Source organism: Streptomyces rhizosphaerihabitans, from assembly GCF_025399795.1.
Classification (GTDB): domain Bacteria; phylum Actinomycetota; class Actinomycetes; order Streptomycetales; family Streptomycetaceae; genus Streptomyces; species Streptomyces rhizosphaerihabitans.
Genome location: NZ_JAODTZ010000002.1, coordinates 1 through 56,887, shown reverse-complemented (window position 1 = coordinate 56,887; position 56,887 = coordinate 1). Strand labels below are relative to the sequence as shown.

Below are 56,887 nucleotides of genomic sequence, written 5' to 3'. Positions count from 1 at the left end.
GCGCGTCACGCCGTCGCCGAGCGGTACTTGCGGACCGCGAGCGTCCGGAAGATCAGGACGATCAGGACGGAGTAGATCACCGAGGCCCAGATCGAGTGCCGCATGGGCCAGGCCTCGGATTCCGACACCCCGGGGTTGGCGAACAGCACACGGCAGGCCTGCACGGTGGCGCTGAACGGGTTCCAGTCCGCGACATGCCGCAGCCAGGGCGTCATGTTGGCGGTGTCCACGAACGCGTTCGAGATGAACGTGACCGGGAAGAGCCAGATCAGCCCGCCGGAGGTGGCCGCCTCGGGCGTCCGCACGGACAGGCCGATGAGCGCGCCGATCCAGGTGAACGCGTACCCCAGCAGAAGCAGCAGCCCGAAGGCGCCGAGGACACGGAGCGCGTCGGTGCTGCCGGTCGTGCCGACCCGCCAGCCGACCATCAGGGCGACGATCGCGAGGACGAGCAGGGTCAGCGCGGTCTGCACGAGGTCGGCCAGGGTGCGGCCGGTCAGCACCGCTCCGCGCGCCATGGGCAGGGACCGGAAGCGGTCGATGAGGCCCTTGTGCATGTCGTCGGCGATGCCCGCGCCGGCGCCCGCGGTGGCGAAGGTGACCGTCTGCGCGAAGATGCCCGCCATCAGGAAGTTGGTGTACGCCTCGGCGCTGGTGCTGCCGCCGATCTTCATGGACCCGCCGAAGACATAGGTGAACAGCACCACGAACATGATCGGCTGGATCAGTCCGAAGATCACCATCTCGGGAATGCGTGACATCCTGATCAGGTTCCGCTTGGCGATGACCAGGGAATCCCGGATGGACTGGGTGATCGGGTTCGAGGGCACCGCGACCTGTACGGCGTCGCTGACGGCGCTCACTTGGTCGCCTCCTTCTTGCTCTTGCCGGTCCGGGCTTCCTTGCCCTTGCCGGCCAGGGCGCCCGCCGGCCCTCCGTTCTCCTCGGCCTTCTCCTCGGCCACATGGCCGGTGAGGGAGAGGAAGACGTCGTCGAGGGTGGGGCGGCGCAGGCCGATGTCGTCGATCTCGATGCCGCGGGTGTCCAGCTCGCGGATCACCTCCGCGAGGAGCTTCGCGCCGCCGGTGACGGGCACGGTGAGCTTGCGGGTGTGCTCCTCGACCGTGGTCTCGCCCTTGCCGAAGCCGCGCAGCACCTCGGAGGCGGTCTCCATGTGTTCGCGCTCGTGCACGACGACCTCGACGCGCTCGCCACCGGTCTGCGCCTTGAGCTCGTCGGCGGTGCCGCGGGCGATGACGCGGCCGTGGTCGACCACGCAGATGTCGTGCGCGAGGTGGTCGGCCTCTTCGAGGTACTGGGTCGTCAGCAGCAGCGTCGTACCGCCGGAGACCAGCTGCTTGATGACGTCCCACAGCTGCTGGCGGTTGCGCGGGTCGAGGCCGGTCGTCGGCTCGTCCATGAACATCACCGGGGGCGACACGACCAGGGCCGCCGCCAGGTCGAGACGGCGGCGCATACCGCCCGAGTACGTCTTGGCGGTGCGGTCGGCGGCGTCGGCGAGGTTGAACTGCTCCAGGAGCTCGGCCGCGCGGACCTTCGCCGCCTTCGCCTTCATCTGGTACAGCTGACCGACCATCTGGAGGTTCTCGCGGCCGGTCAGGTACTCGTCGACCGCCGCGAACTGTCCGGAGAGGCCGACCCTGCGCCGTACCGCGTCGGGGTCCTTGACCACGTCGATGCCCGCGACAACGGCCTTGCCGCTGTCGGGGCGCAGCAGGGTCGTCAGACAGCGGACCGCGGTCGTCTTGCCCGCGCCGTTCGGCCCGAGCAGACCGAGCACGGTGCCTTCCGGGACATCGAGGTCGACGCCGTCCAGAGCCCTTACGTCACCGAAGGTCTTCACCAGGCCTTCGGCGTATATGGCGCCTGGCATGAGTGGTCTCCACGTCGTTGGGGATTTTTCGGATGTGCGCGTACTGGGGACTTGTGCAGGACGAGAAAGTCATCGGCCCGGCCCCGTCGGCGCCGATCCGCAGACCCACCATAACGCGATGTATCGCGTCGCTCAATGGATTTTCCCCGAGGGGAAGGACCGGGCTCCGCGGGAGGCTCCGACCTCAGTCGATGACCGTGTAACCCGCCTCGCGCAGCGCCAGATTCACCTCGGCGCAGTGGTCGTGCCCCTTCGTCTCCAGGTGCAGCTCGACCTCCACCTCCGTGAGCCCGAGCCGCGGATCGGTCCGTACGTGGCTCACGTCCAGGACGTTAGCGTCCGCCACTGACAACACCCCGAGGAGCGTGGCCAGGGCGCCGGGCCGGTCCGTGAGCCGCAGCGTGACCGCCAGATAGCGGCCGCCCGCCGCCATGCCGTGCCGCAGGATGCGCTGCATCAGCAGCGGATCCACGTTCCCGCCCGACAGCAGTGCCACCACCGGACCCTCGAAGGACCCGGGCGCGCGCAGCAGTGCCGCCACGGAGCTCGCGCCGGCCGGTTCGACGACCAGTTTGGCGCGCTCCAGGCACAGCAGCAGCGCGCTGGACAGGTTGTTCTCGGAGACCGTACGGACCTCGTCCACCAGCTCCTCGACGAGGCGGAACGGCACGTCGCCGGGCCGGCCGACCTTGATGCCGTCGGCCATCGTGGCCGGGTTCTCGATGGACACCGGCCGTCCGGCCGCCAGTGAGGGCGGGTACGCCGCCGCGCCCTCCGCCTGCACCCCGATGATCCGTACGTCCGGGCGCAGCGACTTCACCGCGAGGGCCACGCCCGCCGCCAGCCCGCCGCCGCCGATCCCCAGGACGATCGTGCGCACCTCGGGGCACTGCTCCAGGATCTCCAGGCCGACCGTGCCCTGGCCCGCGATGATGTCGGGGTGGTCGAAGGGGTGGATGAACACGGCCCCCGTCCTGCGGGCGTACTCCTGCGCGGCGGCCAGGGTCTCGTCGACCACCTGCCCGTGCAGCCTCACCTCGGCGCCGTAGTCACGGGTGGCCGCGACCTTCGGCAGTGGGGCGCCGGTCGGCATGAACACGGTGGACCGCACGCCGAGCAGTGAGGACGCGAGCGCGACGCCCTGCGCGTGGTTGCCGGCGCTCGCGGCGACGACACCCGCGGCGCGCTCCTCCGGAAGCAGGCCCGCGATCCGCACGTACGCGCCGCGCAGCTTGAACGATCCCGTCCGCTGGAGGTTCTCGCACTTGAACTGCACCGGTGCGCCCACCAGCTGGGACAGGTACCTGCTGCCCTCCATCGCGGTCACCCTCGCCACACCCGTGAGCATCTTCTGCGCGCCGCGTACGTCGTCGAGAGTCACGCTGGGAAAGGAGTCAGCCGTGCTGTAGCTCATGACCACCAGTCTCGCAGTTCACGCGGGCGCACTCCCGTGGTGACCACGCTCCGAGACTGTGTTTGCGCAGCCCCGGTACGGCTCGCGCCCCGGCCGCGTAACCTGTCCCCCAACCCAGCTCCCCACGCATGAATTGAGCCCCCGGCCATGCCCACAACACCAGAAATGTCGATGGACATGACGACCGTCGGTGACACCGGTCTTCTCGAAGCCCTGCAGCACGAGGTCGCGGTCTTCGCGCGCCGTGCGGAACAGACCCGGCTCGGCGGGGTGGGGCAGGTGCGCAACTCCATGGACCGGGCCGCCTACCTGCTGCTCAACCGTCTCGACAAGGAAGGGCCGATGGGCGTCAAGGCGCTCGCGGCGAGCATGGGGATCGACTCCTCGACGGTCACCCGGCAGGTCGCCCCGCTGGTCGACACCGGGCTCGTCAAGCGCACCTCGCACCCCGAGGACGGACGCGCCGTGGTGCTCCAGCTGTCCCCGCGCGGCCAGTCCAGGCTCGACGAAGTGCGCACTTCCCGGCGTCAGTTGATGGCCGAGCTGACACACGAATGGGCGCCGGAGGAGCGCGAGGTGTTCTGCGCGCTCCTCACACGCTTCAACAGCGCGCTCTCCGCCCGCCAGGCGGCCCAGGGAATGCCGGCGCCGGAGTCCGAGCCGACCTCCTGAACTGCGCGGGGACGGTGCGCCGTGCCCGGTGTCCCCGGGCCTTCGCGCTCCTGCCCGCGCGCGTGCATGTGCGCCGAACCCTTGACCGGAAGGCGGCACCTGGCCTCATATGAGACCGGGTCCTCGTCGTACACGGTGCGACGGGTCGCACGCGGCCGCGGGCCCTTCCTCAGGGTCGCCCTCAGGGGGGAGGCATGGTGCGAGAACGGCGTGCCTCCCAAGGTGTCCGCCGGACCCGGGAGTTCGAGGCGTTCATGGCGGGCGCGGCAGGGCGGCTGCTGCACACCGCCACGCTGCTCACCGCGGAACCCCGGGACGCCAACCCGCGCGCGCGGCGGCTGCTGACGCTGGCCCTCGCCCATACGTACGCCTCCTGGGACCGGCTGCACGGCGAGGACCCCTACGACAGCGCCCGCCGGGAACTGGCGGCACGCTTCCAGCACGCCGCCTGGCACCGGTACGGGAGCTTCGGGCGGCAGCGCCCCTCCCCGGACAACGTCCTGGCCCGGCTGAGGCCCCAGGAACGGCTGGTGCTCGTCCTCAGGCTGTACGAGGGGGTCGCCGAGGAACAGGCGGCGGCCCTGCTAGGACTCCCCACAGAACGTGTACGGGCGATCTGCGCCCGCGCCATGGCGACGCTGCTGCACCCGCCCCGTGGCCCGGCGCCGACCAGGGTGGAGGTGGCGCCGTCATGAATCTGCCGGAGCGCGAGGCTGCCGTACGACGGATGCTGGAGCAGGTGCCGCAGCCCCCGGTGCCGTCCGACCTGTACGGCGAGGTCGTACGCCGCGGAGGGCGCATGCAGCGCCGCAGGACGGTGGCCCGGCGACTTCTGTGGCTGGCGCTGTTCATCGCGGCCGTCGCCTTCGTCGTCTGGGCGACGACGGCCCGTCCGTGGGTGGAGCCGCCGTCGGAGACGACCCCACCGCTGACTGGCTGGTGACCGGCGTCCCCCACCGACGGGCCGGTGACCGCCGGTGGTGGACGGAGGTTTCCGCTCGACCGCGGGCCCGCTGAAACCGTGTCCCCCGGAGGGGACGGCCACTCCCGCTCGCCCCGGGAAGTGCGGCCCTGCCCTCCGGCCGGACGACGGTTCTCTCCTAGCCCAGGGCCTGCTGAAGGTCCTCGAGCAGGTCGTCGATGTTCTCGATGCCCACGGAGATGCGGACGAGGTCGGCGGGGACCTCCAGCGCCGAACCGGCCACCGAGGCGTGCGTCATGCGTCCCGGGTGCTCGATCAGGGACTCCACACCGCCGAGCGACTCACCGAGTGTGAACACCTTGGCGCGGTTGCAGACCTCGACGGCCGCCTCCTCGCCGCCCTCGACCTGGAAGGAGACCATGCCGCCGAACGCCCTCATCTGCTTGGCTGCGATCTCGTGACCGGGGTGCTCCGGAAGACCCGGGTACAGAACGCGCGTCACGCGCGCGTGCCGGGTGAGCATCTCGGCGACCCGGCCCGCGTTCTCGCTGTGCCGGTCCATGCGCACGGAGAGCGTCTTGGTGCCGCGCAGCACCAGCCAGGAGTCGAAGGGCCCGGCGACCGCGCCCATCGCGTTCTGGTGGTACGCGAGCTCCTCGCCGAGTTCCTGGTCACCGGTGATCAGGGCGCCGCCCACGACGTCCGAGTGGCCGCCCATGTACTTGGTCAGGGAGTGCACGACGACGTCCGCGCCGAGCGCGAGCGGCTGCTGGAGGTAGGGGGTCGCGAAGGTGTTGTCGACGACGAGCCGGGCGCCCGCCTCGCGCGCGATCTGCGCGATCACGGCGATGTCCGTGATGCCGAGGAGAGGGTTGGAGGGCGTCTCGACCCAGATCGCCTTGGTCTTCGAGGTGAGGGCGGCTCGTACCGACTCGGGGTCGCTGGTGTCGGCCACCGACCACTCCACGCCCCACCGCGAGACGACCTTGGCGAAGAGCCGGAAGGTGCCGCCGTACGCGTCGTTGGGGATCACCACGTGGTCACCGGGGCTCAGCAGCGTACGCAACAGGCAGTCCTCGGCCGCCAGTCCCGACGCGAACGCGAGGCCGCGGCGACCGCCCTCCAGGGCGGCGAGGTTCTCCTCCAGGGCGGTCCTGGTGGGGTTGGCGCTGCGGCTGTACTCGTAGCCGCCGCGCAGGCCGCCGACGCCGTCCTGCTTATAGGTCGAGACCTGGTAGATCGGTGGGACGACCGCGCCGGTGAGGGGATCGGCGGTGTTGCCCGCGTGGATCGCGAGTGTCTCGAAATGCTGACTGATGTGCCTGTCGCTCATGAGTCCCGAGCGTAGTGCTACCCCGGGGTTCATGAGACGTCGTACGCCCCTCGCGGGGACTGCCGGAACCCGGGACGGGACCGGGGACGCAACCCGGGCGGGACCCGGGCGGGACCGGGGACGGACTCCGGGACGGGACCGGGTTGGCCAATTGTCGGACCCGTCTGGTTCGCTTGAGCCATGGAGATTCTGTGGGTCCTGATGGCGCTGGCCATGTTCAGCCTGGTGCTGCTGCCTGTGCTGCGGCGCAGACGCATCGGTGTACAGCTGGTCTCGCCCGGCGACCCGGACGCCGCGGACCCGGCGAACTACGGGTTCCTGCGCCAGGAGGAGCTGGACATCCGCATGCCGGGCCCGGACGCGGATCTGCTGAACGTCCTGGACGTGGTGCAGCGGACCCAGGACTACCGCGCGGCCTCGCAGCTGCTGGCCGGCACGGACATCGAGGGCGAGACCCGCTGGCAGCGGGTGCAGGCCTTCGCGGGCGCCGCGTCGCTGGAGCTTCAGCAGCGCCCCGGCGGGGTCAGCGAGACACCCGGCGGGCAGTGGCTGCGGGTGTGGCGCGCCGAGGCCCCCAAGGACGCGGGCGGCGCGGCGGTGCACGCCGAGTTCCTGGTGCAGCAGGCATGGCGGACGTCGACGCCGGGGACCGACGACTTCCGGATCATCATGGAGGAGGCGCGTTCCGCGTGCGGCGACGCGGCGCTGCTGTCCCCCGGTGACCCGATCCCGTACGTCATCGAGCTGTCGGTGGCCCGTGGACTCGCCTACTCCCAGCCGGAGTTCGAGAAGCTCTGGCTGAAGATCCTGGACCGCGCGCCCTCCCACATGGGCGCGCATCTGGCGGCCCTGCACTACTGGTGCGAGAAGTGGCACGGCTCGCGGGAGACGGCGTACTCGTTCGCGGAGGCCGCGGCGGCCCGCGCACCGCGGGGCTCCCTCCTCGCCGCGATACCGCTCTTCGCGGTCTTCGAGCACCTCCCCGAGGTGAACCTGGTCCGCAGCTTCTACCAGAGCGAGGTCGTGACCAAGGCCGTCCACGGCGCGCTGTACGCGGTCCACGCGGCCCGCCCCGACGACCCGATGCTCGCCCACGTCCGCCACCTGCTGGTCCTCTTCCTCGTCCGCGGCGAGCGCTGGTCCGAGGCCATGGACCAGCTGGTGCACGTCGACGGCCACGTCGGCGCCCTGCCCTGGACCCTGACCCACGACCCGGCCGCGGACTACGCGATATACCGCGCCCTGGCGGTAGCGGGATACGAGGCGAACGGCGGCAGCCCGGCGACACTGTCGCACTGACGGCGTCGCTGTCGCACTGACGGCGTCGCTGTCGCACTGACGGCGTCGCTGTCGCGCTCACGGCGTCGCTCGATGCGAGGGCGACTCGGCGCCGCGGGTCCGTAGCCAGAAAATCGGTTGCCCGGCCCCGCCCCTGCGGGCTAAATACCATGCATGGCCGACATTCAGGGCTCGTACGACGACCTCTTCACCGCCGTGCCCAACGCGCTGTCCGCGTTGTTGGACGAGGGGGACGCCGGTGCCTCGGTGGCCGTCTTCGTGGACGGCGAACCGGTGGTGGACGTGTGGGGCGGGTTCGTCGACGCGGCCCGCACGATCCCGTGGCGGCGGGACACGATCACCAACGTCTGGTCCGTCACCAAGACGATGACGGCGCTGTGCGCGCTGATCCTGGCCGACCGTGGCGAGCTCGACCTGGACGCGCCGGTCGGCCATTACTGGCCGGAGTTCGCGAGGGCGGGCAAGGAGAAGGTGCTCGTGCGGCACCTGCTCTCGCACACCGCGGGCCTGCCCGACTGGGACGGGCCGGTCGAGGACCTCTACGACTGGCCGTCCGCCACGGCACGTCTGGAGGCACAGACTCCGCAATGGGAGCCGGGAAGCGCGGCCGGGTACCACTCGCTCACCCAGGGGTTCCTCGTGGGCGAGGTCGTACGCCGGATCACCGGCCGCAGCCTGGGCGAATTCTTCGCGGAGGAGGTGGCCGGACCACTGGGTGCCGACTTCCACATCGGGCTGCCCGCCGAGCACGACCACCGGGTGGCACTCACGATCCCGCCGTCCTCCCAGGACGAGGACTACGCCGCGAGCGCGCCCGGCGGCAAGGCGCATCCCACCGCCGCCACCCGTGTACGGGTCCGCGACGGCAACAGCCTGGCCTGGCGTCGTGCGGAGATCCCCGCGGCTAGCGGCTTCGGCAACGCGCGCTCGGTCGGCCTCGTGCAGTCGGTGACGGCCTGCGGAGGAGCGGTGCGCGGGACTCGGCTGCTGTCGCAGTCGGGCTGCGACCTCGCACGGCAGGAACAGTTCAGCGGCGAGGACCGCGCCCTCGGCATGCCCATCCGCTGGGGCCTGGGCTACGGGCTGTTCGACAACACCTACGGGTGGGGCGGCTGGGGTGGTTCCTTGGTCGTGATCGATCCCGAGAACCGTATGACGGTGGCCTACGTGACGCATCAGATGCGAGAGCCCGCGGACGACAACCGGGGCCTTGAGATGGTGATGGCCGCCTACGACGGGCTCCAGGGTCCGCGGACCTGATCCGACGGGTGAGCGTCGGCACGGGCCCCGGGACAGGAGCGCGCCTCACGGGCGTGGAAGAAGCGGAAGCCTGACCCCCTCCCACCGGAACTCTCGGCGCCCCCGAGGAACGGTGAAACAACGAGCCGATCGGCCGTCGGTTTTCCACAGCCACGACCGGGCAGCTCGTGGACGCCGGCCGAAAATGAATCACCCCTCCGCCCCGGCCGGCCCCACGCCGTACGTCATGGAAGAACCGCAACGCGGGATCCGCGCGTCCCACACGGCATCCACGATCACCGTCTACCAGGCGTACTCCCCGGAAATCGGCGGGCCCGCCGTCCGCGAGGGCAGTTTCCCCGCCACGTGGAAGCGGGACCGGATGACATGGACCACCGAGCCGCATTCACGGCCCCTTCTCCGTCCCTGAAGTAGGGCCGATCGCGCCTTTGTGGGCCTGGCCGGCGACTGCGCTGCCACCCGATGAACACCGCCGACCTCATGCGACCGATTGATAAAGTCGGTCAATGACCAGTCGCAGCCGCGACCGCGTCGCAGACGTCCGCAGCGTCGTGGTCGCGCACATGATCGACTACCAGATCGAGTCCGTTGTGCCGCTTGGCGAGGGCCTGGACAACCTGGCGTACGAGGTCAACGGTGAGCTGATCGTGCGCTTCAGCAAGGAGCGCGACCTGGCACGGCGGACCGCCCTGGTGGGCCACGAGGCCCGCGTGCTTACTGCCGTCGCCGCTATCTCGCCGCTGCCCGTGCCCGAACCGGCGTTCACGGTCGCGGAGCAGGGATGTCTGGCTTACCGCAAGCTCCCCGGTGCGCCATTGTTGGATATGCCGCGGCACCAGCGATCGGCCCACGGCACGTCGATCGCCGCAACGCTCGGCAAGTTGCTCAGTGCGCTGCATGCTGTTCCGATCGATCGGCTGGCCGATCTGGTGGACGCTGACCACCAGCCGCCGGCCGAGTGGCGGCATGAGGCCGCGGAGACATATGTGACGGTGGCCGGGCAGGTACCGGAGGCGCACCGCCGGCCCGTCGAGGCGTTCTTGGATGCTGCACCACCGCACGATGGATGGACCCCGACGTTCTCCCACAACGATCTGGGGATCGAGCACGTTCTCATCGACCCCGTCACATGGACGGTGACCGGCATCATCGACTGGAGCGATGCAGCCGTCGTCGACCCGGCCTACGACTTCGGGCTGCTCTACCGCGATCTCGGCCCTGCCGCTACCCGTGCCGCCATCCGCAACTATCGAACCGACGCCAACGACCTCGCGGCTCTCGGCGAGCGCGCCGTGTTCTATGCCAGGTGCAGTGTCTTCGAGGACCTCGCACACGGCATCGAGACGGAACAAGGCAAGTACGTCGACAAGAGCCTTGCCGCGATGGAATGGCTGTTTCCGCAGTAGCCGCCTCATCCCGACCGAGCGGCTAGGGACATCGCTATGGACATCAACCCCCGTGCGGGTACCAGAGCCCATCGTGCCGCAGCCAGATCAACCCCTTCCACGGCCGAAGCCGGCGGGCCCCCCGGACAGAGGCCCGCTCGCAGCGCATCCCTTTGCCCTGTGTGAGGGTGGGGCGCATGGGCAACTCGCGGGCGTATCCCGTCTTCCGTACCACCGACGTCGTCGAGGCGTGGACTCAGGCACTGCGTCTGAACGCTCTGCTGGAGGAGCGCGACGACGAGGTGATCCTGATGGCCGACCTGCTGACCGTCGAGGACGCACGGCGGATGGCGGCGGTGCTGCCCGAGGCCGAGTTCGACTACGCCGATCCCCGGGTGGACCCGGTGACACGTGACTTTCTGGAGTTCGGCATGGACATCTCCGCCGCAGAGGACTCCGTGCTGGAGCCGGAACTGCCTCTGGCCGTCCTGCATTACGTTCAACCGGGCACCGTGGAGGACCGGTTCGTGCGAGCCGTGGGGAAGGGAATGGCCTCGATCGGCTGGCGCGGCAGGTGGCCGGACGACACAGAGACGGATTCGTACGGCGTTGCCAAGTACGACGGCGTGGAGGTTCTCTTCAACTGCGACGACGTCAGCTGGTTGCAGCCGGCCGACCACCACACCGTCTTCGTTCACGTCGACAAGTGGGGGGATCTTCCGCGGGCAGAGAAACTCGCCGCGCACCTCGGCAGCACCGTGCTGGGAGGCGCCCAGCTCGGTTGGTGAGGGGCGCCGCTCTGCCAGTCCGGTCGACTTCTTGAACAGTCCGTGGAAAGGGCTGTGAGCGCGGCTTGACATGGATCATGCAGCACCGCCGCCTGGCGCGAGACTACGAAGCCCTGCCACAGAGATCGCGGACAGTGATCCGCTGGGCGACGGCCGGCAAAATGTCCCGTGAGCTGACCGGGTCCAGGAACCGCTCAATCATTGTGCGGGTAGCTCGGGACAGGGGCGGTGCCTGCCCATCGGCAGGTACCGCCCGATGAAATCCCGTTCATTGCCCTTCAGTTGCACCCGCGTCATGCAGGATGCGCTACCGGATCCGCTCCATGGCACGGAACGGTCCGCCGGATCGATCACGACTCGATACCCGCCCTGGATGGGCGGGCAGGGGCGGCGCATCCCCCTTGCGAGCTACAGGGATTGTCCATGTGGGGGTGACTCGCGGACGTCGGCGCGTCCCTAGCGTGGTTGTCAGGTCGCCACCGGTGCGACCACCACCACAGGGGGAGGCCACGATGGACACGACGTCCACCGCACCGCACGACACAGGCTCCGGCCCGAACGAAGAGGGCGACGGCTGGGGCGGCCGTTTCGGCCGGATCGTTCGATCTCCGCTCGGCTGGATGCTGACGGGCATGGTCGGTGTCGGTCTCGTCTCGGGCCTGACCGCGACGGGCCCCGGTCCGGTGCCGGCGCTGGGAGCGGCTGCCGCGGTGGCCGTGTACTGGGCGGTCATGCGCTTCGTCGCACGACGTTCCACGCCGGAGATCGCCCGGCACGGGGCCGGCCGGGAGGTATTGCTCGGCGGCGGGATCGGTCTGGGCTTCATCCTCGTGTCCGCACTCCTGATCACGGCTTTCGGGGGCTACTCGTTCTCCTGGGCGGGCAACGGCTTCGTGTCGGTCGTGTGGTCCGCGGTCATGGTGCAGATCGGCGCCGCGGTCACCGAGGAACTGCTGTTCCGCGGCCTCGCCCTGCAGGCTCTGGAGCAGTTGTGGGGCAGCCGGGCCGCCATCGCGATCACCGGGCTGTTCTTCGGCGTCGCCCACCTGGGGGCTCCGGGAGCCAGTGGGCGGAGCGTGGTGGCGATCGCTCTCGAGGCGGGTGTCATGCTCGGTGCCGCGTTCCTGTGGCGGCGTAGCATCTGGTTCGTCGTGGGACTGCACTTCGCCTGGAACACTGTCGAGCAGCTGCTCGGCGTCCCGGTCTCCGGACACACCCCCGAGGCTCTGTACACCGTCGACGTCCATGGTTCCACCCTGTTGACCGGCGACGGCTTCGGCCTGGAGACGTCGATCGTGCCCATCGCCCTCGGCGTACTGATCACCGTCCCGATGGCCGTCCTCGCCCACCGGAACGGCCGACTGCTGCCCCGGCGGCGGGCCCGGCACTGAGACAGGCCGACTGGAGGAAACGGAAGTGATGTCCCGTCAGGCGCTCTGGAGTCCCCCGCTGTTCCGGGCATTACGTGACTGGTGGAGCGAGCGGGATGCCTCCGTCAAGGACGGCGTCCTTGCTCTGGTGCTCACCCTGCTGGCCTTCGTGCCGACCCTGTCGAACATCGGAGGGCAGATCGGCGATCTGCCCGAGCGGCCGGCGAACGCGCTGGGCATCGGGCTGACCCTGGCTCAGACCCTGCCGCTGGCGGCGCGCCGCCGGTGGCCCGCAGCCTGTCTGGCCGTCGTCGCAGGCGCGTTCGCCGTGCACCAGTCGCTGGGCTTCGCGACGACGTTCGGGAGTGTGGGGCTGTATCTCGCCCTGTACTCCGCCGGGGCCCATCAGGTCGGCCTCCGCCGCGCTGTGAGGGTCGCGGCGAGTGCGGCCTACGCCGTACTGGCCGTCGTCCTGCACCGCCTCGGCTCACCACAGGAAATCCCGGACTATCTCGCGTTCTATCTGACTCTGGCCGCGATCTGGCTGGTGGGGAGTGCCGTACGCATGCGGCGAGGGGAAGAGGTGGAGCGGCGGCGGCTGGCCGCCGAGGTGGCCACGGCCGCCGAGCGGGCACGGATCGCCCGCGAACTGCACGACGTGGTCACCCACCACGTGACGGCCATGGTGGTCCAGTCCGACGCGGCGCAGTTCCTGCTCACGTCCGCGCCGGAACGGGCCGGGGAGGGACTGGCGGCCGTCAGCGACACCGGCCGCCGGGCTCTGACCGAGCTGCGGTACCTGCTCGGTGTGCTGGAGGCGACCGGTGAGTCCGCGGTCGCCGACCCGGCGCGTGCGGACCGGGCCCCGACTCTGGGACGGGTGGTCGACCTGGTCGAACAGGCCCGCAGGTCGGGTCAGTTGGTCGAGTTCAGCGAGCAGGGCGAGCGGCGGGCGCAGTCCGTGGACGTGGAGCTGGCCGCCTACCGCGTGGTGCAGGAGGCGCTCACCAACGCGATGAAGCACGCGTCCGGGCAGCCGGCACACGTCCTGGTCCGGCACCGCGAGGAGCACGTCGAGATCAAGGTGACGACCGATGCACCCGCCGCCTCCCCGGCGACCGTACCGGTCCCGCGGAAGCCTGGCCCAGCGGGCGGACGAGGCCTGGCCGGGCTGCGTGCACGGGTGCGGATGCTCGATGGTGAACTGGAGGCCGGACCCCGGCCCGAGGGCGGGTTCGAGGTCCGCGCAACGATTCCGTCCAAGCCCGTTCAGGAGTGACCCCGTGAGCGATGCGCCGCAGCCCATCCGTGTACTCGTCTGCGACGACCAGGCACTGGTGCGGACCGGCTACGTCACCATCTTCTCCGCGCAGCCCGACATCGAGGTCGTCGGGGAGGCCGAGAACGGGCACGCGGCAGTGGAAGCCGCACGGCGGCTGCGGCCCGACGTGGTGGTGATGGACATCCGGATGCCTCTGCTCGACGGTATCCAGGCGACCCGGCAACTGGCCGGTCCCGATGCCCAGTTCCCGCCGAAGGTGCTGGTCGTCACCACGTTCAACGTCGATGCCTACGTCTACGACGCGCTGCGGGCCGGAGCCAGCGGCTTCCTCCTCAAGGACGCGCCTCCTGCGGAGCTGGTGAACGGGATCCGTACGGTCGCCCGGGGCGAGGCCCTGCTGGCGCCCGCCGTCACCCGCCACCTCATAGGTCACTTCGCCGAACACCTGCGGCCGGCCGAGACCTCCCGGCAGGCCAGGGAAGACCTCGTACGCGCGCTGACCCCCCGCGAGCTCGACGTGCTCCGGCAGATCGCCGAGGGGCTGTCGAACGCGGAGATTGCCACCGCGCTGTTCATCACCCCCGAGACGGTCAAGACCTACGTTTCGCGGATCCTGGCCAAACTCGGTCTGCGCGACCGGGTCCAGGCGGTCGTCCTCGCCTACCGGGTCGGGCTGATCCCAGCGGCCGACTGACGGGGGGCCGACCCTGCTGCGCCCGGCCCGGGACATGCCTCAGATGCCCTCTGACAGTGCCCGGCCGGACAGATTCGGACATTGCGGGTCAGCAGCGGAGGCGGGCTCTGTCCCCGTGGATACGCAGGATGCAGCCTCTGAAGCACGTCAGCGGCGCATCCCCGTCCGAAGGATGCAGGGTCAGTCCCAGAGCCATCAGCAGGCGTATGGCCTCCGCGTTCAGACGTCCGTCGGGGTCGGGTCCTTGTACAGCCGCCCATGCCTCGAACAGTGGCCTGACGGTCTCCCAGCCCGGTCCGGGCACGAAATGGCACAAGAACATCGGCTGGTCGACCTCATACTCGCGAAGCTCACCGACCCGAACGTCTCCACGCATGAGCCACCATGCCCTCACGCTGCCTCCCCCGCTCTTCTCCTCTTCTCCGCGGAAGCACGCTACTGCCGTTCGTTCACACCCGGGCTATGCGAACAAGCCGCTCCGCACAGGCGCAGGACGGTTGGACCGTCCCCGCAAAGGTCTGTGAACGCTGCTTGACATGGATCACCGAGCCGTGTTCGCAGACTTTTTGTCCTGGTGGTGTGCCGGAAAGGGTGCCGCGATGCGGTTGGACTCGCGGCACGACCCCGTTGGACACCCTGTCGGGGGCGTCTGAACTCGGGTTCTGGATCACTTTTGGTGCAGGGCTGACGGACGGTCACCGCCACGGGATTTCCGGCACGCGGGTCAGCGAGTGAGAAGGATGCGCTTGCGCAGGAGGTCCACGCCGGCCCGGCCGGACATCTGCCGCTTCAGCATCTTGATCCGGTTCACCTGCCCCTCCACCGCGCCCGAACTGAACGGCAGTGTCAACCCCGCCGTCACCGCCCCGAGATCAGACCTGATCCCCACCACAAACAACTGCAACTCGGGCAGGTCGGTTGCGTGGGCCGCGGTGAGCCACTCGGTGAGGTGGTGCCCAGCGCGGTCGCGCATCATCTCGCCGAAGGAGCGGACGTGTTCGGCGGTGGTGCTGAGCTGGGGACACCGGGCGAGGATGTTCTTGATCTTGACGGTTTCCTAGGAGGTCAGGCTGTCGGGATGCTTGGTGATCCAGCCGGTCACGTCCCGTACTGAGGGCTGCTTGGACGCGCGGCCTGCCGGGTCCAGTCCGGATCGAAGCGGGCGCAGGTACTCGCGGACGATCGTGTACTGCCTGGGAATCCCGCGGACCTGATCTCCTCGAACAGTGTCCGGGCGTTGGTGCAGCCCTCCTGCCAGCGCTGATGCAGGTAGGACTTGAAGGGGTCCAGGATACTGGGGAGGTTCTGCCTGAAGTTCCCCCCGGGTCCGCGACGTCGTCGGACTGTATCTGGACCCGCCCGAGCGGGCCATCGTCCTCTGCGTGGATGAGGAGTCGCAGATCCAGACGCTGGATCGGTCGGCACCTGTGCTGCCGAAGATGCCGGGCATGCCCGAGCGCCGCACCCACGACTACGGTCAGCCCGACGCCAGCTGCTCCGCTATCTCCTTGATCCAACCGGTGGTCTTCGCCGGGTCATCGAGGGTGTCCGCCCACGTTTCCGGTTCCAGCTTGTGGTTGGTGGGGCCTGATTTGAGAGCGATGAGGAGGGCCCTTGCGGATTCCCTCATCTCGGCCGTTGTGCTGCCGCTGCCTGGGATGTCGGGACCCGCCGCCAAGGCGTAGATCTCACGCGCCATGGCCTGGCGTTCGCCCTTCGACACCTTCTGCCAGAACTTCAGGGCATGCTTCAGCGATTCATTGCGGGATGCGGCCTCCGCCGGGGTCTCGCCCTCCGGCGCCCAGTGCTCGGGGTGGCGGACCTCTTCGTAGCGCTTCGTGGCGGCGCGGAGCGCCTTGTACAGGGTGACGCCGAGGACGAGGCCGGCCCCGGCCCCGGCGAGGCCCCATCCGACCGGGTTGCTCGCCAGCCCGGCTGTTCCCGCCGCGACCGCCGTCACGACGCCGGCCGCGGCCTTGGTGGATTCGCCCACCGCGCCACCGACCGTCTCCTTGCCGATCTTGGTGAGCTGCTTCTTCTTCGCGTACTTCTGCACCGTGCTCAGCTTTTCCACGTCTCTCTCTGCGCGCTGGAGGCTCTCGGCGGCGTCACGGGCTTCGCCCATCGCCTCCCAGGCGGCGTCGATGGCCTCGGAAACGAGCTCCAGCCGTCCCTCGCCCTCGTGGTCCCAGTAGGCATCCAGCGCGACGTACGCCTCCGCCGCGGCCCAGTCGGCCTGCTCCCGTGATTCGTTCAGCCGGGCCAGTGACCCCGCGTGGACGAGATGGGGATCTCCGAGCTCCTTCACCTTCTTGTACTTGCGGGCCGCTCCCCCGACTCGGAAGGCTGCCCGCATTGCCTTGATCGCGCCGACGGAAGCGCTGGCGATACCGCTCGCCTCGGACGCCACCGCGGCGTCCGCCGCCTTCTGGAGCTTGGTCACCTCCTTGGCGATTCCGGCGCTGTAGCTTGCCGAACCGGCGGCTCCGATGACCGTGTCGGTCCCCTTGGTCTTGGCCTTCTTCTTCGCCGTGTGGTGGCCGGCCCCGGTCTCGTGCTTCTTGGCGTCCTGCATGTTCTTGTACGCGTCCATGCCATTGACCACGGTGCCGGCAACCTCCGTGAGGAGGTTCCCCGACGCGGCGGAGGTCCCCGAGGCGGCGGCGGAGTGTTTGAGACCCTCGTTGGCCGTGGCGGCGGCCTGCTGGGTGAAGCCCGCGTTGGTGGGGGTCTGGACACCCTTGATGAAGGTGTCGATGGGCTCGAGATTCTTCTTGAACCTGTCCAGGAGCCCGGCGATCTGGTCGCGATAGTTCTTCTTCGCTCCGGTGGACGCGCCGCCGACCTCCGGCGCCTTCCCCTTGTCCGCGCCCCTGGCACGCTGCACCGCCGCGGTCGTGGCCCGGTTGCCGGCGCTGGACTGCATCTGGAGGAAGGCGTGCTCCACCGAGTTTCCGGACAGACTCCCTTCCCGACGCTGCCGGGCCGACGTCAGGACGGCTGCAGACTGCCGTGTCGGGGCGCGGTGGACCGGGGTGCTCATGGACATTACCTCTCCTGCTGCCGGAACCGGGCGAGGTGAAGATAGCCAGGCGCGGCCAATAGACGGGGTGCAGTGGGGAAACTCTTCGGGGATGCTGTGAAGCACGTTGTGGGAGAACCGGTCTCGCGGGAGTGACGGCGTCGGGTGTTGTACCTGTTCAGTCAGCGGAATGCGTCGAAGCGCGTGTCGAGCTCGCCGGACCAGTGTTTTCGGCTCTGGAGCATTTCGCGGACGTCGAGTTGAAGCAGGCGCAACCGTCGTACACATGGGACAACAGGGCCTCAGGGAACCGCTCGGAATGGGATCGCACCCCCGAGCTACCAGGAGGCCCTGCCCTCATGCGCGTACCGCCGGAAGATCACCCGCCCAGGAACCCTGTTCGACCCGCATGTTCCAAGATCGGTTGAGATACGGCTTCTGATGCCAGCCCCCTTCGTCGCAGAGGTGAAAGTGTCCCGCCGGAAAAGTCTGTGAACGCGGCTTGACATGGATCGTCAAGCCGCGTTCACAGCCTCTTCCCTGCTGCGGGCAGCCACCGGCCGAGGCTGCTCTACTCCACGTCGATGCCGTCTCGTGGCAGACATGCGCAGGGCCGTGTGTCCGGGCCCGCGGCCGCTGTTCGGATCACCCGAGGCGCCCCTTCAGGTGATTGCCGGACGCCTCATGAGCCAGGCAGCCGTCGCAGGGGTACGACGTCTCAGCAGAGAACGAACCCAGAACGCCGTGAGGAGCTTGGCGATGTACGCAGCAGTCCGGCGGTACGAAGGGGTGACCGATTCGGCCGAGGCGGCACGTCTCGTGAACGAGGGGTTCGTGGCGCTCATGCGCCAGGTCTCCGGCTTCGTGGCCTACTACTGGATCGATGCCGGGGACGGAGTGATGGTCTCGACCAGCATCTTCCAGGACCAGGCTGGTGCCGAAGAATCGATCTTGAGGGCTGCGGACTTCGTGCGGGACAACCTTGCGTCACTGCTCCCCAACCCTCCCCAGGTCATGGCCGGCGAGGTGGTGGCTTCCGCATGACAGCGTTGATCCCGCGAGGTGCGTCGGCCGCAAAGAGGACTGTGAACACGGCTTGACATGGATCATCAAGCAGCGTTCACAGACCTGTGCCGCCATGTGACCCGTGGATGATGCCGGCGGTTGTGCCCGGATTGCCGGTCATGGACGCAGGTGAGCCAGGAATTCTGCACTGGCGGGGTATTCCTGCTCCTGGGGGAGCAGTCGGGTAGCTGAGTCCAGTTCGCCGTCCCTGACGAGTGCGTGGATCTCCTGGGCGAGCGGAGTCACGTCGCTGATGGACACGATCCACTCGTCCGCGTAACGCGACGATGCCTCACCCGAGAGCCCCAGTTGCAGCGAGCGGTGTGGCAGGGGACGCAGGTGCAGATCGCGTTCGGGATCCCACTGGACACGGGCCGGTGCGCGCTTGAGGTCACGCTGCCAGGTGCCGCGATCGGGATGCAGTCCGCGAACGTAACTCGACAGGCAGGCACGGCGCAGCGCCCAGTCGAAGCCGTCGCGAGTGATCTCGACGGCGAGGACGGTCTCCTGACCCTCCTTCGTGCCCCAGCCGGAGCGGTACATCATCCACATGAAACTGGGTTTGATCCACGTCATGCGGCCAGGCTTCCACGCGGCCGGAAAACGGCCGTCTCGGATGGCGGGCAGTCCGATCTCAGGGGAGTACGCCTGGTAGACGGTGATCGTGGACGCCGTGTGGAGCGCGCGGATCCTGCGGATCGGTTCTTCCATGGCGTACAGCGTGGGCTCGGTCAGCTCAGGTGACCACCTATTTTCGACCCGCTGCTCGATCCGACGGAGCACGCAGGCCGCAGACGGTTGCCCGTGCGAGCCAAATCGCGTCCGGCACATGGAGCAACATCTCAGCAATGCCGTACTCGATGGACTGACGCGTCGAGCGCAGTCGTTCGTCAAGTGTCTCCCTCAGTGCTGAACTCACATTCCGCGTTCTGGGCCGTACGCCTCGCGAGTGTGCTGGCCTGGTCCTGCGGGCGGGAACTCCAGCCGCACAGGGCCGGGGTAGAAGGTTGCGCTGTCCCAGCCCGTCATCTCCTCGCCGATCAGGTAGCGGTACAGCCAGTCGATGAAGGTCCGGGGTCTCCGTCTGGGCAGACCGTGGTCGTTGCGACGAACAGCGACCTGACTGGGCAGACACGCAAGCCCTCTCACGTCTGCAGCGGTGGTGCCGCTACCTGGCCACCCCGCAACAGGTTGGGGATCCACTCCCGCCTGGCAAGTAAAACCCAATCAAAGAACCGTACAGAAGGCGTTACTTAGTCGCTGTGCTTCCTTGGGCATTTCCATGCGCCCGGAGGTGGGGAGTTCCAATTGGCAGTAGGTTTTCACGTCGGCCCGCAGGCCCGAAGGCATATCAACGACATCGCTCAGATAGAAGAGCTCGCTCCGCGCGTCTTCAATCTCTGGATCGTCCGGCCAAGCGGTCGCGGCTACAAGGGCAATACTCTGCAGCGACTTTCCCAAGTTGAACCATCGGAACTCTTCGGTCGATGTTCTCTTGCCAACCAGGCCGATGACCCTCGCTAGCACCTCCGCGTACGCAACCAGGACGCCCCGGCCGGTCCCGCGGCTTTCGTTCTGCTCCAGTTGATTCCTAATGTCACGCAACGGTTCGATCTCACCCTCACTGAGACCGATTGCCCGCAGCGAGTCAAGGAACTCGCGGAAGGGTTCAGACTTGGCTAGTTGCAGTGCCGTCGCATCTCCAACGCTGCAGCCGGCCTTGAAAAGGCACAGCAGTCGATTTCGAATCATTGCGGTCGGGGGGCGGACAGGATTGACGAAGAGCAGGCGCTTCAAGGTAGTGAAGGTGCGATGGTCAGACGACTGGGCCTTAAGAATGCTGGAGTGGTCGCCGGGCAGGGCGGCAACTTCAGGGAAGACCGCTTGCGCGGACTCGGGGCGTACAACCCCGTCTTCAGTGCCGGCGTAGACCGAGAACGGGATCGGGCACGTTCTGTCAGTCACGGTGCGCGCGGTCACGACGTCGCGCATGATGGTACGAAGGGTCCCAGTGACTCGATCGTTCAGTGGTCGCAGTTCCTTTTCCTGCGGGTGCCTCGAGCCAAATGCCCTTTTACGGAGAGACAGAAATAGCTCTGAGCCGTTGTTCGGACAGGCCAGCATCACCACGCGTTGAATCCGCGCCAACTCTTGGCCGCGGCCGTCGTGGAGCATCCGCGCCAGATAACGCTGGACCACCAGGCCACCCTGGCTGTGCGTCACCAGCACCAATTGCTCATATTTTCCCGCCTCGGTTGCCAAGTACTCCCGCAGACTGTCAGCAATCGTGTCGATGGACGGAAACACCCGCAGCGGACTAAGCCGCTGCACTCCCGTCTCATACCCGAAGGTCAAAACATCAACAAACCCGAGCTCCGGATCCTGCTTCACCAGCCGCTGAAGCGGACCCCATACCTCGGGTCCCGAAAACAGACCGTGCACCATCACGACACCCAGCCGGACGTCCCCCGCCACAACGAATCCCCTTACCCCTTGGCGCTTCCGCTACGGGGGACGATAGAGGAAAATCGCTCACCGAGATGGCGATTCAATCAAAAGGTAATAAATAGAACATACGATCGCCAACGTGGACGTGGCGGCGTAACCATCCCGTTCCACCAGGACCGTGATGCGGTGGACCAATGCGTTCCTCCTTCGACCTGCACACGGGGTCGCGGAGCTTGACCGCGTTGACGCCGGTCCCCGGGTTGGTCTCCATGCTGGCCACTCTGTGGGGTGGGGCATGTCACCGGAGATTTCGAGTTGTGGCAGGAAAGCCTTCGACAGTGTGACGGGAAAGGTCTGTGAGCACGGCTTGACATGAGTCTTCAAGCCGCGTTCACAGACTTATCGCGGTCTCGTGTCCCTGTCTGGTGCCGAGGCAACCGGGCTGAGCCGCGATGTCAGCCGTCGAAGTGGGTCCACTCGACCGCGGCGTCGGCCAGTGGGGCGAGAGCACGACGGTGGGTGGCGCCGGCCCAGGCGCTGAAGCTGTCGTCACCCTCATCCGTGATGTGCAGGACAAGCCCCGGGGCGACATGGAAGCGCGTAGGAGCCCCCGGCCAGAAGGGCCGCAGGGGCACAGGGTGAAGTCCCTCGGTGAGCTGGTCCACCTGCTGTGCGGTAAGCCGGTCAGACAGCGCCATGTAGTCAGCGCCCATCGCAGCCTCGAAGAGAGAGAACTGGATGAGGAAGCCGCTGAGCGGTTCCTGCTCGGCGATCGGTGGTTCGTCGCACTCACAGAACCAGACCGTCGGATCGGTTTCGGGTCCGTCGAGCGTCCACAGCAGCGACCAGAAGAACCCTCCCTGATTCTCCTCGCCGAACACGAGCATCTCCCCGTGGGGATCGGTCCCGCACCTGGAGGCGGGAAGGATCCGGTTCTGCACTCCCAGGGAGCGAGGGCGGTGCTGCGCCAGTCGGTAAAAGCGCCGCAGCGCGTCCGGCAAGCCGAAGGCATGCGCCCGTACTGATGGTGGCTCAGGAGACTCGGACGCCGCGGGATACCAGCCGGTGATGAACTGTTCGAGCGCGGCCGCTCGGTTGCCGTTCACGTGTCCGAGCCACTCCAAGCTCGGGAGATCCAGCCGAGGAAGCGGCGGGCGGACGCGGTCGAGGTCGGACTTGCTCAGAGGAGTATCGAGCCGAAGGGTGCAGCGGGTGAGAATGCGCTCGACGTGGCCCGGAGGTACCGTCGTTTCGGCCTGAGCCACGATTCCGGTGCCGAGATAGACGAGGCCCTCCGGGACTCGGGCCATCAGGTGAAGAGGCAACTTCGTGTCGTCCGCCGCCCACGCCCAAGGTGCAAGTCTCTCCTTGACCGGCGTCGGTGCGGGACCGATGAGACGGACCTCCTCGGCGTTCCACACACTGCTCCTGTCGAGTGCGTCCCCCGCTACGACGATGATCACTGTCCCGGTGTCTCCGATGACGACGGTGGCACTGCCGAAGGTGAAGCTCTCTGCGACCGTCGTGTCATCGGAGAGCGCGTGCGCCTGCACGTCGTTCACGAGGGACATCAGAGACATCGCGGGAGAGTGATCAGCCATGTGCACATCTTCCTCGACGACCGGATATCGGCTTCCGACAACGCGGTTGTCACGTACCACCAGTCCCGCCAGAGGTCTATGAACACGCCTTGACATGAGTCATCAAACAGCGTTCACAGACCCCTGCGCGGTCGACCGGGGAAAGGGGGCCCGCGCGGCTCTCAGAGGCCGGCTGGGTGGCTGGAGAGCCAGTCTGTGTGTCGGTCACGCACACGGTCACGTTCTGTCGGCGTGGCAAGGATGACGTCTGCGCCGCCGTCGTAGGGGTGGTGGATACGTCGCAGTTCCCTGTCGGCGATGAAGACTTCGACGAGCGCCTCGTCCGCGACGGCTCGCAACAGCCCGTCGAGGCAGCCGCGGTTCCACCGGCGCCGGTCGGCGTACAGCCGTGTGTGGGTGTGGAACTCCGGGTCGGGGTCGTCCTGTTCCGACTCGGTCCACCAGCGGATGCCGTCGGGGTGCAGTATCTGTCGTGGTGTCGGGTAGCCCTCGGGCCCGGTCGGTGTGTCCGACCAGTCCATGGTCACCACGAACACGTCCGTGTCCGCGAACAACTCGTCGAGGATCGTGTTGTACCGGTCCAGCACGATCGCGTACTCGTCCTCGGACTCCGGGTAGCGCTTCGAGCCGGGGAGGCTGTGGAAACGTACCCAGCGATTCGCGTACCTGGTGCGGAACGTGTGAGCGACGGGAGGGCCCGACGGATGCCGTTCCCTCCACAAAGCCGCCAGGAGCTCAGGGTCGATGGCGAAACTCACCCCTTGGTTGGAGCCACACCGATCGGACAGGAGACGCCGGTTCCGCCGTGGCCGTTGATGTTGCGGTCAAGATACTGCTGGTGGTAGCCGTCCGCCGGGTAGAACGTACCGCCCGCCGAGCAAGGCAGGCGCCCACCCCGATGACGGTGGATGCAAGCTGCGCCTGCGCGGTGGACCGGGGTCATCTTCGGGAGCCGCCTGCTGGGGCGTGGATCATGGCCCCGTGATGAAGTGGACGAAGGAGACGCCTCCGGCCGGGCAGTCCGAGCATGAGCCGGACCTCTCGGCCTACCAGCGGGCGATGCGGAACCGGCTTCTCGCGGCCTCTTTGGTGCCCGCGCCCGAACCCTGGCGGCCCGTCTTCGCGTACGAGTACGGCGTCCCTGTCGGCGGACTGCTCGGAATCGGCTTCGCCACGGACCCCGATACCGGCCACGATCTGGTGATGGTCGTCTCGCACGACGGGCACGGTCTCTTCGACGCCGTCACCGGCGAGAAGATCGCCAGGGACCGCGACCCCGCTCCCGAGGACAGCACCCCCGACGCGGTTGCCGACCTGTCCTGCCCCGGGCTGGGGCCGATCACCGGAAGCCGCGTACGCATCGCCGGGCTCTTCGGCGGCGGGCTGCACACCACCACCGAAGACGGCTGGACCCTGGAAGTCGTCACCCCGGCCTGGCCGAACGATCGGGTCCTGCTGTCCCGCGACGGCGGGCTCCCCCACAAGGGTCCGCACGGAGTGGAGTGGTGGCACATCTTCCACTCGAACTACTCCACATTCCGCGCAGCCGGCTTCTCCCCCTCAGGCCGAACGATCGCCGTAGCGACGAGCAGCGACCTCTCCCTGTGGACCCGCAGTACGGACGACCGTCACGCCGACGGCTGAGACATGACCGAGTTCGGATGGAAGAGCGAAAGGAGGCGGAGTTGAGCGTCACAGGTGTGTGGATCGTCGGCGCGGTGCCTGACCAGGAGGTACGGAATTTGCAGAGCGCTTCGGTTCAGAACTCGTCGCCGACACCGGTCCGCCGTGACGAGCCTCGGGAGCTGGCCTGGTGGCGAAACAAGGCACAGGCGTCCATGTTCACTCCGTCGACGAGCTCCCCCGGCGATTGCAGCGCCGACAAGGACGCCCTCCGGCTGAGCGCGTTCTTCAACGCCTGCCACGACGACTCCGACCACGCGGAGAAGCTGCGTGACACGGTCATGGATCAGTTTCCCCCCGATATCGGGGAGGGCTTGTTCGTGGCCACGGCGCGCAAAGCCGACCCGTTCTCCGCCCTGGCTTACGCACATGGGTCCCGATGCGACGCTGCGGCTGCCGGGCCGGTTCGGGGACTTCCTTCTCGATGCCGAGCAAGTCCGCGCTCAACTGCCTGCGGTCGAGGAGACCCTCGTCCTGACCGGAACCCCACGTCGTGACGCGATCGGGCGAATCCACGCGTGGATGACCGGCTTGGGTGACGACCCCGCCCACGACGCGGACGAACTTGTTGACGGCCCGCTCCGCGTTCTCCGCCACGCCGCCCGTACGGGCCATGGGGCAGCCGGCCAAGTCCGCTGGTACTGACGTGGCCGAACACCGCACGTACCCCGACACGGTGTGCCCCCGGAATTGGACAGACACCACGAAGCCCTGTGCACAGGCTCCGCTGCCTCGCGAGAAAGGTCTGCGAACACGGCTTGACATGGATCGTCAAGCCGCGCTGACAGACCTTTAGGCAGGTAGCGCGCACAGTCACCGCGTGGCACACGATGACATTCCCGGGCCCCGTCCTACGGCTCCGGCGGTACGGTCGGCGCAGGAAGGTCCAGAACGCGGGCGAGGGCGGCTGTGACGGCAGAGCAGTGGGCCGGCAGCTGCCTGGAGGCCCAACCGGCTGCCAGCGCGAGAAAGTCGACCAGGTCGCGCTCGGCACCGGCAAGCAGGTGACGGAGCTCGGTGACGGACAGCTCGATCACCGGGCTGCCGCTCCGCTCGGCATTCACGGTGAGCCGGACGACGCTGCCGAAGCGCTCCGCAATCGGTGACACGGGGTCGTGGCCGAACCCGAGCAGGCCGCCGTCGTCGACGAACCGCTGCCAGTCACGCCAGTCCTCCAGCCCATCGCAGCAACCGGGCAGGAAGGTGACGCCCGTGGAGTCGTCGGTGACCCGCAGACCGCCGGCCGCAAAGAGGATGTCGAACGTCAGTAGTCCGTGAAGGAACGAGTCGAGTGCGGCGACCGGCCGAGGCGGACGATCGCCGTCAGGGTCGACGTCATTGCAGCCGGCAATGCGCATCACCGCTGTCCCGACCTCAGCGGGTGACAGCTCGCCACTGAGCGGCAGGAAGCCGAACGACTCGATCTCGGCGACAGGCCAGAGGTCGAAGCCGTCAGTGGTGGTCATCTCCAGGACGGGCTGCATCATGATCACCTGGCGCAGTGTTCCGCATCCTCCGCCCGCCTCGCCTCCCGGTTACGCCGAGCACCCTCGTACGCACTCGAGTCACCGGTCCTCACCATGCTGACGCCGAGCCCCGGAATGATCTCCATGTCGCCCATCCCGCTGGAGGGCGACGGCGAGGACTCATGGCCTGGGAGCAGTAAGCACCCTCTCGAACGCTTGCCAGGGAAGGGCTGGGAACGCGCCTTGACTTGAGCCATCATGCCGCGCTCACAGACCGCATCAGTGGTGCTGGAGTCGTCCGTGTCCAAGCGCTGAGGTCTGGTTCGCTTCCAGACCGTAGGTGATCTGCGGGGGTACTATCCGCGAGCGCCTTTGGCCCGTTCGGGCTGGTTGAACCATGTGGCTGGGGGATTTTTCGATGTCGTTTCGGCTGCGCGCAGTCCGTGCGTTCACGTTGTTGGTCGGCTTCCATCTGATGGGAGTCGTTCTGCTGTCGGCCCTCGCGGTGCTTGACTGGCTGCTGATGACACGGCTGTTCACCGCGCAGGCGGCCTGGTTCGAAGGCATGGTTCTGACCGTCACCGTCCTGTTGGCGGCGGCGATTCTGCGGGGTCTCTTCGCCTTTCTACGGGCCGGGCGTCTGGGCCCGGTGCCACACGGGGTGGCGGTCACGCCACAGGAACAGCCCGAGCTGTGGAGACAGATACGAGCCGCCGCCGAAGTGACGGGGCAACGGCCGCCAAATGAGGTTTACCTGGTCGCCGAGGTCAACGCGGGGGTCGCCGAACAAAGCCGCCTGCTGGGCCTGCTGTCCGGACGACGCCGCATGCTCCTGGGCCTGCCGCTGCTCGGCGGGCTGACCGTCCCGCAACTGCGCGCCGTCCTCGCCCACGAGTTCGGGCACTACGGCAACCTCGATACCCGGCTCGGCGCTGTCACGATGCGAGGTCGGAAAGCGCTGCTGCACACGGTGGAGGTCTTCCAGGAGGGCAGCACTCGGTTCCACCACGCGATCGGTGCCCTGTACGTCGGCTACGCCCGGATGTTCCTGCGGACCTCGCAGTCCGTGGCCCGCCACCAGGAGCTTGCCGCGGACCGGACGGCCGCCCGGCATGCGGGCCGTGACGCGACGGCCGCTGCACTACGCGTCCTTCCGGTGCTCGCCGCCGCATACACCCACTACCTGGAGACGTACGCCGCGATGGGTAGGTCGCTGGGAGCGCTACCGCCTGAGGGCGAGGTGCACGGCGGATTCCGTCGACTGCTCGCCGCCCGAACCGGGGAGCGGCTCGCTCTGCTCTCTTCCGGGCAGCGTCCGCCTCGGCCGCACCAGTACGACTCACACCCGCCGATAGCCGAACGGATCGCCCTGATCGAGAAGCTGCCCACCGATGGCCGGCCCGATAAGGCGACCGACGAGCCGGCCGCGCTGACTCTGCTGCACGACCTGGACCGGGTGTTCGTCGCATTGGAGGCGCGCACGCTGTCGCAGGAGGCGGCGCGGCTACGGCGCATGAGTTGGGACGACCTCGTCATGGCCCGCGCGGTCGCCGATGCCGAGGACTGGTCCCGGCCACTGCGGGTCGCCGTGGCCAGGGCGCTTCGCTCATCGGCGCAGGGCGCAGGCAGGACGGCGACCGTACATCGAACTGCCACGACCGAAGCAGTGGCCGACAACGAGTTGCCCGCCCTGGAAGAGATACTCGACGCGTTCGACCGCGGCCTGCTGTGGATGGCGGTCGCCGACCGCATGCCCAAACCGCATCAGGCGACGCGACTGTCCGGGCCGTCCGCCCGCAACTTCATTCGGCCCAAGGTCTTCGACGGGCTCGCGGGCATGGTCCACCTGCGCCTCGTCGAGTCCGGATACGCGAAACCGGACATCGCCTGGTCGGGGCAGCCTGGACTCATACTGCCCGAGTCCTGGGAGAAGGGCATGGACGACGCCATCGACGCCGCCGTCGCCGACACGCCCGACACCGCCCCGCTGCGCGCCCTGCTCGCGAGCTCCCGCTGCGTTCCCGCATAGTCGCCGTTCGGCTTGGCGGCCGGTCACGATCGCTGGTCGACGGAACGATCCAAGTCCGCTTCAGCTCGACGAATGGTTTGTGAACGCTGCTTGACATGGATCGTCAAGCCGCGTTGTCAGACTTCAACGGGACCCGTGCTTGCGGCCCGGTTTCCCCGACGGCCGGCTGCGACCCGTGGGGCACACGGCAGCACGGACCTGCCCGGCCCCCGTCGTCGTTGGGGTGGTGCCGCGGCCGAGTCGTCCTGGCTGGTTCGGGCAAGCGGAAGGGGCTGGCTGTGAACACGCGCCATGGCGACTCCCGCCGAAGCGCCTTCGCCGGCCTCCGTGACGAAGCGGTCCCGAGCCGTGGCCACCCCCTTCCCTGCAGGCGTTTGCCCGCACACGCCGAGCGCCGCCATGTCACTCCTGTCGAACCGCCGAGCCGAGAGGAACGGGAGAGTCGCGGACGGAGACCGGGAGGAGGAGCATCGGAGTCACGGAGACAAAGTGGTGGTTATGGGGACGCCCTCGATGCATTTCAGTGAGAGTCCGGAGGATCCGTTCGCCCTGGGGCATGCCGCTTCGGCCGTGCTCGACGATCACGGCACAGTGGTCGGCTGGAGCGCACGTGCGCAGGAGCTGCTGGGCTACCGCGCCAAGGAAGTGATCGGACGGGCGTGGCGGGACCTCCTGGTCGACGCCCGTGACCTGCCTGTCGCGCGGTCCGTCGTCGTGGACGCCATGAGGACAGGGGGCTGGTTCGGAGTCCTGCCCGTCCGGCACCACGACGGACGGCGTGTGGAGATGGGTTTCCGGGCCCGCGCGATCACCCGCGACGGAGATCGTCAAGAGTGGTTCCTGGTCGGTTCCCCTGCCACGGAAGTCGTTGCCTGGCAACGGGACCGCGCGCTGCTGGACGGCCTGTACCACCGGTCCCCGATCGGTCTGGCCATCCACGGCCCGGACAGGAAGGTGATCCGGGTCAACCGTGCGATCGAAAAGGCCAGCGGCATCACGGCCGAGGCGCCGGTGGGCCGTAGTTCCGGTGAGTTCCTGGTCGACGAGGACGCGGGTCCGGCCGAGGAGCGGGTACGCCACGTCCTGGAGACCGGCGAGCCGTTGATCTTCACGGAGCAGTCGGCGCGCACACGCCATGCTCCGGGGCAGGAACGGATGGTGTCCGTCTCCGCGTTCCGGATGGAGGACTCCTCGGGCCGGGTTCTCGGCGTGGCGGAGACGGTCGAGGACGTGACCCAGCGCCACCGAGCGCGCCGCAGGCTCACTCTGCTGAACGAGGCGAGCGCCCGGATCGGAACCTCACTGGACGTGACGCAGACGGCCCGGGAACTGGCCGAGGTGGCCGTCTCCGGCTTGGCCGACTACTGCTCGGTGGACCTCCTGAAACCGGTGGCACTGGGTGACGAACTGCCCGTGGACATGGCAGGTGTGCTCCTGAGAGTGGCCCTTTCGCCCCCCGAACCACGGGTCCCGCTCCAGGAGGGCGATGTGGTCCCGCTCCTTCCGGAGTCCCCGCAGGCGCGGTGCCTGGCCGAGCGTCGCCCGATTCTCGAACGGCTGCTGTCCCTCCGCCCCGAGTGGTACGGCATGGACCGGCGGCGGATCGAGGTCGCGCTGGCTCTCGGCGCTCATTCTCTGATCGCGGTGCCCCTGATGGCACGCGGCCTGGTACTGGGTGTGGTGAGCCTGTGGCGCGTGCGCCATTCGGAGCCTTTCGAGGACGACGATGCCGCAGTGGCCCACGAGTTTTCCTCGCGTGCGGCCGTCTGTATCGACAACGCGCGCCGCTTCACCCAGCAGCAGAGCGCCGCTCTGACTCTGCAGCGCAGTCTGCTGCCGGGCACGGTGTCCGACCTTCCGGCCGTCGAGGTGGCCTGCCGGTACCTGCCGGCGAGTGGTGAGGCGGGCATCGGTGGTGACTGGTTCGACGTGATCCCGTTGTCGGGGGCCCGAGTCGCCCTCGTCGTGGGAGACGTGGTCGGCCACGGAATCCACGCCGCGGCCTCGATGGGGCGCCTGCGCGCCGCCGTGCGCACCCTGGCCAGCCTCGACCTGGAACCGGACGAGGTGGTGGCCCGGCTGGACGATCTGGTCAGTCTGCTGGCCGCCGAGGGGGAGACGAACGCCGAGGGCAACCAGTCGGCGATCGAGCAGGTGCTCGGGGCCACGTGCGTCTACGCGGTCTACGATCCGGTCTCCCGGCAATGCTCCCTGGCACGCGCCGGCCACCCGGCACCCTTGGTGTCCACACCGGACGGCCAGGTGACCGTGCTCGACCTGCCCGCGGGTCCACCGCTCGGCCTGGGCGGACTGCCGTTCGAGATGTACCACCTGGACCTCCCTGAGGGCAGCCTGCTCACGCTCTACACGGACGGCCTCCTGGTGGCGCGCGACGGTGACATCGATGCCGCGCTGGAGAACCTGGAGGGATGTCTCGCCCACAGTGCCGACGCTCTGGAGCGCACGTGCGACGGCGTGGTCGAAGCGCTGCTGCCCACGGACCGCCGCCCCACCGACGACGTCGCGCTGCTCATGGCCCGTACCCGGGTACTGCCGCCGGAGAACTTCGCCACCTGGCACCTGCCTCTGGAGGCGACCGCTGCCGGCCGCGCCAGGGAGCTGGCCACGGCGAAGCTGGCCGAATGGGGGCTGTCGGACATGGCCTTCACCACCGAGCTGGTCGCCAGCGAGCTCGTCACCAACGCCTACCGGTACGCGGACGGCCCCGTCACCCTGCGCCTCATCCGTACACACTGTCTGATCTGTGAGGTGTCCGACGCCAGCCACACGTCCCCTCACCTCCGAAGGGCCCTCAGCACGGACGAGGGCGGACGCGGGCTCTTCCTGGTCGCGCAGCTCACGGAGCGGTGGGGCACCCGCTACACCCACGACGGCAAGACGGTCTGGACGGAGCAGCCTCTGCCGCCCTCCTGACCACCCGCGGCCTCCACGACTTCCACGTCTTCCACGACCACGGCCCACCGCGACAGCCGACTCGCCGTCCGGCGGGACCGCAGTGACGGCCCCGCCGTAGTTCGCGGGCACCTCAACTCGCCCCCGGGGTAGAGAACAGGCGGAGTCGCAGTCCGCAGCGACTTCTCACCGGTCGGGCAGATGTCTGCGAACGTATCCATATGTGGTCGGGCGGCGTAGTCGACGTGTGCCGTCAACGGCGTCGGCCAGCGGGGCGAGAGCGCTGCGGTGAGTGGCGCCGGCCCAAATGCTGAAGCTGTCGTCACCTTCGTCCGAGACGTGCAGGGACAAGCCCTGGGGCGACGTAGAAACGCGTGGGGGCTCACAGCCAGAAGGGGCGCAGCGGCACGGGGTGAAGTCCTTCGGTGAACCGGTCCGCCTGCTGTGCGGTATGCCGGCCAGACAGCGCCGCATAGTCGGCGCCCATCGCAGCCTGACCACCACACCGATGGTGTCCGTCGAAGCGGAACAAGCTCAGAACAAGCTCACCTCGGAGCCCTGCCGGCGCACGCATATGGTCCCGGTCCCGGTCCCGGGCCTGAAGCCCGGGACCGGGACCATCTATCGGCCGGTGACTCAGCGTCGGCCGGGACTTCAGAAGGCGCTGTTGTTGCAGCCCGCGGTGGAGCCGATGGTGGTGACCTGGGCACCGGGGTTGCCCTCGCCGCCCAGCAGGTTGCCGCCCAGGCCGTTGAGCAGGCCCACCTGGCCGAGGACGTCCAGGTTCAGGTCGTGCGACTTGCAGGAGGAGTGCTGCTTGATGTCGAACCCGTCGCCGTGGCCACCGGCGTGGGCCGTGCCGCCCACGAGTCCGATGCTGCCGATCGCGGCGATCAGTACGGCAACGTTGCGAAGCTTGCGCATGTCATCTCCGATGGAGTGAGTGGGTGCGATCTACGGAAGATCGACTTTTACAATTCCGGGAGATTAGTTCGGAATATGCCGAAACGTGCACTGACGCGCCGGGTCTCATGATCGCGCAGCAGAAGCACCCGAAAGCCGTAGCGCATGCGAACGGACCCGTCCGTGGCCACCGGGCCGGCAGGCGGTGGCGGCCGGTGCTCACGATCCGCACGGCAACAGAGAACAGCCGCAGGCCGCAAGGGCCTTCGGGCCGGAAGCGGGGAGCACGTCGACGAGACGGGAGACCGTCGGATCGGAAGCCACCGGGCCGGACACGCCCGGCTCGGCCCGCAGCACGCCGATGCCGGCCAGGCAGTCACCGCCGAGCGCTACGGCCAGGGCCGCGTCCAGCAGGATCTTGCCCGGATGGTGCACCGCCCGCTGCTTGCGCCACGGCGTGGGTCCCGCCGATATCGCGGGTCCGGACCGGACCTGCGGACCGCCTCGACCAGCAGCACCGACCCGGCCTGCGAGGCCCCCGCGGCCGCCGCCCTCGCCGCGGACACGCGGGTACGCCCCACTACGCCTCTTCACCTGGAAAGCGCTTCTTCCCTTGCATCTGACAGGACCCTCGACAAGTCCAGCCAGGGACATCCTGGAAATGGAAAGGTCTGTGAGTAAGGCTCGACACGGATCAAGCCCAGCTTTCTGTGGATGATGTATCGCTGTGGCTGGGGCACGAAGGAGGGCCAGGGGACCGTTCTGGCCGTCGAGATCCGTCGCGAGGGCTTCGAGTGGGCTGCGGAACGCATGCCTGTCGCACTACGTGCGCGGGCTGCGGCCACCGCTCAGAACGCCTCGGCCATCCCCGCCACTCCGCCTATGAACGCGCTGAGCAGCATCACGGCGCCCAGTACGCCGAGCAGTACCAGCAGCGCGCGGGGTCTGCCACGCGCGCCCGCCCTGGCGCGTACGAGCAGGGTCCCCAGAACCAGCACCATCAGGCCGAGCAGGGAGAGCGCCAGCCACCCGAACGACGCGCCGACACCTTTCTGCTCGTATCCGTCGGAGGCTGTCCGCTGCAACGCGACCGTGCTGCCGGCGGACAGGCTGGTGTCGATCGTGGCATCGGGGTCCACCACAGTCCCGTCGACGGAACGGAAGACGCCGTGGCAGTGCGGATACCGGTGGCCCCCGGCAGAGCTCCAGGAGCAGGCCTCGACCCGGAGGTACCCGGACGTGCCCGCCACACCCGTGGCGTAGGCGAGATGAGTCACCGCGAGCCACATCACGATGGTGCCCGCGGCGAACAACCCGGCGATCAGAAGCAGCGGACGACCTGCCCGCGTTCCTTCCCGAAGCCGATCCCAACCGTTCATCCGTCCCCCCAAACGATCCCGACGGGACGCTAGCCCGAATCCCGCACGACTTCGCTCGCGTCACGGCAAAGGGCGCTCGCGAAGAACGGACAGGGGCCCGCCGTATCACCCACACCAGCGACTCCGATTGAGTGGAATTGACGGAACGCGGATCGGACCCGGACCTTTGCCGGGGGTGTGGATGGTGATGTTGCCGTCCGTTCCCCTGAACCTGAAGAGGCGCCCCGACATGCGACGTACCTCCTACCGCCTACCGCTCGCCGCGGCACTGCTCGTGGCGTCCGTGCTGGCCCCGATGGCAGCGACGCCCGCCGCGGCCGATCACCGGGCGGGCGTCCGCACAACAGGCTTCCGAGCAGCGGACGTCGACGGGTACGGCAAGGACGACGCCCCGGAGCACGGCCTCAGCCCCCAGCTGAGCGCCCGGCTGGACAAGGCCATCGAGGACGTCCGTACGCAGGCCCACATCCCCGGTGTCGTCGTCGGACTGTGGATGCCGGGCAAGGGGAACTACGTCCGCGCGACCGGCGTCGCCGACACCGCCACCCGCAAGCCGATGTCCGTCGACTCCTACGTCCGGATCGGCAGCGAGACCAAGACCTTCACGGTCACCGCGCTGCTCAAGCTCGTCGACGACGGCCGGGTCCGGCTGGACGACCCGATCTCCCGCTACATCCCCGGCGTACCGAACGGCCGCCACATCACGCTGCGTCAGCTCGCCGAGATGCGCAGCGGCCTGTTCCCGTACACCTCCGACGCGGACTTCGAACACGACCTGCTGAGCAACCCGCAGCGCACCTTCACCCCGCGGGAACTGCTCGCGTACGGCTACAAGCACCCGAACACCTTCGCGCCCGGCACACAGTTCCAGTACTGCAACTCCAACCTCATCCTGCTCGGCCTGGTCGTCGAGAAGGTCAGCGGTCACAAGCTCCGCGACTTCATCGACCAGCGGGTGCTCCGCCCGGCTCATCTGCGTCACACGCTGTTCCCGAAGGGGAACGAGTTCCCCAAGCCGCACCCGCAGGGCTACACCGACCAGACGCTGAGCGGCGACATCGCGAACGCCGCCGACTGGAACCCCAGTTGGGCCTGGGCGGCCGGGGCGATGATCTCGAACCTGCAGGACCTGCGCCGCTGGGCCAAGGTCGTCGCCACCGGCAGCCTGCTCAGCCCCGAGACCCAGGCGGAGCGCCTCGAAACACTGCCGACCGGCTTCCCGGGAACGACCTACGGCCTCGGCATCTTCGACGCCAACGGCTGGATCGGGCACAACGGCTCCCTGCCGGGATACGAGACCGTGACCGTCTACCTGCCCTCTAAGAAGGCCACACTGGTCATCATGCTCAACACCGATGTCTCCTATCAGGGCCAGGAGCCGTCCACGCTGTTCGCCAAGGCCGTCACACAGATCGTCACCCCGAACAACGTCTACGACGGCGCGGTCGTCTCGCAGTGAGGCTCCGGAGGCTGTGAAGGATGGTCCCCCTGCGACAGGCAGGGGAACCTCGGGCGGTCGACGGGCATGCGGACCGCCGGAAGTCCTACTCCACCGCGATGCCGAAGTCCCGTACGAGTTCTTCCAGCCCGCCCGTGTAGCCCTTGCCGCCGAGGACGAACTTCCAGTCCCCGTTGGCCCTTCTGCGGAAGGAGCCGAGCACCAGGGCGGTTTCGCCCGGCCGGCCGTCGGAGACGTCGAGCCGGTCCAGTTCGGCCAGGTTCGGATCGAGCAGCCGGATGCCGGCGTCCGTGAAACCGGAGAGGTCGGCGTCCGGGTTGACCTCGGGATCGATGGCGGCCACGAGGACGAACCGGTCGGCCTCCGCCGGCAGCCCGTCGAAGGAGACGCGGATCGCGGCCTTGTCGGGCGGCGCCGCGGGCAGTGCGCGCACCGAACCGTCCGGTGTCCGCGGGTTGTTGTAGAAGACGAAGTGATCGTCGCTGAGGACACGTCCACCCCGGCAGACGAGTGCGCAGACGTCCAGGGCGACGCGGCCGGTCCACGACATGCCCAGGATGTTGTGGTCGTCGGACGGCCGGGTCCGCGGATCCGAAGATGTCGACGGAGCGGGCTGTGCCTGCCGTGTCGACGGCCGTGACGACGGCTGTGACTGCGGCCGTGACGGTTGCGTCGGCGATGCCGCGGGCGGACGGCCGCCGTCGCCCAGCCTTCCCCGCAGTCCATGGCGATGCAGCAGGTCCACGAGTTCAGGTCCCGGGATGAGCTCCAGCGGCTTGCCGTTGGCGAAGGTGTACGAGCCGGGGCCGAACCCTGACGTCGTCACGAGCACACCCTTGTTGGCGCCCGCGTCCTGCACCGTCCCGTACAGATCGCGTACGGCGGTGGGCGGCACGGTGTTCCGGTAGCGCTTCACCTGCACGACGATCTTGCCGCCCCGGATCGGTGCCGGGTCCAGCGCGTCGACGTCCACGCCGCCGTCGTTCGAGCGCTGGGTCGTCACCGCCTGCATCCCCATGGCCCGGAAGAGGTCCGCCACGAGTTCCTCGAACGCGATCGGATCCATGGCGTACAGATCGGGTTCCTCGTCGCTGCCGTGGGCGACGACGCGGTTGCCGACATCCTGCGGCCGTCGGCCCGTCCGTACGGCAGTGAGCTGGTCCGGCCGGGCCGAGAGCTGCCCGCGCAGTCCGTCGGCCAGACAGCTGCCCGCGTCCACCTGCGCCAGGTGCAGTTCGAGGAACGAGGAGCGGGAGGCCATGACCGTCGTGAGGAAGATGTGGCCCGGTCGGCCCGTCGTGGGGTCGTGTCCGTCCACGAAGCCGTTCAGGACCACCGATTCGAGTGCACCCTGTTCATCGGCTCCGAAGAGCTCGTGCAGCACGAGCAGCACGCACTGGGCGAGAACCTCCCGGTACAGGCTCCGCCGCTGGGTCACCGGGCGAGGGGTTTCCTTGTCCTGATCGGCCCCGGACAGGTACCGGACGGACTTCGTCTCGGGGACGACGTGGTACGGGGGCAGCTCCCAGTCGAGCACCAGCTGCCCGGCCGCCGGGTCATAGGCGGCGGCGATCTGCCGCGGAAAGCCCTCCGGCCACGCCGACGAGGAGTAGAGAGCGGCGGAGAAGTACTCGATCACGGAGTCGGGATCCCTGCGGCGGACCCCTTCGGACACGTCGACGACACCGGCGTTGTGGCGGCGTACGTCCGCCAGCTGGGCATCGGCCCACTGCTGGTACTCCCGCTGGTACGAGGCCAGTTGCCGCTGCCGGTGCGCCTCGGCGGCCTGGGCCGCGTGCCAGTCCCGCTCGAACCGCGCCTGCGCCTCGGCCTGCGCCTGTGCCCGGCGGTTCGCGGTCCAGCCGCTCTGCGCCTGGTACTGGCCGATGTCCGGCATGACCACCGGCTGCGCCAGCGGCCCCGGGGCGAAGGGCTGGATCTGTTCGGGGCGCAGGAGTGAGGCGGCCCGGAAGGCCGGGGCACGGCAGCCCGCGGTGAGAAGGCCCTGCAGTGAGGCGACCTGCGCGTCCAGTTCTTCGGTACGGCGCTGGGCCTCCGCCTGCCGGTACTCGCGGTACTCCTGGGCGGCTCGCCGCTGGTGGGCCCGGGCCTGCTGTTCTTCCTGCCTCCGCCTTCTGGCGTCGAGCTCCAGCTGGCGCTGCTGCTGCCGTTGGACCTCGGCCCAGACGCCGACGAAACCAGTAGAGCGACGACTCATGTGCTGCGGGCCCTCCCCCGATGTCGGCAGCCCAGAGGCCCCCTTGGCTGCCCCCACAACCATGTGTAAAAGGGTGACTCTATCCAGTAATCGCCGTCCCGCACATCCATCCTGCGAGGGCTGCCCTCCCGGGGTATCAGCGCAGGTCACCTCACATCGGAAGCACGAAGGCGCCGTTCCGGTCGTACGACCGGAACGGCGCCCGGAGGCCATGAGTATCAGGCAGGCCCCATCGACTGGATCGTGGCCGTGTCGATCACGAAGCGGTAGCGGACGTCGCTCGCCAGCACCCGCTCGTACGCCTCGTTGATCCCGGACGCCTCGATCAGCTCGATCTCGGCGCCGAAGCCGTGCACGGCGCAGAAGTCCAGCATCTCCTGGGTCTCCTGGATGCCGCCGATGCCGGAGCCCGCGAGGGTCTTCCGGCCACCGATCACCGAGAAGAGGTTCAGCCGGACCGGCTCCTCGGGTGCGCCCACGTTCACGAAGGCGCCGTCCGTCCGCAGCAGGGCGAGGTAGGCGTCCAGGTCCAGCGGGGCGGAGACGGTGGAGAGGATCAGGTCGAACGTGCCGCGCAGTTCCTTGAAGGTCTCCGGGTCGCTGGTGGCGTAGTAGTGGTCGGCGCCGAGCTTCAGCCCGTCGTCCTTCTTGCGCAGCGACTGGGAGAGGACCGTGACCTCCGCGCCGAGCGCGTGGGCGATCTTGACGCCCATGTGGCCGAGACCGCCCATGCCGAGGACGGCGACCTTCTTGCCGGGGCCCGCGTTCCAGTGCTTGAGCGGGGAGTACGTGGTGATGCCGGCGCAGAGCAGCGGCGCGGCCACGTCGAGGGAGATGCCGTCGGGGATGCGCAGGGTGTAGTTCTCGTCGACGACGATCTTCTCGGAGTAGCCGCCGTAGGTGGGCTCGCCGTCCTTGCCGACGGAGTTGTACGTGCCCACGCCGCCGCCGGTGCAGTACTGCTCCAGACCGGCCTTGCAGTTGTCGCACTCGCGGCAGGAGTCGACCAGACAGCCGACGCCCACACGGTCGCCGACCTTGAACCTGGTGACGCCGGAGCCGACCTCGGAGACTATGCCGGCGATCTCGTGGCCCGGCACCATCGGGAAGATGGCCTCTCCCCAGCCCTCACGGGCCTGGTGGATGTCGGAGTGGCAGATGCCGGCGAACTTGATGTCGATCAGAACGTCGTGCTCTCCGACCTCGCGACGCTCGATGGTGGTGCGCTCCAGCGGAGCCTTGGCGGCGGGAGCGGCGTACGCAACGACAGTGGTCATGCCGGGGTTCTCCTCGGGAGGGGGGTGGACCGTGCCCGGCTGTCTTTCGTCGGGCACGGCAACCAACCTGCCCGATCCCCCAGGATTCACCCAGGTCACGGCTCTGCGTATGTCCGCTGGTCCTACCACTGGCGGGGTCAGGCTCCGCAGCGTACGACCGTGAATACTGGACGGATGGATGAACAGCCCTCTGTGGGGCCCGTCGGCGAGGCGGCCCACCCGCTCGACCGGCGCGCCGAGCTCAGCGAGTTCCTGCGCAGCCGCCGCGCCCGGCTGAAACCGGAGGACGTCGGGATGCCCGACTTCGGGCGGCACCGCCGGGTGCCCGGACTGCGCCGCGAGGAGCTGGCCCAGCTGGCCGGAGTGTCCGTCGCCTACTACACGCGCCTTGAGCAGGGCAACGGGCGCAATGTGTCGGCGGAGGTGCTGGACTCCATCGCGCGGGCACTGCGGCTGACGGATGCCGAGCACAACCACCTCACGCACCTCGCGAAGCCCAAGCAGCACAAGAAGAAGCAGGCGGCCCGGCCGCAGCAGGTGCGCGGCGCCCTGCGTCAGCTGCTCGACACGCTCGACGGCGTCCCGGCGTACATCACCGGGCGGCGCTCCGACGTGCTCGTGTGGAACCGGATGGCCGCGGCCGTCTTCGGGGACTGGTCGGAGCTGCCGCCGCAGGAGCGGAACTGGGCGCGGATGGTCTTCCTCAGGCCCAAGTACCGTGACCTGTTCGTGGAGTGGGAGCAGAAGGCGATCGACATCGTCTGCCTGCTGCGCATGGACGCGGGCTGCCATCCGGACGATCCGCGGCTGGCCGCGCTGGTCGGGGAGCTGTCCGTGAAGAGCGAGGACTTCCGGCGGCTGTGGGCGACGCACGACGTGAAGGAGAAGAGCCACGGGGTGAAGCTGCTCCGGCATCCGCTGGTGGGCGACCTCGCGTTGCAGTTCGAGTCGTTCCGGCTGGTCGGCGACACCGAGCTGGCGCTGGTGACGTATCACGCGGAGCCGGGGTCGAGCTCGGCGGAGGCGCTGCGGCTGCTGGCGTCGTGGGGAACGGACGCGACCCGCGCGGGCACGTCCTCACCCTCGTAGCCGTCCCCCGTAACCGCCCCCCGGCAGCCCTCGCCCCGCCACCGCACCCACGCTGGGCCGTCTCCCGACCCCGCACCGGCAGGACGACGGGACGGAACGCATACCACGGCCCCGGCGACGGGCACGAACCGCGAACCACCGCTCACGGCTCACGGCTCACGGCTCACGGCTGGTACGGCGGTGCGGCCCCCCAGGTCCACTTCGGTACCGGCTGCTCCGCCGGCGGTTTCGCGTCCGGGCCGGAGAAGTGGACGGCCAGCCGCGTACCCCACTCGGTGTACGCGAGGAAGGCGGAGCGGAACTCGGCGTCGGTGGGGAGTCCCGCGTCGTCGGCGGCGTCCTGGAGGAGGTTGACCCAGCGGCGGCGCTGGACCTCCGTGATGCCCTTGCCCAGGTGTTTGGCGACCATGTGGCCGTGACCGCCCTGGGTTTCGGAGTACGCCGGCGGTCCGCCGAAGACCTCGCCGAGCCAGAGGGCGACATGCGCGGCGTGTTCGGGCGCGAGGTCCGCGAACAGGGGTGCGAGGAGGTCGTCCTTGAGGACCTTGTCGTAGAACGCCTCGGTGAGTCGGGTGAAGGCCTCGGCCCCGCCCGCCCAGGCGTAGAGGGTGGGCACCGAGGCGCCCCGGCCCCGCACCGATGTCGGCTTGTAGTGGCGCATCTCCTCGATGCTGCCGATGTAGGGGCGGATCTCGGCGAGGAAGTCGGGGAAGAGCTCGGAGGTGCGGAAGCCCTCGACGTGGTCCTCCGTCGAGGTCCAGGTGATCCTCAGGACGAAGTGCTCGAAGTCCTCCTCACAGCGCGCGAGTTCGTAGTCGACGCACTGCGGGGCCGCGGCGAGCTGGACGGCGGCCCGGGTGTAGGCGGCCAGGAACTCGGCCGACTGCTGCTCGGGAATCCGGTAGCGGATGTATTCGACTGTCGAAACGGTCATGTCCCCACACAAACACGAACGGCCACCGGAAGCCCTGTTTCCGGTGGCCCGTTCGCTGCGGGCTCACTTCCCCCGCGGTGTACCGGGGACCGAGGTCGTCGGCCCGTCCCCGCTAGGCTCCCGCGTTCTCCTTGACGGTGATCTTTCCCTTGCGGATCGTCGCGACGCGCGGGGCCTTCTTCGCGATCGAGGAGTCGTGCGTGACCATGATGAAGGTGAGCCCGTGCTCCTTCCACATGGCTTCGAGTACGTCCATGATTTCGTCGCGCATGGATTCGTCGAGGTTTCCGGTGGGCTCGTCGGCGAGCAGCACCTTGGGCTGCTTGACCAGGGCGCGGGCGATCGCCACACGCTGCTGCTGACCGCCCGACAGTTCGGCGGGCAGGTGGCCGAGCCGCTCGGCGAGCCCCACGGACTCCAGTGCCGCGGCGGCCCGTTCGCGCCGCTCCTTCGCCTTCACGCGCAGCGGTACGAGCGCGGTCTCGACGTTCTCCTGGGCGGTGAGCGTGGGGATCAGGTTGAAGCTCTGGAAGACGAAGCCGATGTTCTCGCTGCGTACCTTGGTGAGTTTCGCCTCGGACAGCTTCGCCATGTCCGTGCCGTCGAGTTCGACACTGCCCTCGGTGGGACGGTCGAGCCCTCCGAGCATCTGGAGCAGGGTGGACTTGCCGCCGCCGGTGGGGCCCTGGATGACGAGCCGGTCACCGTCTCCGATGGTCAGGTCGACCCCGGCGAGCGCGTCGATCGTTTCCTTGCCCCGCTTGTAGCGCTTGGTGACGCCTCTGAGTTCGTACATGGTGCAACTCCTGGGATACGTAAGTACGTAAGGGGCGGGGCTTATTCGACGCGGCGCAGGGCATCCGCGGGACGCAGCCTGGAGGCGCGCCAGCCGCCGAAGGCACCGGCGATCAGACCGCCGGCGACGGCCAGTGCGACCGCGACGGCGATGGTGTCGACACTGACGGGCGCGGTGAGTACGACGTCGAGGGCCTTGGAGGCGGTCTGCCGCCCCGGGCCGCCGAAGCCGCCGCCGAAGCCGCCGGGGCCGCCACCCTGGCCACCGCCCGTGCTCCCCAGCTGTGCCTGGAGGTTGGGGCTGATCTCGGTGACGACATAGGCGCCCGCGAGGCCGAGGGCGATACCGAGGGCGCCGCCGACCAGGCCGTTGACGATGGCCTCGCCGACCACCTGACGGGTCACCCGGCTCGACTTCCAGCCGAGCGCCTTGAGGGTGCCGAACTCGCGCACCCGGCGGGAGACAGCGGAGGAGGTGAGCAGACCGGCGACCAGGAACGCGGCCACGAGCACCGCGATCGACAGCCACTTGCCCACGTTCGAGGCGAGGTTGGAGGCGGTGGACAGGGAGCCGGAGACGGTCTTCGCGAGGTCCGCAGAGGTGGTGACCGTCGTGCCCGAGATGTTCTTCTGGATGGTGCTCTTGACGCCGGAGATCTGCTGCGAGTCCGATGCCTTGACGTAGATCGTGGTGACCTTGTTCTTGGAGCCGCTGAGCGTCTGCGCCTGCTGGAGCGGGATGTAGAGGTTGGCCGCCGCGTCACCGCTGTCGGGTGTCGCGAGTCCGACGATCTTGTACTTGACGCTCTTGATGGTGACGGTGCCACCGAGCTTGAGCTTCTTCTCCTTGGCGTACGACGTGTCCGCGACGACGACCTTGGCGTTCGTCTCGGAGGTCTTGAACGTACGGCCACTGGTGATCTTCGACGAAGTCAGCGGGCCCAGGGCGGGCTTGGTGACGTCGGTGCCGAAGACCGAGTAGTTGTTGACGTCGAAGTCGGCGCCGCCGCCCTTGACGGTGCCCTGCGGCGAAGGCTGCGCGCCGCCCCGACCGCGCTGCCCGCTACCGCTGTTGGGGTTCTGCTGGAACTGACCGCGGGTGAACTGGCCGTTGATCCGGACGACTCGGAGGCTCAGTCCGCCGACGGCGTCCGCGACGCCCTTCTGCGAGTCGACCTTGGCGACGGTCGAGGAGGCCAGGGTCTGGAAACCCTGGACCATGACGCGGTCGCTGCTCTGCTCCTTGTCGGAACCGCTGTCGTTCGCGTCGAAGTTGAAGCGCGGGCCCTGGCTGGTACTGGTGGCCGGCGCGGCGGCCTTGGTGACCGTCATGTCGGTCCCCAGCCCGTACAGCGACTGGAGGACCTTGCCCTGGGCCTTCTCCATGCCCGAGGACACGGAACTGACCACGATGACCAGGGCTATGCCCAGGGCGAGCCCGGAGGCGACGACGAGGGCCGCCTTTCTGCGGCGGCGCAGTTCGCGCCTCAGGTAGGTGAAGAACATGGCCGCAAGCTAGGTACGGCGCGTGATGAAGGCATAAGGCCGAAATAAGAGAATGATGAGAAGGCTGTGGCCGGGCCCAGAAATCTTTGAGAAACGCCGATGCGGCGGCGGCCCGTGGGGGCCGCCGCCGCATCGGCGTCGGGTGCTGCCTCGAAATCAGACGGCCGAACCGGCCTTCCAGGCCGCCCAGTCCAGGTTCCAGCCGTTGAGGCCGTTGTCCGGGGCGATGGCCTTGTCGCCGGTGTTCTTGACGACCACGACGTCACCGATCAGCGAGTTGTTGAAGAACCACGCGGCGGGCGTGTTGGGGTCGCCCGCGCCCTTGGTGTCGGACAGACCGACACAGCCGTGGCTGGTGTTGACGGAGCCGAAGACGGACTTCGCGCCCCAGTAGTTGCCGTGGATGAAGGTGCCCGAGTTCGACAGGCGCATGGCGTGCGGCACGTCCTTGATGTCGTACTCGCCCTTGCCGTCGTTCTTCTTGAAGCCGACCGTCGAGCCGTCCATCCGGGTCTCCTTGAACTTCTCGGAGATCACCATCTGGCCCTGGTACGTCGTGTGGTCCGGGGCACCCGCGGAGATCGGGATGGTCTTGACGACCTTGCCGTCCTGGGTGACCTTCATCGTCTTGGTCTGGGCGTCGACGATGGACACCTGGTTGCGGCCGATCTTAAAGGTGACCGTCTTCTGCTGCACGCCGTAGACACCGCTCGCGCCCTGGACACCATCGAGGTTCAGCTTGAGGGTGACGGTGGAGCCGCCGGTCCAGTAGTTCTCGGGCCGGAAGTCCAGGCGGTTGGCGTTGAACCAGTGCCCGACGACCTCCTGGCCGCTGCTGGAGGAGACGGTGATCCCCTTCTGCACGGCGGCCTTGTCGGTGATCGCCTTGTTGAAGTTGATCGAGACCGGCATGCCGACGCCGACGGTGGAACCGTCCTCCGGCGTGAAGTTGCCGATGAAGCTGTTGGCCGGGGAGACCGTGGTGAACGACGCGTTCTCGTTGGCCGTGCGGCCCGCGGAGTCGGCGGCCACAGCGGCGATCTTGTACGTGGTGGCGCGGTCCAGCCGGTTGAGGGGCTTCCAGCTCTTCTTGTCCGCCGATATCTGACCGGCCACGGCGGTGCCGGTGGCGGTCTTCATCGTGACGGACGTGAGCGAGCCCTTGCTGACCGTGACCGCCGTGCCGTTGTTGATCGAGGCGTTGTCGGAGCCGTCCTTGGGCGTGATCGTGATCAGAGCCTCGGAGGTCTTCTTGGCTGCCGCCTCGTCGACCTTGGCCTGCGACGTGGGGTCGCCGCCGTCCGTTGCGCCGGCCTTGTTTCCGCCTCCGCTGCACGCAGAGAGCACCAGCACCCCGCCGAGCAGTGCGGACGCGGTCATCAGACGCTTGCGCCGCTTACTGTCCGTCATCACACGCTTCTCCATCGTTGCCTAATCCCGAAAGGATCACGGGAGAGCCCCCGTAAGTACACTCAACGCCGCAACCGGTTCGCCCCGTTCCACTTCCCGCGGAAGTGTGTCCCACGCCACGTTTCGCCGTGCGCGGACACGCGGACAGACGTACTGAAGTGGTGCGGAGGTGGCCGGTGCGTCATCGGAGACGAGGAAACCCCGGACGGCGGTTGCCGACCGGGGTCACACTTTCCCCGAACCGCGTCAGCCGCGCACGTCTTCCTCGTCGTCCTCGTCAGCATCATCCTCGTCGATGTCCCAATCCGGCGAATCGGGATCGTAGTCAACGGGCTCACTGCTCCAGGACGCCTGGGCGAGTTCGATCCCGGGCACCTCGCTGACCAGGTCGAACGGGTCGACGAGATAGGCCAGAGCCTCGGCCGTGTCTTCCGTCACTGCGCCCTCGGCGTGCGACCGTTCATCGGCCGGCATGTCCGCGTCGTCGCCGATCCGGCGCAGCGCGGCCTTGGTGACGGCGTCGGCGTCGTCGATCTCCAGCACGAGTTCGACGCGAAGCCGGACAAACTGTGATGTCTCAGGGGTACTCATGGGAGGGAGCGTACGGCCCGTGGGATGCGCGACTTTCCCCCGACCCGCGCCTTTCATTAGCATCGCCCCACACGGCCAATTCGCAAGCGCCACAAGGGGATCGATATTTCGTGTCCGCCGCACGTCGATCGTTGCTGACCGCTACCGCAGCAGGGACCCTCCTGGGTGCCCTGTGGTTCGTCCCGTCCGCCAACGCGACCCAGGACGTACCCACTCCGAGCGCGACGGCGCCGACGTCCGCACCGACCGTCACGGCCACGACGCGGATCTCCACGGAGTCGGACTCCGGGCCGCACGCGCTGTCCGGCGGTGACGGGACCCGGCTCGCCGACACCGGCGCCGTGGACACGACGCCCTATCTCGTCGGCGGCACGCTCTTCCTCTGCCTGGGCGCCGGATTCGTGACGTATTCCGTGCGCCGTGAGCGCATGATTGCCTACTGAGCGCATCGACCGCGCTCCGGACGACCCACAGGGAAGCCATGCGAAAGCTGAGCGAGCTGACCGACGTCGAGGAACCGGCCTGGCCACTGCTGTCCAAGGCGCTCGCCGCCAGCGGGGTGTCCATGGAAATACCTCCGGTGGACCCCGGACTGGGCCGCGCGAGCCTGCACCAACTGCAGATCACCGCGCGGTCCTGGCTGGGCGGGATGGTGCTCAACTGCGGTGGTGTGGTGCTGGACAGCGGCTGGCTGCGGATCTACGGCAGTCCGGCCGAGGACCTGTCGGCCGGACTGCCGGGCGGCTCGACGGACCTTCCCTCGCTGGCCGAGGTCAACGAGTTCCCCGAGCGGTTCGACCCGGACTGGCGCCCGCGGGACGGCGGACTGGTCGTCGGCCACGACGTACTGGGTGGGGTGTTCGTCCTCAACGGCGCCGACCCTGAGTCCGTGGGGCGTCCCGGGCATCCCGGTGAGGTCGTGTACTTCGCGCCGGACTCACTGAAGTGGGAGGCGCTCGAAGTGGGGCACGGGGCATGGCTCCAGTGGCTCCTCCGCGAGGGAACGGACCAGTTCTACGACACCCTGCGGTGGCCCGGCTGGCGCGCGGAGTCCGGTGCCCTGACGGGCACCCAGGGGCTGTCGGTGATGCCGTTCCTGTGGTCGGCGCAGGCACGTCGGGACCTCATGTCGACGAGCCGTCGCGCGGTGCCGCTGGCCGAACTCCTCAGCCTGCACCGGGACTTCGCCATCAAGCTGGACGGCGTGGACCCGGGTTTCCTCGGCGACGTCTGAACCCCCGCGGCACGGCGCCCGACCCCGTCCACATGAGGGAGCGTCCGCGCACCGCGACGGACGGTTCCGCCGCAGCGACCGGCAGTTCAACTGCGGTGACCTACGGTTCCGGTGACGCGACCGGGCACCGCCCGCCCGCACACACCGCTCGGGTACGAGCCCGCGGTCCGCGAACGGGGAGCGGCGAACGGTGAGCGGGTGGGCGGGTACGGGGAACCTCGCGGGAGAGCCGCGCACCGTCGCCGCGCGTGCCCGACCCGCCGCGGGCAAAGCCCGCACATGCCGCGGCCCCGCGCCCCGAAGGGGGCGCGGGGCCGCGGCGAAAGCCGAACGGATCCGATCCGGTCAGGCGGCCCTGCGGCCGCCACCGCTCTGGCCGCCGCTCTGGCCACCACGCTGCGGAGCGCGCCCGCGACCGCCGGAGCGACCGGCACCCGCGCCGCCACCGGCCTCCGTACGACGGCCCGCGCCACCGCCGGCCTCCGTACGACGGCCCGCGCCACCGCCGGATTCCGTACGACGCCCGGCGCTGCCGCCCGCTTCCGTACGACGGCCCGCGGCCGCTGCGCCAGTGTCGGCGCGGCGCCCGGTGGCCGCGCCACCCGTGGCGCCACCCGTGCCCGGACGTCCACCGCGCTGCTGGCGGCCCTGGCCGTCCGACCCGGCGCCCGTGCGCCCGGCGGTGCCGCTGCCGGCGACCGACGGCCGCCTGGCCCCGCCCCCGGTGGCGCGTCGCGCCTTGGGACGCTGCTTCGGCTGTTCGGCCTGCTGCGGAACCTCTATGACGATCGGGACACCAGAGGGCTCGCGGGCGCCGGTGAGGCGGGCGAGTTCCTCGTCGCTGGACTTGACGCGGGCGGTGCGCGGCGTGATGCCGGCGTCCGCCATCAGCCGGGTCATCTCACGCTTCTGCTCGGGGAGCACCAGGGTGACGACGCTGCCGGACTCTCCGGCGCGGGCCGTGCGGCCGCCGCGGTGGAGGTAGTCCTTGTGGTCGGTCGGCGGGTCGACGTTGACCACGAGGTCGAGGTCGTCGATGTGGATGCCGCGGGCCGCCACGTTGGTGGCGACGAGCGCGGTGACCTGACCGTTCTTGAACTGGTCGAGGGTGCGGTTGCGCTGCGGCTGGCTGCGCCCGCCGTGCAGCGCGGAGGCCCGGACACCGCTGGCGAGCAGCCGCTTGGTGAAGCGGTCGGCGCCGCGCTTGGTGTCGACGAAGAGGATCACCCGGCCGTCGCGGGCGGCGATCCGCATCGCGACCGCCTTCTTGTCGGTCTCGTCGGCGACGTGCAGCACGTGGTGCTCCATGGTCGTCACCGCGCCCGCGGACGGGTCCACGGAGTGGACCACGGGGTCGGTGAGGAACATCTTGACGAGCCGGTCGATGTTCTTGTCGAGCGTGGCCGAGAAGAGCAGCCGCTGGCCGCCCGGCTCGACCTGCTTGAGCAGCGCGGTGACCTGCGGCATGAAGCCCATGTCGGCCATCTGGTCGGCCTCGTCCAGCACGGTGATCGCGACCTGGCCGAGGGCGCAGTCGCCCCGCTCGATGAGGTCCTTCAGTCGCCCGGGAGTGGCCACGAGCACCTCGACACCGCGGCGCAGCGTGCCGGCCTGCCGGCCGATCGACATCCCGCCGACGGCCGTGGTCACGCGCAGGTTGACGGCGGTGGCGTACGGCGTGATCGCGTCGTCGACCTGCTGGGCGAGTTCGCGCGTGGGGACGAGGACGAGCGCGAGCGGGTTCCTCGGCTCGGCACGGCGGCCGGCGGTGCGGGCGAGGAGAGCGAGCCCGAAGGCGAGCGTCTTGCCGGAGCCGGTGCGTCCCCGGCCGAGCACATCGCGCCCGGCGAGGGAGTTGGGCAGCGTGGCGCCCTGGATCGGGAAGGGATCGGTGACACCCTGGGCCGCGAGGGTCTTCGTCAGGGCGGCCGGCATGTCCAGCGCGTCGAAGGACTCGACGGCGGGCAGCGCCGGTGTGACGGTCTCGGGCAGGGAGAACTCCTGCGGCGGCGCGACCTTGCGGGGGGCGCCACCGCGGCCCGCGCCGCGGCCTGCGCTCTTCGCTGAGCCGCCGGTCTGTGCGGCGCGTGCGTTTTCCGGCCGCTTACGGACGGGACGTTCGGATCGAGTCATGCTGGATCTGGATTTCCTTCCTGGGCCCCACGGACTGCACACACAGCGCTCACCGACTGCATGAGCTGTCACAGCGCTGAGCCGGGACCCGCACCCGAAGGGGCGGGACCCGGCTCTGGAAAAGCGCGCCTCGAACTAGGCGGGGAGGATGTTCTCCGCCTGCAGGCCCTTCTGGCCCTGCGTGACCTCGAAGGAGACCTTCTGGCCCTCGACGAGCTCACGGAAGCCGGAGCTGGCGATGTTCGAGTAGTGGGCGAAGACGTCGGGGCCGCCGCCGTCCTGCTCGATGAAGCCGAAGCCCTTTTCCGAGTTGAACCACTTCACGGTGCCAGTAGCCATGTTGTTCTCCTGAACAGGTAGTGGGCCCCCATCCGGAGATGCACCGGGTAATGCCGGAGATGCCGGTAAAACAAAACGCGCCTGCGGAGGATTCCGATCAGGCGCACAAAGTAAATGGGTACCAAAAACGTATCAATGAGACAGTAGCACACGCTGAGGCGAGGGTGCGAGGCGAGGTACGTGGGCCGGGACACACCCGGCCCACGTACGACGGAACGCCATCGACGCAGGTCCTGGGACCGGTCCTAGGCCAGCGGACCGGTGACCGGCTCCACCGCGGCCACCACGCCACCGGCGCGTACGAACGCGTCCGCCGCCGCCAGGTCGGGGGCGAGGAAGCGGTCCGGGCCGGGACCCTGGACGCCGGCCGCACGGACAGCGTCGATGACCGCCCGCGACGCCGGGGCCGGGGTCAGGCCCTCGCGCAGTTCGATCGCGCGCGTGGCGGCGTACAGCTCGATCGCCACGATGCGGGTCAGGTTGTCCACCGAGGTGCGCAGCTTGCGCGCGGCCGACCAGCCCATGGAGACGTGGTCCTCCTGCATGGCGGAGGAGGGGATGGAGTCCGCGGACGCCGGTACAGCGAGCCGCTTCATCTCACTGACCAGCGCGGCCTGCGTGTACTGGGCGATCATCAGGCCCGAGTCGACGCCGGCGTCGTCCGCGAGGAACGGCGGCAGGCCGTGCGAACGGTTCTTGTCGAGCAGCCGGTCGGTGCGACGCTCGGCGATGGAGCCGAGGTCGGCCGCCGCGATGGCGAGGAAGTCCAGGACATAGGCGACCGGGGCGCCGTGGAAGTTGCCGTTCGACTCGACACGGCCGTCGGGCAGCACGACCGGGTTGTCGACGGCGGAGGCCAGCTCGCGCTCGGCGACGGTACGGGCGTGCGCGAGGGTGTCGCGACCGGCTCCGGCGACCTGCGGGGCGCAGCGCACGGAGTAGGCGTCCTGGACACGCGGGGCGCCGTCCTGGTGGTGGCCGGTGAGTTCCGAACCCTTCAGCACGGCCAGCATGTTGGCGGCGCTGGCACCCTGGCCGGGGTGCGGGCGGATGGCGTGCAGCTCGGGGGCGAGGACCTTGTCCGTGCCGAGCAGCGCCTCGAGGGAGAGCGCGGCGCTGACGTCGGCCGACTTGTACAGCATCTCCAGGTCGGCGAGGGCCATGACCAGCATGCCGAGCATGCCGTCGGTGCCGTTGAGGAGGGCGAGGCCCTCCTTCTCGCGCAGCTCGACGGGGGCGATCCCGGCCTCGGCGAGCAGCTCGCCCGCGGGCCGCACGACTCCGTCGAGGCCCTCTGCGTCCCCCTCGCCCATCAGGGTCAGGGCGCAGTGGGACAGCGGTGCCAGGTCGCCGGAGCAGCCGAGCGAGCCGTACTCGTGGACGACCGGGGCGATGCCGGCGTTCAGGATGTCCGCCATGGTCTGCGCGACCTCGGGCCGCACACCGGTGTGCCCGGAGCAGACGGTCTTGAGCCGCAGGAACATCAGCGCGCGGACGACCTCGCGCTCGACGCGCGGGCCCATGCCGGCGGCGTGCGAGCGGACGATGTTGCGCTGCAGCTGGGCGCGCAGCTCCGGGCTGATGTGCCGGCTCGCCAGGGCGCCGAAGCCGGTGGAGACGCCGTAGACGGGCTCCGGCTTCGCGGCCAGCGCGTCCACGATCTCGCGGGCCGCGGCGAGGGCCGCCACCGCCTCACCGGAGAGCTCGATCCGGGCGCCGTCGCGCGCCACGGCGAGAACGTCGGACGCGGTCACTCCGGACGTCCCCACCACCACAGTGTGCATATCCATATTCAGGAGCGTACGCAGTGAATTCGATGATGTCACTAGCGGGCGGCCGGTTGACCCCTTACCCCGGGGTACGTCACAGCGGACGCCCGCGCCCCTCACGGACGGGGTCCCGGCCACCGGCGAGCCCGCTCATGGCGTCACGACGTACAAGGCTCGTCGCTGACGCCATCACGCATGCGGCCGGTCGCATCGCCATCACGCATGCGGCCGGTCGTGCCGCCCGCGGAACCTGCGGCGTTCGCCCGCCGTGGGCGACGGCGCGTCCGCGAGGCGTACGACGGGATCGTCGGGACCCTCGCGCCCGGCGACCACGGGCTTCGCGGCCCGGACTGCCTTCGCGCGGTACTGGGCCGCGTCCGCCAGCCGGAACAGCCGGCGCGCCGACCGTACGGGGCCGATCGGGTCCTCGGTCGAGGCGACCCCGCACGCCACCCCCTCCCCCAGCTCCAACTCGGCTGCCCGGCGGCAGAGTTCGTCGGCGATACGGACCACGTCGTCCGCCGGCTGGCCCACCGCCAGCAGACAGAACTCGTCGCCGCCCAGTCGCGCGGCGAGGGTGCCCGGGAGCATCGCTCCGCACAGCGAGAGCACCGACCCGAACCGTTCGAGGAGCCGGTCGCCGACGGCGTGCCCCCGGGTGTCGTTGACGCGCTTGAGCCCGTTGAGGTCACAGACGACGAGGCTGACGACTGCCCCGTCCTCCTTGTGCCGCTCGATGGCCTCGTCGAGACGTACGTCCACGGCGCGGCGGTTGGCGAGTCCGGTCAGGGCGTCGGTGTAGGCGAGGCGCCGGGCCTCTTCCAGACGCTCGGTCTGGGCGATCCCCGCGGCGACGACGGAGGCGAGGACGGTCGCGAAGTCGGCGTCCGCCCGGCCGAAGACGGGGGCGCCGGCCGGACGGGCCACGTAGAGCTCGCCCCAGGCCCGTCCGTGCAGCAGGATCGGCGCGACGACACAGCAGCCGCGCCCGCGTCTGCGCAGCGCGGCGACACGCTGATGGCAGTACCCGGCGGGGCCGGCCGCCGGGCCGTCGGCGGTCTCCACCCAGGCGTTGGGCCCGCCGCCACCCGCCCACCGCTCGTGCAGGAACTCGGTGATCTCCGGGAACTGGTGCACCGGGTAGGCCTCCCCGTCAGGGAACTCGTCCTCGTCCGGGGCGAGGTCGCCGACGTTGGCGAGCACTCGCAGCCGGCCGAGTTCACGCTCCCACACGGAGAGCGCGGCAAAGCTCCCGGCCAGCGCGTGACTTGCGCCGAGCGCCGCGGCCCGCCACGACTCCCGCGGGGTGTGCGCCGCCGCCATCCCCTGCGCCAGCGTCACCACGGCCCTGAGCCGATTGTCCTCACCCATCACCCCAGGCTAGGGATATTTGCCCATATTTGAGACGTTACTAGGGCGAACAGGGGTCCGGACCGAGAGGACCGAACGAGGGAGCGGACCGTGGACCGTGCTGGGGACCGAACCGGGGAGCGGCGGATCAGGGAGGGGCTACTGCCCCGGCCACTGCGGCTTGCGCTTCTCGTTGAACGCGGCGACCCCTTCCGCCCGGTCCCCGGAGAAGGCGACGGACCGCCAGGCCGCGTCCTCGACCTCCAGACCGGCGCGCAGGTCGAGTCCGTGACCGAGACGCAGGGCACGCTTGGCCGCGCGCAGTCCGACCGGAGAGTTCGCGGCGATACGGGCCGCCAGGGCAAGGGCTTCCACCCTGTCCTGCCCCGCCTCCACCAGCTCGTCCACCAGCCCCGACTCCCGCGCCTCGGCCGCCTCCAGACGCCGCGCCGAGAAGATGAGCTCGGCCGCGCGCGCGGCACCGACGCGGCGCGGCAGCAGCTGCGTACCGCCGCCTCCGGGGATCACGCCGACGGACACCTCGGGCAGTCCGACGACCGCCGTACGGTCGGCCACGATCAGGTCGCAGGACAGCGCCAGCTCGAACCCGCCGCCCAGCGCGAAGCCGTGCACGGCGGCGACGGTCGGCATCGGGAGCTCCAGGACACCGGTGTACGCGGCTCGCGCGACCGGCCGCTGACGCACCAGCTCGGCATCGGTGAAGGAGTTGCGCTCCTTCAGGTCGGCGCCGACGCAGAAGGCACGCTCATGGGTGGAGGTGAGCACGACCACGCGTACGTCCCGGTCGGCGGCGAGGGCGTCGCAGGCACCGGCGATCGAACGCGCCATGTCCGTGGACACGGCGTTCATGGCCTTGGGCCGATCGAGGACGAGCTCGGCGACATGGCCGTGCCGCCGTACGGCGACGAACTCGCCGAACCTCCGCTCGCCGGGCTCCGTCCCGTGCCCGGCTCCCTGCTCCGCGCCTCGCTCCGCCCCTTGCTCCGCCATGACACCCTCCCGGTTAACGCGGGTTAACAATCGACGCTCCGATCATCGCAGCCGAGGCCGTCCGGCGAAACCCGCCCCCTCGCGCCGCGCCTTCTCGTACTTCCTCGTTCGAGTGACATCCCGCCCAACTCCGTTTGCCTGCCCCTATACCGCGCATAACCTGCGCACCGCCACAGCGCATTCGGGACACCGGCACACCGGGGAGGGACGACCATGACGAACCGCGAAACACCGCAGGCCACCAGCACCCGGCCGGGCCCGCGGTCCACACTCACGCGACCGCCGGCCCCGAGGCCGTCCGAGGCCACCGTGCCCGACGCCTCGCCGGGCTGCCCGCCACCGACCGGCACGGCGGCACCGTCGAGTTCGGCGGCGACTCTCTCCATGACAGTGGGCCCCCAGCGGTCCGGCTCCACGACGGCCGGATCCTCAGCGGCCGACGCCACGGCGACCGAAGCCTCACCGGCGGACACCCGCTGGATCCGCGTCACGCCGCTCAGCAGGGCGATGTCCGCCCCCGAGCCGCCCAGTACCACCGCATTCGGCGCCCTGAACTCGCCCACCGTGCGAACGACCACGGTGCGGACGGGCACCGCCCAGGCCGCCGCCACGGAGAACGACGTGCCGGCAGCGGGGGCCACGACGGCCGAGGCCGCGAAGACGGGCCGCGCCGACGCGGCGGTCACGGCAACCCGCGCCATGACGGCGAGCAGCGCGGAGGTCACGGCAACCCGCCCCGCACCGGCGGCCGGCACCGGGAAGGCCCGGGCGACGGACGTCGGCGTCGCTGAGCCCAGTGACCTGGGCACACGGGCTGCGAAGACAGGAGCCACGAAGCCCGGTTCCGGAGCGACCGACTCCAGAGCGACCGATTCCGGAGCGACCGGCTCCGGGGAGGCCGGGGCCATGCCGGTCAGGGCCTCAAAAGTCTGGGCCACCGTACCCAGGGGGCTGACGGCGGGCGCCACGGCAGGCGCTCAGGTGCCGGAGGCCGGAGCCGCGACAGGCGCACGAGCTCCAGAGCAAGGGGCCGAGACGGCAGCGGGCACGGAGGCACGAGAGTCCGCTGCGACGACGATGCACGCACGCGGGACCGGGGCGAGGACAGGAGCCCAGAGGCCGGAGGCCGGGGGTACGGCAGGCACTCAGAGGCCCGAGGCCGGAGCGGCGGCAGGCGCCCCGAGGTCTGAGGCCGGAGCCGCGGCGGGCGTCCACGGTGGGGCGGGAGCCGGGGCCGCGACAGGCGCCCAGAAGGCGAAGGCCGGAGCCGCGACAAACACTCAGAGGCCGGAAGCCGGAGTCGCGACAGGCGCCCCGAGGGTGACGGTCGGAGTCGCGACAGGCGCCCCGAGGTCTGAGGCCGGAGCCGCGGCGGGCGCTCGCGGTGGGGCGGGAGCCGGGGCCGCCACAGGCGCCCAGAGGGCGGAAGTCGGGGGCGACGGCGCTGGTCGGGGGCGAGGGATCGTTCCGGCGCCGCGGTCGGCCGGCGTCCGTGGGCCCGCGCTCGCACCCGGCGACACCGACCCCGCACCCGTCCGGCTCCGTGCCGGCCGGGGCCGGCACCGGCGACCCCGGCCGCGCCGGGTGCTCTTCGCCGTAGGGGGACTCGCGCTCGCCGCGGGAGTGCTGAGCCTCGCGCGGATGACACCGGAGTCGGTGACCGGGGCCGGAGGGAACGCGGAGGCGGAGCCGGTCGCGACGGCCACGGACACCGACGCGGCGGGCGACGCCGCCCCCACCGTCGAGGCCATGCCCTCGCCCTCGCACCCCGGGGCCGCACCGGCGAGCGCCGCGATGGGCGGGACGAGCCCGGCGCCCACCTCGGAAGCGAGCCGGCTCCCGGCGTCGATCCCGACGACCCCCGTCGTGATCCCGGCGGCCCGCGGCGGGGCCCCTGTCACCACCGCACCGGGCAGCACGGGCATCCCGACAGCCCCCATGACCACACCACCGCCACCGCGATCGACGCCGACGGCCTCCCCCACCACCGCGGCCCCGCGGCACACGACGCCGCCGTCCCCGACCACCCCCGCACCGGCGCCGCCGCACCAGCCGCCGAACGTCTGCGTACCGATCGTAGGAATCTGCGTGAACGGGTTGCTGTCACCGGGCCACGGCGAATGACCCGGCCAGGCGGGCACCGGGTCGGGGCGCGTACCGACCCCGACCCCACCGACCGGGCCCGGAACCGGCGCGGGCAGGCATAACCCGGGGCGGCTCGGCTCGGCGCCGCTCGGCTGACGGGAAGTGCTACGTCTCGTCGGCCCGGCGCGCCAGCAGCCACGGTTCGATGACGCCGAGTCCACGCACGGGCCGCTGCCACATCGGCTGGAGCGCGAAGCGGTACGAGGGGGGTTCCTCGCCCTCCTTCTCCGCCGTGGCCGCGGCCTCGGCGGCCTCCGCCTCGGAGGCGGGAGCGTCACCCGTGCGAGTCAGCTCCTCCGCGAAGGCACCGTCGACGAGGACGGCGTCGCGCGGCGCTATCGACGTGAGGCGGCTCGCCAGGTTCACGGTCGTACCGAACACGTCGCCCATCCGGGTGGTCACCGTGCCGAAGGCGATGCCGACGCGCAGCTCCGGCATCGTCTCGTCGTTCGCCATCGTCTCGATCAGACGGAGCGAGATCTCGGCGGCGACACCGGCGTCGTCCGCGGAGTAGAGCACCTCGTCACCCAGCGTCTTGATGAGCCGGCCCCCGTGGGCCGCCACCAGGTCCGCCGCGGTGGTCTCGAAGGCCTCGACGAGTTCGCCGAGCTCCTCCTCCTCCATGCGGCGGGTCAGCCGGGTGAAGCCGACCAGGTCGGCGAAGCCGACGGCGAGACGGCGGTCGACCATCTCCTCGTCGTCCGCCGCCTGCACGACCCGGCCTGTGGCGGCGGCGAGCTGTCGGCGCCAGACGTAGACGAGGAACTCCTCCAGCTCGGGCAGGAGCAGTTCGATCAGGGGGTACGTGACCTCGGTGCGCGTCATCCCCGGTTCCGGGGGCTCGGTCAGACCCTCCAGAAAGGAATCGATCTGCCATTCGGCCAGACGGGCGGTGGTCTGCCCGGTGGACCGGGCGACCTGGACGGCCATGGCCTCGCTCAGCAGGCCCGCCTCGACGAGACCGGCGAGGCGGCGCAGCGCCAGTACGTCGGCCTCGGTCAGCGCCTTGGCCTGGCCGATGTCGGCGAAGCCCATCGCCCTCCAGAAGCGGGAGGCCAGCTCCATGGAGACGCCCGCGCTGCGGGCCGCCTGGAACGGGGTGTAGCGCCGCTCGGCGCCGAGGATGAGCCCCTCCAGGCGCAGCGCGAGCGGGTCCTCCCCGGAGTCCGGCTCGGCCTGGGGGTCCACCCGGCCGTTCGCCTCGTGCCGCGCGTCGGGCCGGACGTCCGGCCGTGCGTCGGCCCGGTCGCCCCTGCGGTCGTCCCTGCGGATGTCGCTCCCCACGTCGAACTGGTCGTCCCTGCGGATGCCGGTTCCCGCGTCCGAGCGGTCTTCCGGGCGGTGGTCCAAGCGGTCCTCCGGGCGGGTGCCGGTCCCGGCGTCGGGACGGGCGTCCTGCCGGGCGTCGCCGTCCGCGGCGGCCCGTGCGGGTGTCGCGTCCGTGACCGGCCCGGCGGTACGGCCCGGCTCGCCGTCGGGGGCGGGGTGGGCACCCGTGCCGGAGCCGGTGTCGTCGACGGTCACTCCTGCTGCCCTTCCGATCTGCCGTGGTCAGGTATCGACCGCGCTCAACTCTACGGCAGGTGTGCGCTGGCTCACTCCCGATGGCGGGACCGAGGTCGGAGACGGTGCCGAGGGCTCGCACCGCCCACCGCCCGATGCCGTCGCACGGCCCCGAGCCGTCCCTTTCCACGCTCCCGACCCAACCCGTCACACCGCTCGCGGGGCCATCTCCTCACACCGCTCGCAGACCCATCCCCTCACACCGCTCGCAGATGCACCACGTCCCCGGCCCCCACCGGTTCCTGCACGCCGTCCTCCGTCGCGATGACGAGCCGCCCGTCCCCGTCGACGGCCACCGCCTCCCCTACGATCGACCGGCCTCCGGGCAGCTCGGCCCGCACCGTGCGCCCGAGCGTCGCGCACCCGGCCGCGTACGCGGCCTGGAGGCCGGAGGCGGCGGGATCGCCCGCCGCGTCGCGCCAGCGCCCGTACCACTGCTCGATGGAACGCAGCACGGCCCGCAGCACGGTGTCACGGTCCGTGGTCGTCGCGCCCGCCAGCGCCAGTGATCCGGCGCCCGGCACGGGCAGCTCGTCGGCGCGCAGCGACACGTTGATGCCGATGCCGACCACGACGGCGTCGGTGCCCGCGCGCTCGGCGAGGATGCCGCCGGCCTTGCGCTCCTCGCCGTCCACGGTGACCAGCAGGTCGTTGGGCCACTTGAGTGCCGTGTCGACCCCGGCGGTGCGCGAGAGCGCCGTCGCGACGGCGACCCCGGTGAGCAGCGGCAGCCAGCCCCAGCGTGTGACGGGAACCCCGGCGGGCTTCAGGACGACGGAGAAGAAGAGGCCCGAGCGGGCCGGTGCCGTCCACTGGCGGTCCAAGCGGCCGCGCCCGGCGTTCTGTTCCTCGGCGACGAGGACGGCGCCCTCGTCCGCCCCTTGTTCGCTGGTGACCATGCCGACCAGGTCGGTGTTGGTCGACCCGGTGCGCTCCACCACCTCCACGTCGCACCAGAGGCCGCCGTGGCCGCCGTCGCGGACCAGTGCCCTGCGCAGGGCGGCCCCGTTGAGCGGCGGACGGTCCAGGTCGGACCACCGATTGTCGTTCGCGTCTGCTGCATCTCGCGGCGTCATGCAACCCACCCTAGGTGTGGTAAACGCCGCACTGCCGATCGGTAGGCACGCCACTACTCTACGGATGAGTAGCAAGCCCCCCTTCTGAGCACCTGATTTCCCACGTCCCCTTAGAGCAGGCAGGGAGCCGCACCCCGATGTCCGAGCCGGAAGAGCTGCAACACCC

At 69.5% G+C, this 56,887-nt stretch carries 49 protein-coding genes and 5 pseudogenes; 23 read left to right on the top strand and 31 right to left on the bottom strand.

Going from position 1 to position 56,887, the window contains the following annotated elements; translation table 11 throughout:
- Positions 1-5 precede the first annotated feature (5 nt).
- The 3 genes from N4G66_RS02295 to ilvA form a co-directional block, all read right to left on the bottom strand.
- On the bottom strand, positions 6-863 hold the full coding sequence (locus N4G66_RS02295) for an ABC transporter permease (protein ID WP_261702196.1): 858 nt from the start codon (positions 861-863) through the stop codon (positions 6-8).
- Positions 860-1,894, bottom strand: a complete 1,035-nt coding sequence (locus tag N4G66_RS02290; protein WP_261702195.1) for an ATP-binding cassette domain-containing protein — start codon at positions 1,892-1,894, stop codon at positions 860-862. Before N4G66_RS02290 ends, N4G66_RS02295 begins: the two co-directional genes overlap by 4 nt.
- Positions 1,895-2,078: 184 nt before the next feature.
- Positions 2,079-3,308, bottom strand: coding sequence for a threonine ammonia-lyase (gene ilvA / locus N4G66_RS02285; RefSeq protein WP_261702194.1), 1,230 nt, complete (start codon positions 3,306-3,308; stop codon positions 2,079-2,081).
- A gap of 165 nt (positions 3,309-3,473) precedes the next feature.
- On the opposite strand from ilvA, the gene N4G66_RS02280 reads away from it, so the two are divergent.
- The 3 genes from N4G66_RS02280 to N4G66_RS02270 all read left to right on the top strand — a co-directional run bounded on the left by N4G66_RS02280 (position 3,474) and on the right by N4G66_RS02270 (position 4,923).
- Positions 3,474-3,980: a MarR family winged helix-turn-helix transcriptional regulator gene (locus N4G66_RS02280; RefSeq protein ID WP_261702433.1), complete on the top strand. Its 507-nt coding sequence runs from the start codon at positions 3,474-3,476 to the stop codon at positions 3,978-3,980.
- Between the two features lie 197 nt (positions 3,981-4,177).
- Positions 4,178-4,675, top strand: coding sequence for a sigma factor-like helix-turn-helix DNA-binding protein (locus N4G66_RS02275; protein ID WP_261702432.1), 498 nt, complete (start codon positions 4,178-4,180; stop codon positions 4,673-4,675).
- Positions 4,672-4,923 (top strand): hypothetical protein, encoded by a 252-nt coding sequence (locus tag N4G66_RS02270; protein WP_261702193.1) that lies wholly within the window; start codon positions 4,672-4,674, stop codon positions 4,921-4,923. Before N4G66_RS02275 ends, N4G66_RS02270 begins: the two co-directional genes overlap by 4 nt.
- A gap of 157 nt (positions 4,924-5,080) precedes the next feature.
- Here the strand turns inward: N4G66_RS02270 and N4G66_RS02265 are convergent, their stop codons facing one another.
- Entirely contained in the window at positions 5,081-6,235 is a 1,155-nt protein-coding gene (locus N4G66_RS02265) for a cystathionine gamma-synthase (protein ID WP_261702192.1), read from the bottom strand.
- 180 nt (positions 6,236-6,415) lie between these two features.
- Here N4G66_RS02265 and N4G66_RS02260 point away from each other — a divergent pair, with 180 nt between their 5' ends.
- The 8 genes and pseudogenes from N4G66_RS02260 to N4G66_RS02225 all read left to right on the top strand — a co-directional run bounded on the left by N4G66_RS02260 (position 6,416) and on the right by N4G66_RS02225 (position 14,313).
- The gene (locus N4G66_RS02260) at positions 6,416-7,534 is read left to right on the top strand and encodes a hypothetical protein (protein WP_261702191.1); all 1,119 of its coding nucleotides are present in this window, start codon (positions 6,416-6,418) and stop codon (positions 7,532-7,534) included.
- Positions 7,535-7,687: 153 nt separating this feature from the next.
- Positions 7,688-8,794, top strand: coding sequence for a serine hydrolase domain-containing protein (locus N4G66_RS02255; RefSeq protein WP_261702190.1), 1,107 nt, complete (start codon positions 7,688-7,690; stop codon positions 8,792-8,794).
- Between the two features lie 226 nt (positions 8,795-9,020).
- Positions 9,021-9,164: pseudogene (locus tag N4G66_RS02250) on the top strand (DUF4291 family protein); the annotation flags it as partial.
- Between the two features lie 136 nt (positions 9,165-9,300).
- Positions 9,301-10,200 (top strand): phosphotransferase family protein, encoded by a 900-nt coding sequence (locus tag N4G66_RS02245; protein WP_261702188.1) that lies wholly within the window; start codon positions 9,301-9,303, stop codon positions 10,198-10,200.
- A gap of 176 nt (positions 10,201-10,376) precedes the next feature.
- Positions 10,377-10,967: a hypothetical protein gene (locus N4G66_RS02240; RefSeq protein WP_261702187.1), complete on the top strand. Its 591-nt coding sequence runs from the start codon at positions 10,377-10,379 to the stop codon at positions 10,965-10,967.
- Between the two features lie 512 nt (positions 10,968-11,479).
- A complete protein-coding gene (locus tag N4G66_RS02235) occupies positions 11,480-12,358 on the top strand; it encodes a CPBP family intramembrane glutamic endopeptidase (protein ID WP_261702186.1) in 879 nt (292 codons plus the stop codon).
- Between the two features lie 28 nt (positions 12,359-12,386).
- A complete protein-coding gene (locus tag N4G66_RS02230; RefSeq protein ID WP_261702185.1) occupies positions 12,387-13,616 on the top strand; it encodes a sensor histidine kinase in 1,230 nt (409 codons plus the stop codon).
- 4 nt (positions 13,617-13,620) lie between these two features.
- Entirely contained in the window at positions 13,621-14,313 is a 693-nt protein-coding gene (locus N4G66_RS02225; protein WP_261702184.1) for a response regulator, read from the top strand.
- Between the two features lie 724 nt (positions 14,314-15,037).
- Here the strand turns inward: N4G66_RS02225 and N4G66_RS02220 are convergent.
- Positions 15,038-15,289, bottom strand: a complete 252-nt coding sequence (locus N4G66_RS02220) for a transposase (protein ID WP_261702183.1) — start codon at positions 15,287-15,289, stop codon at positions 15,038-15,040.
- 346 nt (positions 15,290-15,635) lie between these two features.
- On the opposite strand from N4G66_RS02220, the pseudogene N4G66_RS02215 reads away from it, so the two are divergent.
- Positions 15,636-15,788: pseudogene (locus N4G66_RS02215) on the top strand (IS630 family transposase); the annotation flags it as partial.
- Positions 15,789-15,790: 2 nt separating this feature from the next.
- Here N4G66_RS02215 and N4G66_RS02210 read toward each other — a convergent pair.
- Complete coding sequence (locus N4G66_RS02210) at positions 15,791-17,356, bottom strand: hypothetical protein (RefSeq protein WP_261702182.1); 1,566 nt, start codon at positions 17,354-17,356, stop codon at positions 15,791-15,793.
- 738 nt (positions 17,357-18,094) lie between these two features.
- Here N4G66_RS02210 and N4G66_RS02205 point away from each other — a divergent pair.
- Positions 18,095-18,379, top strand: a complete 285-nt coding sequence (locus tag N4G66_RS02205) for a hypothetical protein (protein WP_261702181.1) — start codon at positions 18,095-18,097, stop codon at positions 18,377-18,379.
- Positions 18,380-18,517: 138 nt separating this feature from the next.
- Here the strand turns inward: N4G66_RS02205 and N4G66_RS02200 are convergent, their stop codons facing one another.
- The 6 genes and pseudogenes from N4G66_RS02200 to N4G66_RS02175 form a co-directional block, all read right to left on the bottom strand.
- Positions 18,518-19,111, bottom strand: coding sequence for a DUF4291 domain-containing protein (locus N4G66_RS02200; RefSeq protein WP_261702180.1), 594 nt, complete (start codon positions 19,109-19,111; stop codon positions 18,518-18,520).
- A 204-nt stretch (positions 19,112-19,315) separates the two neighbouring features.
- The gene (locus N4G66_RS02195) at positions 19,316-19,549 is read right to left on the bottom strand and encodes a hypothetical protein (RefSeq protein ID WP_261702179.1); all 234 of its coding nucleotides are present in this window, start codon (positions 19,547-19,549) and stop codon (positions 19,316-19,318) included.
- Between the two features lie 78 nt (positions 19,550-19,627).
- Entirely contained in the window at positions 19,628-20,875 is a 1,248-nt protein-coding gene (locus N4G66_RS02190; protein ID WP_261702178.1) for an esterase/lipase family protein, read from the bottom strand.
- Positions 20,876-21,303: 428 nt separating this feature from the next.
- A complete protein-coding gene (locus N4G66_RS02185) occupies positions 21,304-22,410 on the bottom strand; it encodes a hypothetical protein (protein WP_261702177.1) in 1,107 nt (368 codons plus the stop codon).
- A 200-nt stretch (positions 22,411-22,610) separates the two neighbouring features.
- Positions 22,611-23,207 (bottom strand): DUF3885 domain-containing protein, encoded by a 597-nt coding sequence (locus N4G66_RS02180; RefSeq protein WP_261702176.1) that lies wholly within the window; start codon positions 23,205-23,207, stop codon positions 22,611-22,613.
- Positions 23,204-23,320, bottom strand: a pseudogene (locus N4G66_RS02175) (peptide-methionine (S)-S-oxide reductase MsrA); the annotation flags it as partial. The gene N4G66_RS02180 and the pseudogene N4G66_RS02175, both read right to left, overlap by 4 nt.
- A gap of 113 nt (positions 23,321-23,433) precedes the next feature.
- Between N4G66_RS02175 and N4G66_RS02170 the strand changes: the two are divergent.
- On the top strand, positions 23,434-24,093 hold the full coding sequence (locus tag N4G66_RS02170; protein WP_261702431.1) for a hypothetical protein: 660 nt from the start codon (positions 23,434-23,436) through the stop codon (positions 24,091-24,093).
- Between the two features lie 408 nt (positions 24,094-24,501).
- Positions 24,502-24,777 carry a hypothetical protein gene (locus N4G66_RS02165; RefSeq protein WP_261702175.1) on the top strand — a complete coding sequence of 92 codons (276 nt, stop codon included), beginning with the start codon at positions 24,502-24,504 and terminating at the stop codon, positions 24,775-24,777.
- Between the two features lie 206 nt (positions 24,778-24,983).
- On the opposite strand, the gene N4G66_RS02160 is transcribed toward N4G66_RS02165, so the two are convergent.
- Positions 24,984-25,625: a hypothetical protein gene (locus N4G66_RS02160; protein WP_261702174.1), complete on the bottom strand. Its 642-nt coding sequence runs from the start codon at positions 25,623-25,625 to the stop codon at positions 24,984-24,986.
- A 391-nt stretch (positions 25,626-26,016) separates the two neighbouring features.
- On the opposite strand from N4G66_RS02160, the gene N4G66_RS02155 reads away from it, so the two are divergent.
- Both N4G66_RS02155 and N4G66_RS02150 read left to right on the top strand, forming a co-directional pair.
- Positions 26,017-27,627: a M48 family metallopeptidase gene (locus N4G66_RS02155; RefSeq protein ID WP_261702173.1), complete on the top strand. Its 1,611-nt coding sequence runs from the start codon at positions 26,017-26,019 to the stop codon at positions 27,625-27,627.
- A gap of 513 nt (positions 27,628-28,140) precedes the next feature.
- On the top strand, positions 28,141-30,561 hold the full coding sequence (locus tag N4G66_RS02150) for a SpoIIE family protein phosphatase (RefSeq protein WP_261702172.1): 2,421 nt from the start codon (positions 28,141-28,143) through the stop codon (positions 30,559-30,561).
- A gap of 633 nt (positions 30,562-31,194) precedes the next feature.
- Here N4G66_RS02150 and N4G66_RS02145 read toward each other — a convergent pair.
- Both N4G66_RS02145 and N4G66_RS02140 read right to left on the bottom strand, forming a co-directional pair.
- Entirely contained in the window at positions 31,195-31,464 is a 270-nt protein-coding gene (locus N4G66_RS02145) for a hypothetical protein (protein ID WP_261702171.1), read from the bottom strand.
- 231 nt (positions 31,465-31,695) lie between these two features.
- Positions 31,696-32,037, bottom strand: a pseudogene (locus N4G66_RS02140) (transposase); the annotation flags it as partial.
- 93 nt (positions 32,038-32,130) lie between these two features.
- Between N4G66_RS02140 and N4G66_RS02135 the strand changes: the two are divergent.
- Positions 32,131-32,281, top strand: a pseudogene (locus N4G66_RS02135) (DUF4291 family protein); the annotation flags it as partial.
- A gap of 10 nt (positions 32,282-32,291) precedes the next feature.
- On the opposite strand, the gene N4G66_RS02130 reads toward N4G66_RS02135, so the two are convergent.
- On the bottom strand, positions 32,292-32,756 hold the full coding sequence (locus N4G66_RS02130) for a hypothetical protein (protein WP_261702170.1): 465 nt from the start codon (positions 32,754-32,756) through the stop codon (positions 32,292-32,294).
- 295 nt (positions 32,757-33,051) lie between these two features.
- Between N4G66_RS02130 and N4G66_RS02125 the strand changes: the two genes are divergently transcribed.
- Positions 33,052-34,281, top strand: a complete 1,230-nt coding sequence (locus N4G66_RS02125) for a serine hydrolase domain-containing protein (RefSeq protein ID WP_261702169.1) — start codon at positions 33,052-33,054, stop codon at positions 34,279-34,281.
- Between the two features lie 85 nt (positions 34,282-34,366).
- Here the strand turns inward: N4G66_RS02125 and N4G66_RS02120 are convergent, their stop codons facing one another.
- On the bottom strand, positions 34,367-36,499 hold the full coding sequence (locus tag N4G66_RS02120; protein ID WP_261702168.1) for a restriction endonuclease: 2,133 nt from the start codon (positions 36,497-36,499) through the stop codon (positions 34,367-34,369).
- A 218-nt stretch (positions 36,500-36,717) separates the two neighbouring features.
- Entirely contained in the window at positions 36,718-37,776 is a 1,059-nt protein-coding gene (locus N4G66_RS02115) for an NAD(P)-dependent alcohol dehydrogenase (RefSeq protein WP_261702167.1), read from the bottom strand.
- A 174-nt stretch (positions 37,777-37,950) separates the two neighbouring features.
- Between N4G66_RS02115 and N4G66_RS02110 the strand changes: the two genes are divergently transcribed.
- Positions 37,951-38,865 carry a helix-turn-helix domain-containing protein gene (locus N4G66_RS02110; RefSeq protein WP_261702166.1) on the top strand — a complete coding sequence of 305 codons (915 nt, stop codon included), beginning with the start codon at positions 37,951-37,953 and terminating at the stop codon, positions 38,863-38,865.
- Between the two features lie 163 nt (positions 38,866-39,028).
- On the opposite strand, the gene N4G66_RS02105 is transcribed toward N4G66_RS02110, so the two are convergent.
- The 5 genes from N4G66_RS02105 to N4G66_RS02085 form a co-directional block, all read right to left on the bottom strand.
- Entirely contained in the window at positions 39,029-39,799 is a 771-nt protein-coding gene (locus N4G66_RS02105; protein WP_261702165.1) for a group II truncated hemoglobin, read from the bottom strand.
- Positions 39,800-39,911: 112 nt separating this feature from the next.
- Positions 39,912-40,595 carry an ABC transporter ATP-binding protein gene (locus tag N4G66_RS02100; protein WP_261702164.1) on the bottom strand — a complete coding sequence of 228 codons (684 nt, stop codon included), beginning with the start codon at positions 40,593-40,595 and terminating at the stop codon, positions 39,912-39,914.
- 41 nt (positions 40,596-40,636) lie between these two features.
- The gene (locus tag N4G66_RS02095) at positions 40,637-42,100 is read right to left on the bottom strand and encodes an ABC transporter permease (RefSeq protein ID WP_261702163.1); all 1,464 of its coding nucleotides are present in this window, start codon (positions 42,098-42,100) and stop codon (positions 40,637-40,639) included.
- Positions 42,101-42,256: 156 nt separating this feature from the next.
- Entirely contained in the window at positions 42,257-43,510 is a 1,254-nt protein-coding gene (locus tag N4G66_RS02090) for a L,D-transpeptidase (RefSeq protein WP_261702162.1), read from the bottom strand.
- A 246-nt stretch (positions 43,511-43,756) separates the two neighbouring features.
- A complete protein-coding gene (locus tag N4G66_RS02085; protein ID WP_261702161.1) occupies positions 43,757-44,101 on the bottom strand; it encodes a hypothetical protein in 345 nt (114 codons plus the stop codon).
- A gap of 110 nt (positions 44,102-44,211) precedes the next feature.
- Here N4G66_RS02085 and N4G66_RS02080 point away from each other — a divergent pair, with 110 nt between their 5' ends.
- Both N4G66_RS02080 and N4G66_RS02075 read left to right on the top strand, forming a co-directional pair.
- Positions 44,212-44,544 (top strand): hypothetical protein, encoded by a 333-nt coding sequence (locus N4G66_RS02080; protein WP_261702160.1) that lies wholly within the window; start codon positions 44,212-44,214, stop codon positions 44,542-44,544.
- A 38-nt stretch (positions 44,545-44,582) separates the two neighbouring features.
- The gene (locus N4G66_RS02075) at positions 44,583-45,335 is read left to right on the top strand and encodes a DUF2625 domain-containing protein (protein ID WP_261702159.1); all 753 of its coding nucleotides are present in this window, start codon (positions 44,583-44,585) and stop codon (positions 45,333-45,335) included.
- A gap of 345 nt (positions 45,336-45,680) precedes the next feature.
- On the opposite strand, the gene N4G66_RS02070 is transcribed toward N4G66_RS02075, so the two are convergent.
- The 6 genes from N4G66_RS02070 to N4G66_RS02045 form a co-directional block, all read right to left on the bottom strand.
- Positions 45,681-47,468 (bottom strand): DEAD/DEAH box helicase, encoded by a 1,788-nt coding sequence (locus N4G66_RS02070; RefSeq protein WP_261702158.1) that lies wholly within the window; start codon positions 47,466-47,468, stop codon positions 45,681-45,683.
- Between the two features lie 135 nt (positions 47,469-47,603).
- The gene (locus tag N4G66_RS02065) at positions 47,604-47,807 is read right to left on the bottom strand and encodes a cold-shock protein (RefSeq protein WP_261702157.1); all 204 of its coding nucleotides are present in this window, start codon (positions 47,805-47,807) and stop codon (positions 47,604-47,606) included.
- Positions 47,808-48,052: 245 nt separating this feature from the next.
- Complete coding sequence (gene hutH, locus N4G66_RS02060; RefSeq protein ID WP_261702430.1) at positions 48,053-49,591, bottom strand: histidine ammonia-lyase; 1,539 nt, start codon at positions 49,589-49,591, stop codon at positions 48,053-48,055.
- Positions 49,592-49,792: 201 nt separating this feature from the next.
- Positions 49,793-50,947, bottom strand: coding sequence for a GGDEF domain-containing protein (locus N4G66_RS02055; protein ID WP_261702156.1), 1,155 nt, complete (start codon positions 50,945-50,947; stop codon positions 49,793-49,795).
- Positions 50,948-51,085: 138 nt separating this feature from the next.
- Positions 51,086-51,937, bottom strand: coding sequence for an enoyl-CoA hydratase/isomerase family protein (locus tag N4G66_RS02050; RefSeq protein WP_261702155.1), 852 nt, complete (start codon positions 51,935-51,937; stop codon positions 51,086-51,088).
- Positions 51,938-51,960: 23 nt separating this feature from the next.
- The gene (locus N4G66_RS02045) at positions 51,961-52,875 is read right to left on the bottom strand and encodes a hypothetical protein (protein WP_261702154.1); all 915 of its coding nucleotides are present in this window, start codon (positions 52,873-52,875) and stop codon (positions 51,961-51,963) included.
- Between the two features lie 646 nt (positions 52,876-53,521).
- On the opposite strand from N4G66_RS02045, the gene N4G66_RS02040 reads away from it, so the two are divergent.
- Positions 53,522-54,061 (top strand): hypothetical protein, encoded by a 540-nt coding sequence (locus N4G66_RS02040; protein WP_261702153.1) that lies wholly within the window; start codon positions 53,522-53,524, stop codon positions 54,059-54,061.
- Between the two features lie 126 nt (positions 54,062-54,187).
- On the opposite strand, the gene N4G66_RS02035 is transcribed toward N4G66_RS02040, so the two are convergent.
- Entirely contained in the window at positions 54,188-55,270 is a 1,083-nt protein-coding gene (locus tag N4G66_RS02035; RefSeq protein WP_261702429.1) for an adenylate/guanylate cyclase domain-containing protein, read from the bottom strand.
- A gap of 572 nt (positions 55,271-55,842) precedes the next feature.
- Positions 55,843-56,721, bottom strand: a complete 879-nt coding sequence (locus N4G66_RS02030) for a biotin--[acetyl-CoA-carboxylase] ligase (RefSeq protein WP_261702152.1) — start codon at positions 56,719-56,721, stop codon at positions 55,843-55,845.
- Between the last annotated feature and the right edge of the window lie 166 nt (positions 56,722-56,887).

Excerpts from the sequence above, each read along its gene's own strand:
- N4G66_RS02055 (WP_261702156.1), bottom strand. The coding sequence starts at position 50,947 with ATGGGTGAGGACAATCGGCTCAGGGCCGTGGTGACGCTGGCGCAGGGG.
- N4G66_RS02110 (WP_261702166.1), top strand. The coding sequence starts at position 37,951 with ATGGATGAACAGCCCTCTGTGGGGCCCGTCGGCGAGGCGGCCCACCCG.
- N4G66_RS02280 (WP_261702433.1), top strand. The coding sequence starts at position 3,474 with ATGTCGATGGACATGACGACCGTCGGTGACACCGGTCTTCTCGAAGCC.
- N4G66_RS02100 (WP_261702164.1), bottom strand. The coding sequence starts at position 40,595 with ATGTACGAACTCAGAGGCGTCACCAAGCGCTACAAGCGGGGCAAGGAA.
- N4G66_RS02220 (WP_261702183.1), bottom strand. The coding sequence starts at position 15,289 with ATGATGCGCGACCGCGCTGGGCACCACCTCACCGAGTGGCTCACCGCG.
- ilvA (WP_261702194.1), bottom strand. The coding sequence starts at position 3,308 with ATGAGCTACAGCACGGCTGACTCCTTTCCCAGCGTGACTCTCGACGAC.
- N4G66_RS02090 (WP_261702162.1), bottom strand. The coding sequence starts at position 43,510 with ATGACGGACAGTAAGCGGCGCAAGCGTCTGATGACCGCGTCCGCACTG.
- N4G66_RS02065 (WP_261702157.1), bottom strand. The coding sequence starts at position 47,807 with ATGGCTACTGGCACCGTGAAGTGGTTCAACTCGGAAAAGGGCTTCGGC.
- N4G66_RS02230 (WP_261702185.1), top strand. The coding sequence starts at position 12,387 with ATGTCCCGTCAGGCGCTCTGGAGTCCCCCGCTGTTCCGGGCATTACGT.
- N4G66_RS02120 (WP_261702168.1), bottom strand. The coding sequence starts at position 36,499 with ATGAGTCGTCGCTCTACTGGTTTCGTCGGCGTCTGGGCCGAGGTCCAA.
- N4G66_RS02095 (WP_261702163.1), bottom strand. The coding sequence starts at position 42,100 with ATGTTCTTCACCTACCTGAGGCGCGAACTGCGCCGCCGCAGAAAGGCG.
- N4G66_RS02265 (WP_261702192.1), bottom strand. The coding sequence starts at position 6,235 with ATGAGCGACAGGCACATCAGTCAGCATTTCGAGACACTCGCGATCCAC.
- N4G66_RS02115 (WP_261702167.1), bottom strand. The coding sequence starts at position 37,776 with ATGACCACTGTCGTTGCGTACGCCGCTCCCGCCGCCAAGGCTCCGCTG.
- N4G66_RS02145 (WP_261702171.1), bottom strand. The coding sequence starts at position 31,464 with ATGCGCAAGCTTCGCAACGTTGCCGTACTGATCGCCGCGATCGGCAGC.
- N4G66_RS02210 (WP_261702182.1), bottom strand. The coding sequence starts at position 17,356 with ATGAGCACCCCGGTCCACCGCGCCCCGACACGGCAGTCTGCAGCCGTC.
- N4G66_RS02085 (WP_261702161.1), bottom strand. The coding sequence starts at position 44,101 with ATGAGTACCCCTGAGACATCACAGTTTGTCCGGCTTCGCGTCGAACTC.
- N4G66_RS02235 (WP_261702186.1), top strand. The coding sequence starts at position 11,480 with ATGGACACGACGTCCACCGCACCGCACGACACAGGCTCCGGCCCGAAC.
- N4G66_RS02165 (WP_261702175.1), top strand. The coding sequence starts at position 24,502 with ATGGGTCCCGATGCGACGCTGCGGCTGCCGGGCCGGTTCGGGGACTTC.
- N4G66_RS02205 (WP_261702181.1), top strand. The coding sequence starts at position 18,095 with ATGTACGCAGCAGTCCGGCGGTACGAAGGGGTGACCGATTCGGCCGAG.
- N4G66_RS02125 (WP_261702169.1), top strand. The coding sequence starts at position 33,052 with ATGCGACGTACCTCCTACCGCCTACCGCTCGCCGCGGCACTGCTCGTG.
- N4G66_RS02240 (WP_261702187.1), top strand. The coding sequence starts at position 10,377 with ATGGGCAACTCGCGGGCGTATCCCGTCTTCCGTACCACCGACGTCGTC.
- N4G66_RS02050 (WP_261702155.1), bottom strand. The coding sequence starts at position 51,937 with ATGGCGGAGCAAGGGGCGGAGCGAGGCGCGGAGCAGGGAGCCGGGCAC.
- N4G66_RS02200 (WP_261702180.1), bottom strand. The coding sequence starts at position 19,111 with ATGGAAGAACCGATCCGCAGGATCCGCGCGCTCCACACGGCGTCCACG.
- N4G66_RS02170 (WP_261702431.1), top strand. The coding sequence starts at position 23,434 with ATGAAGTGGACGAAGGAGACGCCTCCGGCCGGGCAGTCCGAGCATGAG.
- N4G66_RS02290 (WP_261702195.1), bottom strand. The coding sequence starts at position 1,894 with ATGCCAGGCGCCATATACGCCGAAGGCCTGGTGAAGACCTTCGGTGAC.
- N4G66_RS02245 (WP_261702188.1), top strand. The coding sequence starts at position 9,301 with ATGACCAGTCGCAGCCGCGACCGCGTCGCAGACGTCCGCAGCGTCGTG.
- N4G66_RS02030 (WP_261702152.1), bottom strand. The coding sequence starts at position 56,721 with ATGACGCCGCGAGATGCAGCAGACGCGAACGACAATCGGTGGTCCGAC.
- N4G66_RS02155 (WP_261702173.1), top strand. The coding sequence starts at position 26,017 with ATGTCGTTTCGGCTGCGCGCAGTCCGTGCGTTCACGTTGTTGGTCGGC.
- hutH (WP_261702430.1), bottom strand. The coding sequence starts at position 49,591 with ATGCACACTGTGGTGGTGGGGACGTCCGGAGTGACCGCGTCCGACGTT.
- N4G66_RS02260 (WP_261702191.1), top strand. The coding sequence starts at position 6,416 with ATGGAGATTCTGTGGGTCCTGATGGCGCTGGCCATGTTCAGCCTGGTG.
- N4G66_RS02105 (WP_261702165.1), bottom strand. The coding sequence starts at position 39,799 with ATGACCGTTTCGACAGTCGAATACATCCGCTACCGGATTCCCGAGCAG.
- N4G66_RS02075 (WP_261702159.1), top strand. The coding sequence starts at position 44,583 with ATGCGAAAGCTGAGCGAGCTGACCGACGTCGAGGAACCGGCCTGGCCA.
- N4G66_RS02070 (WP_261702158.1), bottom strand. The coding sequence starts at position 47,468 with ATGACTCGATCCGAACGTCCCGTCCGTAAGCGGCCGGAAAACGCACGC.
- N4G66_RS02255 (WP_261702190.1), top strand. The coding sequence starts at position 7,688 with ATGGCCGACATTCAGGGCTCGTACGACGACCTCTTCACCGCCGTGCCC.
- N4G66_RS02150 (WP_261702172.1), top strand. The coding sequence starts at position 28,141 with ATGCATTTCAGTGAGAGTCCGGAGGATCCGTTCGCCCTGGGGCATGCC.
- N4G66_RS02270 (WP_261702193.1), top strand. The coding sequence starts at position 4,672 with ATGAATCTGCCGGAGCGCGAGGCTGCCGTACGACGGATGCTGGAGCAG.